Raw genomic sequence first — 57,671 nt, 5'->3', positions numbered from 1 at the left:
TCAGCCGCCGTGTAAATGGTGATGTACCGGCTGACTTCGTTGAAAAAGCGGATGCTTACATTGCAAAACTGCAGGCTAACCCTGATGCCCCGGCAACCCGTAAAGCATCGCAGAATGCATTAAATGCATTTGGTCCGTTACTGCCTGAATTGCTGGGCGGCTCTGCTGATCTCGCCGGTTCTAACCTGACAATCTGGTCAGGTTCAAAAGGCGTTGATGCGAAAGACGCGTCCGGTAACTACATCTACTACGGTGTGCGTGAGTTCGGTATGTCGGCAATGATGAACGGCATTACCCTGCATGGCGGTTTTAAAGCGTACGGCGCTACCTTCCTGATGTTTATGGAATATGCACGCAACGCAGTGCGTATGGCCGCGCTGATGAAAGCGCCGTCTATCTTTGTTTATACCCACGATTCTATTGGTCTGGGTGAAGATGGTCCTACGCACCAGCCGGTTGAGCAACTGGTGGCATTACGCTCTACGCCTAACCTTGACAACTGGCGGCCTTGTGACCAGGTTGAGTCTGCGGTAGCCTGGAAAGAAGCAATTTTACGTACCGAAGGTCCTACCACCTTAATTTTTACCCGTCAGGGTTTACCGCAGCAAGCACGCTCTGCTGAGCAGGTTGCTGACATCGCAAAAGGTGGTTATATCCTGAAAGATACTGACGGTACACCAGATGTACTGCTAATCGGTACAGGCTCTGAAGTGCAACTGGCTGTCGCTGCCAGCGAGCAACTGGCAGAGAAGGGCATTAAAGCCCGTGTGGTTTCTATGCCTTGTACTGATGCGTTTGACCGTCAGGATGCTGAATATCGTGAAGCCGTTCTGCCTTCAAGTGTTACTAAGCGTGTTGCAGTTGAAGCATTAGCGAAAGATTCCTGGTATAAATACACAGGTTTCGGCGGCGCAATTGTGGGCATGGACATCTTTGGTGAATCCGGTCCGGCAGGAGAACTGTTCAAACACTTCGGCATTACAACAGATGCCGTTGTTGAGGCAGCGTTGTCTTTATAATAGTTCGACAACAGGCGGTTTTTTATGGTCCGTGTAGCCATAAATGGGTTTGGCCGCATTGGTCGTAACGTACTGCGCGCCCTGTATGAAACAGGGCGCAATCAATTGATTAAAGTAGTTGCGATTAACGACCTGGCAGAACCTCAAGGCATAGCCCATCTGCTCAAATACGACACCACGCATGGTCGGTTCGGGTTTGATGTGGCGCTACAAGACGAACAGTTAATGGTGGCGGGTGACAGTATCCGCCTGTTGGCTGAACCTGATATTCACAACCTCCCCTGGGACACTCTGGGGGTGGATATTGTGCTCGAATGTACCGGTGTATTTTCTGACCGGCAGGCCGGTCAGGCCCACCTTGATGCCGGTGCCGGCAAAGTGCTCTTTTCACAGCCCGGCAGCACCGATTTAGACAACACCATCATTTTTGGCACCAACGAAGAATCGTTGTTACCTGAACACAAACTGGTATCTAACGGCTCGTGCACCACGAACTGTATTGTTCCTGTCATCCAGGCGCTGGATAATGCTTTCGGCGTATTAAGCGGCACTATCACTACCATACATGCGTCAATGCATGATCAGCAGGTGATTGATGCCTATAACAAAGATCTCCGTCGTGCCAGAGCTGCCAGTCAGTCTATCATTCCTGTCGACACCCGGTTGGCCGCCGGCATCGAACGTATTCTGCCAAAGTTTGCAGGTAAGTTTGAAGCCATTGCGGTGCGGGTACCCACAGTCAATGTGACGGCCATGGATTTAAGTGTGACGCTGGACACAGAAGTGAACATCACTGATGTGAACAATGCACTGAAAAAAGCGCGTGAAGGGCGACTTTCCGGTATATTGGGTTATTCGGAAGCGCCGTTAGTCTCAGTAGATTTTAATCACGATCCTCATTCATGCATTGTTGATGGTACGCAAACCCGTGTAAGTCACCGTCAACTGGTGAAAACGCTGGTGTGGTGTGACAATGAATGGGGTTTTGCAAATCGAATGATTGATACCACGCTGGCTATGTACCAGTCGGGGTGTTGAGGAAATTAACTTCAGTTTTTAAGGGAAAACTATGGCAATTCCAAGCATGCAGGATTTGGCGCTGAACGGTCAGCGCGTGTTGATCCGTCAGGATCTCAACGTACCGGTAAAAGACGGTAAAGTCACGTCAGATGCACGTATCAAAGCATCTATCCCTACAATCAAAGCTGCTCTGGAAGCCGGCGCAGCGGTAATGGTGATGTCTCACCTGGGTCGTCCTGAAGAAGGTAAATACGAAGAAGAATATTCACTGCAACCAGTCGTTGATTACTTAAATGGTGCACTGGACGTGTCAGTGTCGCTGGTTAAAGACTATCTGAACGGTGTTGATGTGAAGCCGGGCGAGCTGGTTATTCTGGAAAACGTTCGTTTTAATAAAGGCGAAAAGAAAGACGACGAAACCCTGTCAAAACAATACGCTGCGTTGTGCGACATCTTTGTCATGGATGCATTCGGTACAGCTCACCGTGCCCAGGCGTCGACACATGGTGTCGCAAAATTTGCTCCGAAAGCGTGTGCTGGCCCGCTGCTTGCAGCTGAACTCGATGCATTGGGTAAAGCACTGGATAACCCTAAGCGTCCGATGGTTGCTATTGTGGGCGGTTCAAAGGTATCAACTAAGCTCACTGTGCTGAAAACGCTGGCAGAGAAAGTGGACCAGCTTATTGTTGGTGGTGGTATCGCCAATACGTTCATTGCTGCTCAGGGCCACAATGTTGGTAAATCACTGGTTGAAATGGATCTTGTCGATGAAGCGAAAGAGCTCATTGCACAGGCGCAGGCAAATGGCGGTGATATTCCGGTACCTACCGACGTAGTCACCGGTACTGAGTTCTCTGAGACCACGCCGGCCACATTAAAGGCAGTGGATCAAATCGGCGATGACGATATGGTGTTTGATATTGGTCCTGATTCGTCGGCGGCATTAGAAACAATTTTGAAAAATGCGGGCACAATTGTCTGGAACGGTCCTGTAGGTGTGTTTGAATTTGATCAATTCGCCGCAGGCACAAAAGCGTTAGCGCAGGCTATTGCAGACAGTGACGCATTCTCTATTGCAGGTGGCGGTGACACGTTAGCTGCAGTAGATAAGTATGATATCGCAGATAAGATATCTTACATCTCTACCGGCGGTGGTGCTTTCCTTGAGTTCCTGGAAGGCAAAACCCTGCCAGCGGTCGCTGTTTTAGAAGAAAAAAACCAATAATAAAAACAGCGCTCGTGTAACGAAATTCGTTACTCAACTTGTCCGGCGAACAGTGACGTTTGCCGGCATTATTATAAACCCTACAGCCGTTTTTACACGCGGCACATAAAAAGGAGTGTTGCTCATGGCATCACAAGCGCAGCAGGCTATGCTGGATAAAATTAAAGTCCAAAAAGGTTTCATTGCAGCCCTCGATCAAAGCGGAGGCAGTACACCTAAAGCTCTGAAACTTTATGGGATCGATCCGTCTGCTTACAGCACAGACGAAGAAATGTTCGACATGGTACATGCCATGCGAACCCGCATTATTACCAGCGATGTGTTCAGTGGTGAACGCGTTCTGGGTGCCATTCTGTTTGAAAACACCCTCGACAGGGATATCGAAGGCATGCCTTCGGCAAAATTCCTGTGGGAGAAAAAGCGTGTGGTTCCTTTCCTCAAGGTAGACAAGGGACTTGAGGATGAGGCAAACGGTGTTCAACTGATGAAGCCTATTCCTACCCTGGATACCCTGCTTGCTAAAGCCGTGGCGCAGGACGTATTCGGTACCAAGATGCGTTCAGTGGTCAAGCTGGCTAATCATGAAGGTATCAAAGCCATCGTTGAGCAACAGTTTGAAGTGGGTAAGCAGATTCTGGCTGCAGGTCTTGTGCCTATCATCGAACCGGAAGTCGATATCAACAGCCCTGAGAAGGCGGAAGCAGAAGCATTGCTTAAACTGGAAATCATGACGCAGCTGAACCTGTTGAATGAAGGTCAGGAAGTGATGCTGAAACTTACCTTGCCAACTCAGGATAACTTCTACAATGAACTGGTTGATCATCCTAAAGTGATTAAAGTGGTGGCATTGTCAGGGGGTTATACCCGTGATGAAGCGAATGCTAAACTGGCAGAAAACCCGGGTATCATCGCCTCGTTCTCCCGCGCATTAACTGAGGGTGTAAGCGCTCAGCAGTCGCAGGAAGAGTTCGACAGTACGTTGGATGCTGCCATTGAGTCTATCTATCAGGCGTCAAAATCTTAATGCATATCAACAAACCGGTAAGATCCTGCTTACCGGTTTGCTTTCTTTTTCCTCACACACTTTGCTGTCTTTAAGTTCTGCTTTATACTTTATTAGTAGATTCTAATTTATATTCTGTCCGGGTGCAGTTTATTAAGCATTTCATGCTACGAAATTGACAGATTGAAGCCGGCTGGACTATGGTTTCACGTTGGCTAAAACTCCAACAAAGCGGCGCGAAGGCATGCGCCGGAATACTTCGCCAATAATAGGGATCCGTTGTAGTGAGTAATACAGAACACATCTATTTTTTAATTGGCATTCTGAGTTTGCTGGTAACGGTAGGTGTTGTGTTTACTTTTGCCCTGCCTGTGCCTAATCACCGTTATAAAGCACAATCGCCGGTTTTCGCCCGGCTGTTCCTCATTTCAGTCTGGTTTGCATTTCTGGCTATTTGTCTGGAACCGCTGGGCTATCCTCTGGCCAGCGCGGCCACTCTGAATTTGTGTATTTTACTGGCGATGTATATGTTGCTGATGGTGGTAATGCGGCGCTACGGATTACCTCTCAGGCCATTGGAAGCTACCGGCATAGTGTGTCACCTGATCTTGTGTGAAGCCGTGTCTTTGTATTTTTATCTGGTCAATGACCAGGTGCTTATCAGAGAACTCATTGTCTCCGTATGTGTGCTGGTACCGCTGGGAATGGCGCTGAAACTCATTTACCGGCATATTCCGCAAAATAAGGGCGGCGATGAAATGATTTTCGTCGTGGTCGCTATCACTACTGTGGGCGTTGTTTTCGGCGTACCGGTTTATCTCTCCATGCTGGAAGAAGGTGAGTCAGTCAGCACTAATGTGGCGTTTGTCGCTATCTTTTTTCTGACTATTCTGTTCATGCTGGGCTTTCCCACCAGTCTGATGCAATCTTTATTTCAGCGGCTCAGTACCCAGGTGTATATTGATGCTTTGACAGGCACGAAAAACCGCCACTTTCTCTACAAGGAAGCACCGAAAATGCTGTCTCATACACGCCGGCATAACCAGCCCCTGTCCCTGGTGGCCTGCGACATTGATTATTTCAAAGCTGTGAATGACAAGTTCGGTCATCCCATGGGAGATATTGCCCTGAAGCGATTTACTGAAATTGTGGAAACATCTCTGCGGGATGGCGATACCATGATTCGTATGGGCGGCGAGGAGTTTCTGATCCTGCTTCCGAACAGTAAGCTGATGGAGGCCAGTACGCTGGCTGAACGGCTTTGTGAGCAGGTCCGCAGCAGCGAAATACAACTGGAAAAAGCGACGATCGCACTCACAGCGTCATTTGGTGTTGCCGGTATCAGCGACGATGAGACTATTTTTGATGGTATCCGCTACGCTGATGAAGCCCTGTACAGAGCCAAGGCATCAGGCCGCGATCAAGTAAAACGGGCACAGAGCTGAATCTGGCTTATAAACAGCTCTGCATTACTCAGTTTTCCTGAATCACTAACTCCAGTTCCAGTGTTTTCCAGTAAAGAATTTCTTGCTGAAGATCGGCAGACATGATGGGTTTGGTTTCCAGCCATCCGGTAGGAAACGTAAGCGTCAGGGCATGTTTGGATGCATTCACTTTCATTTCCGGCAGAAACGCTTCCTGACGTTTGATGTTCAGCAATGCGCCCAGGCGGATAATACAAATGGCCCGTTTCACTGCACTGCTGTCAAACAGTTGAAACTCAGGGATCTCAGCCACTTTAATTTTCTTACGGTGAAAACGAACCAGCGTGGCCAGTAAATCCTGTTGCTCCTGGGTAAAGCCGGGCATATCCACATTCGCTAAAATGTAAGCCGAGTGCCGCTGAACGCCACGGGAGTTTATTTGTAAACCAACTTCGTGTAACAGGGCTGCCCATCCCAGCATGGCGCGGAAATCTTTGTTTTTGAATTTCCAGTCACCGGACGCCTGGTCGAAAAGACTCAGAGTAGTGGTAAGCACCATGTTTGCCTGATCGGTGTCCACATCGTACCGCGTGGCCAGGCTCTTTGCTGTCCGTTCCCGGATATCGGTGTGTTTAAGTTCATCTTCCATCTGATACAACACACCTTCCCGCAGAGCGGCCGGGGAATATTGCAAAGTGTCGATGCCGAGGGATTCAAAAATGCCGATAAGAATGGCCAGGCCGCCGGCGATCACCCCACGCCGGTCATCACTGATTTCCGGCATAGTGAGTTTATCGGTGTGTCCTGCCTCGATGAAAGACTTCATCAGATTGCGCAAACTCTTCAGTGTTACCGGCTCATCGTGACCGTTTGATTTGTCGCGCTGGGCAAGGCTGAACAGGGTTTTAATTGTGCCGGACGTACCGATACACTGAGACCAGCCTAGCTGCTTGTAGCGGTTCTCAATCATTTCAAGTTCTTGCTTCGCCGCAGTAATGGCACGGTTGAAGTTTTTGGCTTTTAATTCACCGTCAGTAAAGAAGCGGTTGGTATAGCTGACGCAGCCCATTTGTAACGAGCGGCAAATCAGCGGATCAAAACCTTCGCCAATAACGAATTCTGTGGAGCCGCCGCCAATGTCAGCCACTAAACGACGGCCGTCGCTGTGGTTGGTATGGGCTACGCCCTGATAAATTAAGCGGGCTTCTTCCACACCGGAGATAATTTCGATGGGGTAGGGCAATACTTCACGGGCTGCATTGATAAATGCACGGGCATTGACTGCACGGCGAAGGGTATGCGTGGCAACAATGCGTACCGAATCCGGTTCGAAGCCCCGCAGGCTGTCTGCCACCAGTTGCAGCATTTTAAGGCCACGTTCAATCGCTTCATCAGACAATACGTTGTCTTCGCTTAAACCTGCCGCCAGACGGACTTTTTCTTTCAGGCGGTGAAGGATCTGAACGGAGCCCGCATTAATACGGGCAACCACCAGGTGGAAGCTGTTGGAGCCAATATCAAGCGCCGCAACCTTAGTGGTGTCACGGCTTTCAACAGCTTCAAATACGGATTCGGATGGACTCAAATGGCGTTACTCATCTTCGAGACGCTTAAGATAGTCATAGATTTCTATCTGTGAGCGTAGTTTTTTACGGTTACCCCTACGAACGTACTTATTCGTCTGTTCCTTGTCAATCACCCGCGCTTTCAACGTGTCTTTAAATTGTAGCTCCAGGACATCGACAATTTGCTGTTGCAGACCTTTATCGTATACCGGACAACCTACTTCAATCCGGTTGTCCATGTTACGGGTCATCCAGTCCGCCGATGAGATAAATACTTTTCTGTCACCGCCACCCTCAAATACCATCACCCTGGGGTGTTCCAGGAAACGGTCAACGATGCTGGTAATAGTGATGTTTTCGCTGATGCCCGGAAGACCCGGGACCAGTGAACACATGCCCCGCACAATACCACGAATCTTCATGCCGGCCTGACTGGCGCGGTACAGGTCGTCAATCAGCTCCTTGTCGACCAGGTTGTTTATTTTGAAGGTGATCTGGGCTTTGTGGCCTTCCTTCAAATACTGAATTTCCTGGCGGATTAGCGACTGAATTTTATTACGGCTGTTCAGCGGCGAAATTTGCAGATGCTGGAACTTATAGCGGCGGTACGGGTACTGAATGAGATCGAATACACTGGCGGCTTCTTCTGCCAGTTCCTGATTACGGGTAAATAAACTGAAGTCGGTATAAATCTTCGCGGTTTTCTCGTTAAAGTTACCGGTACCGAAGTGCGCGTAATTGACCAGCGATCCCCGTTCTTCACGGGTTACCAGACACAGCTTACTGTGAATTTTTAACGTAGGAACGCCTAACACAACGCGGATACCCGCATTTGTCATCCGGCGGGACCATTCAATGTTGGCTTCTTCATCGAAACGGGCACGAAGCTCTACGACAACGGTTACTTTCTTGCCGTTGTCTACCGCATCAATGAGCGAGTTAATGATCCGCGAATTGCTTGCTACCCGGTAAATGTTAATACGAATAGACTTTACGCTCGGGTCGAACGCTGCCTGACGTAAAAACTCGGTGAAATGCAGGAAGCGGTGATACGGATAGTACAGCAGAATATCGTGAGCGGTAATGGCATCGAAGACGGTGTTGTGCGTGGAAAACATCTTCGTGTCGATGGCCGGCAGCTTTGGATTTTCCAGGTACTCGCGGCCTACATTCGGAAAGCCGATGAAGTCTTTGAAGTTCCGGTAATGACCTGCAGCATGCATGGTGTCCAGCTTAGTGACTTTCAGGCGTTTACGTAAATCCACTACCATGTCTTCCGGCATGGAGTAGTCGTAGATAACACGTACAGGTTCGGCGATCAGGCGTTGCTTCATACTCTCGGACATCTTGTCCATATAGCTCTCATCAATTTCGTCATTGATGGAGTATTCAGAGTCGCGGGTCATTTTAAAGGAATAAGCTTCAAGAGAATCGTATTTCACGAAGCCGCGGAATATTTCTTCAAGACAAAGCTGAATGACGTCATCCAGCAAAATAATGTGCTTTTTCTTACGGCTTTTTTCCGGCGGGATCAGGATGAAACGTGAGGTTTCTGACGTGGGCACCTGAACAACGGCGTATCGGGTATTTTTGCCTGTGCGACGTAATGCCACATACAAGTAAACGGATGTGCCGTTAAGGCGGCTCAGCAGATCGGTTTTCTTATCAATCAGGATAGGCGCAATGTGGCGCAGAATTTTATTGACGAAGAGGTTGCGCAACCACACCCGCTGGTAATCGTTCAGTTCATCTTTTCGCAGAATGAAAATGTTGTAACGGGCCAGAGCCTTCAGCACATCTTTGTGAATTTCATCGAACTTGTTGGAAAGGTGTACCACTTTCTTCTGAATTTCCGCCATTAAAGCCATCAGTTTGTTGGCTTCATCATCACTGCCATTGTCTTCTGCAATCGTGATTTGACGTTTTACGTCGGCGGCGCGGACACGGTAGAATTCGTCCAGGTTGTTCGAATAAATGCCCAAAAAGCGAATGCGCTCTACTGCCGGATTATTTTTATCGGCAGCCTCCTGCAGCACCCTTTCATTAAAGGCCAGCCAGCTAAGTTCTTTGGGGTAATACAGTTCGTTGTGTTCCATACTTACGGTTTTACAATTCAAAAGTTGCAAAGCCTGCCACTTATCCGTGACAACCGTGTGACAGGCGGGGTTTCCGGCACGGAACCGGAGGTGATTTTCGCAGCGTTATACGCTGGTGTTGATGTCGACAACCAGGTCGTTCGCGATACCTTCCAGCGCTGTCTGCAGTGCACTGTCGTCAAATGACTCCGGCACTGCGATAACCGCTTTAGCTTTAAACATCAGGCTTCCCCAGTTGGGGGCGCTCTCGCAACGGGAATCAAAAGAGACAATATTCAGGTTGAACTGGTTTAGAATATTTGTCAGTTCCTGTACGATGCCGGGCTTATCGTTACCCATGATTTCTACTTTAAGGGTGTCGCTGAAGGTCTGAGAATTCTCAGCAACAGTGACAGACTGCACAGTTAAATCGGGCAGGCTGTCTAAGGCCGATACCAAATCATCGTGTTTTTCTTTGGGAACATGTACCTCAACGAAACCGGTAAACAGGCCAGCCATATGAGCAAAGCTGCTGCCCAACCAGTTGGCATCGTGACGATAAACACACTTGGCAAGGGCATCAACCAGACCGGGTTTGTCCTTGCCCATGATAGTAATGATCAGAGGTTGCATTGGCACTCCTGTTATTTTGAATGACGGCACCCGGCAACGGTGCTGACGAGTGGGTTGGCGCAGAGAGACTGCGTAACTTTCACTTGATTAGAAGTATTAAAATAACACATCATTGGCAATCAACCCTATCTGATCTTCTGAAAAATCAGGCAAAAGTTGCTTTTACAATAATGAAGTCACCTGCGGACAAACAAATTAAGAAAAGGCAGCGTAAAGACAAGCGCCTGACATTCATCGTGACACTGTTTGGTGGCATGGTGCTGTTCACGTTGGTATTGCTCATTACTCACCTTATTTCACAGGCAATGCCACTGGCTATGCGCCCTGATATGGTTAATGTGACCAGTGCGTCACTCAGCCCGGAACAGATACAGCAGGGACAGGCGGTTCTGGCCAGTGGTGATCTGATGGAAGGTCAGCCATTGATGACGCGGTCAGATGAATGTCGGGTGAAAATGCTGGCGCTGAACGGCAAAAAAACAGGCTTTGAGCCTTTTCATGACTATATTCGTCCCTGCGATCATGAAACCCGCATGGTAAGTGAAACCGGACAGTATTTCATTGCAGATGTCTCCTCTTCCGGTCAGGTAAGGATTGTTGAAGTACAGTCGCTGGCTCTGAGTACCGCTGAACCACAATTTATTGCCGGCGAGCCGCGAACAATCGGCGCCGGATTAATCAGCTTTGCATTACCGCAGGATATCTGGAATGGGCGCATCCGCTGGCAAATTGAATTAGGGGAGCAGTGGATTGTCGCCGTTGTTCACACGCCGTCTCAAATTTTCGTCCGCTGGGTAAACCGCAGAAACCCGGTGAAAATAACGGATCATCATTATTCCTCTGATGCCAGTGTACTGCCTTTGCCCGGCAGTGGTATCACGCTGGTTTATGAGAATGGCGTGCTCGGACAATATCCCCTGAAAGGCGCTCCTGAAGAAAAGCTCACCAGAGAGCCGGTTTCCTGGTGGCACAGCCTGCCAAAAGATCGCACCGTACTGATGGCGTCGCCGGAAGGGAAATTAACACGCTGGGTGCTGCAGAATACTGACGGTAAGATGCGTTACTACCCTACCTGGACCATCACACTGCCAGAAAAGCAGCTCCCCGCGGATGTGACTGCCCATGCAACCACTAACGGTCTGGCGCTGCTCACAAAGCAACAACAGGTGTTGCTGATGAACAGAGTCACCGGAGAAGTGGTAAGCCATTTCAGGAATGCAACGCCACAAAATCATATCAGCTGGTACGGACAGCGGCTTTATCTGTGGTCAGACACCGGTGTATCCGTGGAAAAAATTAACTGGCTCACCGGTATCACCACCTGGTCCTCGTTATTCAGTCCTCAGCAATATGAAGGATACCAGGAAGACGGAACCATCTGGCAAACCACCAGTGGCTCAGATTATCAGGAAACAAAATATAGCCTGGTGCCACTATTAATCGGCAGTCTGAAAGCTTCAGTGCTGGCTCTTATCATTGCGATACCTGTAGCCGTGGGGGCTGCGGTGTATTCTGCATATTTCTCCAGAGCAGCACTCAGGCACTGGCTGAAGCCGGCTCTGGAATTGCTGGAAGCAGTGCCCTCTGTGCTTATCGGTTTTGTGGCCGCTATCTGGCTGGCTCCTATGGCTGAGCGGGTGCTTTTTTCCTTTGCGTTTTTCCTTGTGGTTGTGCCGCTGATTTTATTTGCAGCGGCTTTTGTACAAAACCGCCTGGCGCGAAAATTACCCCATGTATTGCGTCAGGGCACAGAACTGGTTGTTTTGCCCTTGATGGTATTTTGTCTGGGGTATGTCAGCATGCAATGGGCGCCTGAATGGATATTCAGTCTGGCGGGCGTAGACGGTTTTGAAGCCATGTCGGCATCGTCTGAAACACCGGTTGGAAAAACCACAATTGTGGTTGCGCTGGCCCTCGGCGTGGCTATTTCCCCGACAATTTATTCGCTGGCTGAAGATGCAATCAGCGGGGTACCGGATTATCTCAAGCACGCGTCTTTTGCCCTCGGGGCAACACGGTTACAGACATTGCAATACGTGGTGTTGCAAATGGCCATGCCCGGTATTCTGGCAGCGATTATGCTCGGTTTTGGCCGCGCCTTTGGTGAAACCATGATCGTACTGATGGTCACAGGGAATACGCCGGTATCTGACTGGAGCCTGCTGGAGGGACTGCGGGCACTTACCGCGAACCTGGCTATCGAACTGCCGGAAACCGACGTGCAGGGCGCGCACTATCAGATCTTATTTTTAACTGCCTGTATCCTGTTCGGCTTCACTTTCATTGTGAATACGTTGGCTGAACTGTTGCGGCAAAAACTCCGGGTCAATGCCCGTCATGATTAAAACCAAAATTGAAGCCATAATGACGCCGGCACAGCGTCAGTCGTTTGTTATCAGCTTCACCGCATTTTTAACCACGCTGTTATTGCTGGCGCTTGTCAGTATTCTCGCCCTGATCATTTACCGGGGTGTCGCTTATTTCTGGCCTGCACCGGTATATTCACTCACGTTTATCGATGAGCAGACGAAAGAGGCCAGGTCTGTTTACGCCCAGGTCTTCAGTGAGTACAAGGAAAACAATAACACCGTGCGCTGGGTGGTGTATTCGTCGGAGCAAAATCCCCACGGTACACAGGCGCTTGTAGACGAAGATCGCACGCTTACGCTGGTGGAATCGGTGAACAGTGCCGACATCACCCTCAATGACGGGCTGTCCGTACTGGGTGTGCCGGTACAGATCACTGCCGGCGGGCAGCATGTTTTCGATGAGTCAGCCTACGGCACGGTCACTGAAAAAGTCAGCCGTCTGGAAGACAGTATTGATGATTTACGTACCCGCTGGTTGTCAGGGATCCACCAGAAACTGGCTGAACTGGATACGCGGGGAGTGGCTGCAGATGCGCCGGCGCGGGAAAAGCTGAATGATGCCTTCCGGCAGTGGCAAAGCAAAATTATTGCACTGGAAACCGAGCGGGACAGTTACACACTGCACATTGCCATGGCTGACGGTTCCGTCATTGCGATTCCGGTAGCGAGCATACAGGAAATGATTTTTCCGGGGCAGCTTAGCATTGCCGGGAAAATCGGGGTTACGCTGAGTCATATCGGACAATTCCTGATCCAGGCACCCAAGCAGGCCAATACCGCCGGTGGCGTGTTTCCCGCTTTGTTCGGCACAGTGTTGATGGTATTTATCATGACCATTATAGTAACGCCGTTCGGTGTACTGGCCGCGGTGTACCTCAATGAATATGCGCCGGATAATATCCTCACTGCAACCATCCGCATCAGTGTGTCGAACATGGCGGGTGTGCCTTCCATTGTTTATGGCGTATTCGGCCTGGGCTTCTTTGTTTATGTTGTCGGCGGTAACATCGATTCGTTGTTCTTTTCAGACACATTACCCTCGCCAACTATGGGTACGCCCGGACTATTCTGGGCGGCGCTGACCATGGCTATTCTTACTCTCCCTGTGGTGATTGTTGCTACTGAAGAGGGGTTGCGCAGGGTGCCGCGGGGATTGCGGGCGGGAAGCTACGCCCTGGGAGCGACGAAGGCGGAAACCATTATGCATACAGTATTGCCCATGGCTTCGCCCGGCATCATGACCGGTGTCATTCTGGCAATTGCGCGGGCTGCCGGCGAAGTTGCACCACTGATGCTGGTGGGGGCCGTGAAGTTTGCGCCGAACTTACCTTTTGACGGCGAGTTTCCCTATCTCCATCTGGAACGGCAATTTATGCATCTGGGTGTACTGATATACGACGGTGCTTTCCACAGCCAGACTGACGCAGAAGGGGCTTCCATGATGTTCGCCACCTGTTTGCTGTTATTGCTGGTGGTGCTCATTCTCAATATTCTGGCGGTGTTACTCAGAGCACGGTTAAGAAAACGGTACTTAGCGAGCTGATTATGCTGAAGTTATTTGAACATGAAACGCTGGATGTCCATCATCTGAATGATGACGATACGGCCATTAAGGTGGAGCATCTTAATCTGCGCTTTGGTCAGAAACATGTGCTGCAGGACATCAGCATGAGTATTCCGAAGAACCGTATAACGGCATTTATCGGACAAAGCGGTTGCGGTAAATCCACCCTTATCAGCGCTTTCAACCGGATGAACGATCTGGTTGCTGATTGTCGTTATGATGGCAGCATTTATATTGGCGGCCGGGATGTTAATGGTCGCAAGGAAAATGTGTCTCAGTTGCGTACCAAAGTCGGCATGGTGTTTCAGCGACCCAATCCGTTCCCTATGAGCATTTATGACAATGTCTGCTATGGTTTGCGTTTGCAGGGAATACGGGTAAGACGTTTTCTTGATGATGCCGTCGAACAGTCGCTTAAAGAGGCTGCACTATGGGAAGAAGTTAAAGACCGGCTGTTTGAATCAGCACATATTTTGTCCGGTGGTCAGCAGCAGCGTCTGGTTATCGCCAGGGCGCTGGCGTTGAAGCCGGAGATCCTGTTGCTGGATGAGCCTACATCGGCACTGGATCCGCTGACCACACTGTTTATCGAAGAGCTGATGGCCGGCCTGAAGAAACGATGCACTATCGTGATTGTCACCCATAATATGCAACAGGCTGCGCGGGTTTCTGATTACACGGCCTTCCTGCATCAGGGGAAGCTTATTGAATATGCTGACAGCGATTCACTCTTTACCATGCCCGAACATAAACAGACAGAAGATTACATTACAGGCCGTTATGGTTAACGGGAGATATTCATGCCACGTCAGATTGCGTTAAATACCCATATCTCCGGCAAGTTTAATACTGAGCTGGAGAATCTCAGAAATTCCGTACTTACCATGGGAGGGGAAGTCGAGCTGCAACTGGTGGATACCCTTCGGGCTATTAAACAGAATAATGCCGGTCTGGCTGAAAAAGTTATATTAAATGATCTCAAGATCAATGCCATGGAAATGCAGATTGATGAGGAGTGCTTACGCATCATAGCCAGAAGACATCCCACCGCTTCCGATTTACGGCTGGTGATGATGGTGTCGAAAGCCATTACCGATATTGAGCGCATGGGTGATGAGATAGAACGTATTGCCCGTCTGGTAACGAAAAATAAGCTGCCTGCTTCAGAAACGATTAAAAGCAGCATGATTCTGATTGGTGACCGTGTAGTGCAAATGATGCGGGGTACCTTCGATGCTCTGGCGCGGCAAAATGAAAATTCTGCGCTGGAAGTGTATGAGCAGGATAACCGCATTGATGCGGAATATAAGAAGTTGCTGAAATACACCACCGGAGAAATGCAGAAAAGTACTGACGATATGCAGGACTGGCTGGAAGTACTGTGGGCATTACGTTCTCTGGAACGAATTGGTGACCGGTGTAAGAATATTTGCGAGTATGTTGTTTACTTATCGCGGGGAACCGATGTGCGGCATTCGCCATTAGAGAACATGCAACAGAAATTAAAGCACCTGAGTTAGTGGCGATCTGTCACAAAATTGAAATATTTGGTGTATAAATAAGCGGACGCGCGTAGTTTTATTGCGATTTAACTTATTCCGCAAATTTACACTATTGCATTGGGTTGAATTTCGTTATCATGCGCCGCAGCCGAATTGGAAACGTTTAAAAAATAATCTATGCCAGATATCACACCGTTAGCGCCGGTTGTCATTTTCGACTGCGAAGATAAAACCTCCTTTACTTTGCGCCAAATGGCGTTTTCTAGCTTAGTCAGCGAATAATCCAGGAGCGAGACCTGTGGAACTTCTGCAAAGTTATGGCATGACGCTTATTATCCTGGCCGCGGTAGTCGGCTTTATAATGGCGTGGGGTATCGGTGCCAATGATGTAGCCAATGCAATGGGTACATCGGTAGGATCTAAAGCCTTAACCATCAAGCAAGCAATTTTCATTGCGATGATTTTCGAATTTGCCGGAGCGTATCTGGCGGGTGGGGAAGTCACCAGCACTATTCGTAAAGGGATCATCGATCCCATGTTCTTCACCGACAGGCCTGATTATCTGGTTCTGGGGATGATTGCCTCGTTATTTGCCGCAGGTATCTGGCTGGGACTGGCGTCCTGGTTAGGCTGGCCTGTATCAACTACGCACTCTATCATTGGTGCCATCATCGGATTCACTGCCACCGGCGTAAGTATGGATGCCGTTGAATGGGGAGAAGTGGGCGGCATTGTTGGTAGCTGGGTGGTGACACCTGCTATTTCCGGCATCATTGCTTATCTTATTTTTATCAGTGCGCATAAACTTATTTTTGATACGGCAACGCCGTTTAAAAATGCCAAACGCTTTGTACCGTTTTACATGGGGCTGGCAGGCTTCGTCATGTCGCTGGTTACCATCAAGAAAGGCCTCAAACATGTTGGTCTGACACTGTCTCCGGAAATGGGATATGTGCTGGCCGTTGTTATTGCCATTATGCTGGCAGCCCTGGGCCGGTATGCGATTTCCCGCATGACATTTTCTGAAAATCAGAGTGCTGATATTCAAAGCGCCAATATCGAAAAGATATTCGCAATGCTGATGGTAGTAACGGCCTGTTGTATGGCTTTCGCTCACGGCTCAAATGACGTAGCAAACGCCATTGGTCCGCTGGCGGCAGTCGTCAGTGTGGTTACCTCTGGCGGTGAAATTAACGCAAACTCGGAACTGGCGCCATGGATCCTGCCTCTGGGCGGTTTGGGTATCGTTGCTGGTCTGGCGTTATTCGGTCATCGTGTTATTAAAACTATCGGTCAGGGGATCACCCACCTGACACCGAGCCGTGGCTTTGCTGCAGAGCTTGCTGCTGCCTGTACTGTTGTTATTGCTTCGGGCACAGGTTTGCCTATCTCCACTACGCAAACTCTGGTGGGTGCGGTGTTAGGTGTGGGTATGGCACGGGGTGTTTCAGCGCTTAATCTGGGTATCGTACGCAATATCGTCGTCTCCTGGGTTATTACGCTGCCTGCAGGTGCCATTCTGGCGATTATATGCTTCTTTGGCCTTAAAGCCTGGTTTGGCGTTGAGTAAGCAGTAAAGCTGATTGCCAGCCCGTTGAAACCGGAATAACAAAATAAGCGAAACAGTCAGTGTTTCGCTTTTTTCGTTACAGGCCGGCGCTCAAATCCGGCCACAAGTCTTCCGCCTGTTGTGGTTTAGCCGTCAACATCCACCGGTGTTACAAAGCCGTCAGGCTTTAAGCCCACCACCGCGCAATCAATCTGCTCAATGGTTTCTTCTGCGGTACCGCCCATGATATAGCCGGGCACGCCGAGACGGGACAATGTTCCCATCACAATAAGGTCGGCGTTACATGCATTTGCTGTAGCGGCAATGTCACGGCGGGGATAGCCCCGCACTAGGTGAACGGCAGGTTCCGCTATGGTTGGTGCTTTGTCGTTGTGATCCAGGGCTATCAGACCCAGCAACCGGTTGACCTCTTCTTCACGCTCCTTTTTGATTTTGCTTAAATCGTGCTGCACCGCGTCTTCATCAACGCTGATAAAGCCCTGCCGCAGGATATTTTCAGGTACCGCGTCATACACATGTACAACATGCAGTGTGGCATGTTCCGCTTCAGCCACCCGCCAGGCCGTATTGAGGATATCCAGAGCCAGTTGTTTACGGATAGCCACTTCGTGTTGAGGGTAATGATAATTTACATCGACTGCTGCCACTACGTTTTGCAGCGATGTGGTGCGTACTTTGTGCATGATCCACACAGGACAGGGACACTTACGCAGCAGGTGCCTGTCATCACTGCCGGTAATTTTTCTGACTACGTCGTTTTCATTCAGCTTAATAACCAGATCATGGCCCGCCGACACAACCTGCCGGATAATATTGATAAACCGGTGACCGGTGCTGACAATCCCTTTGGCCGGGTATTGTTTACTCCACACCGCAATCTGCTCATCCAGCCAGCTTTGTGCAGACTGAGTCAGCGATGAATCTGACTCCAGGTATTCAAAGGACTGCATGATCATACGGGCATTAGGGGGAAGTGCCTCAAGTGCCAGCATGATAGTCAGTGATGCGTTATGCTTACTTGCAATTTGCATCGCCCGTTCTACCAGCACATCCTGGCCGTGTGTGTCGTGCAACACGCACAGTATATTAGTAAATTGCCCTTTCATTTATACCCTCCTTTTCCGGCAGAGAATGACACGTCCCACCGGAAGCACAAAATTGCTGTGATCATGTTTATACATTGTCTTTTTAATTATAGTTTTTAAATAATTCCGCATCAGCCCCTGTTGATGAATATTTAGTGACGGATTTACACATTTCACCAATCTGCACACTTGGTGCTTCAAACCAGAGGAAAACATGGATAATTGTTGTAGTGCTTTTAATCTTTATGTTAGATTAAATTGTCTTTTTTTAATCTGATTTATGACTATGAAATGGCCTAACCTGAAACATCTGCATTATCTGGTGACCTTACATCAGGAACAGCATTTTCACCGTGCTGCCCAGCGATGTAATGTCAGCCAGTCGACACTGAGTACAGCGATCCAGAATCTGGAAGAGCACTTTGGCAGTCAGTTACTGGAGCGTGAGCATAAAACGTTTGTTTTTACTTCGCTGGGACTGGAGATTGTTGAGCGCAGTAAAGTGTTGCTGCAGGAAGCCGGGGAGCTGGTGGAATTTGCGCAGAATGCCGGTAACTGGGAAAAAGGTAAGCTGAAGCTGGGCGTGATCCCCACCATAGCACCGTTCATGTTTGAAGGCATGATTGGCGCATTCAAAACATTTCTGCCGGACATCAGTCTGGAGCTTCAGGAAGACACAACCCACAACTTGCTTCAGCAACTCACTGATGGCCAGTTGGATTTGCTTATCCTTGCTTTGCCGATGGAGACTCCGGGATGCAAGCAGATGGTACTGGGCCATGATCCGTTTCATCTGGTGGCTCACGAAAGTCTTGCCAGCACATTGCCGGAACCCTTTGATATCACGACTCTGCCTAACAACAGTATTTTCCTGTTACAACAGGAGCACTGTATGACCGGTCATGCCGTAAGCGCCTGTAACCTGCAACATCGTGAGCAGGTAAGCAGTCTGGCCGCCAGCAGTTTATACACACTGGTGCAGCTGGCTAACAGTAAACTGGGCTATACCTTTATGCCCGAACTGGCACTGAATCAGAACATCATTAAAAATACCGAACTGAAAGCACTACCCGCGGAAGACAATGCATACCGGGAAATTGGCCTGGTATGGCGTTCCGGTACCACTCGGATGCGTTTGTTCAGAAGAATTGGTGAAGTACTGTCACCTTTATTACCTGTTCCGGTACTGAAATAGTTATACTTTATAGACGGCCCGCAACCACGATGATTGCAGGCCGTCAGCTCCTTTCGTAATCCCCCCTCCCGGATGAGTCAAAAATCGTCTCCGTTACCTTTTTCGAAAAAATTTAAAAACACTTCAAACTATTTCCTGTGTCACTCCGACTTTACTTGTAAGCTTCAGAGAAAAAGCGGCAAAGCAGGCATAACCGCCTGCCGCAAAACCAATTAAACAGTAATAAGGAATGCACGTGTTTGAAAAACACGACGACCAGCTTGTGGTCAGCGCGCTGAAAGGGCAGAAGCGGGCGTGGATAACACTGATTAAACGCTATGAAAAAGCTGTGTTCAGTTACGGGGTTCGCATGACAGGCAGCAGAGATGACGCCGCTGATTTGATGCAGGATATTTTTGTGTCCGTATTTAAAAGCCTGGGAAACTACCGCGGGGAGGGCAGTTTCAAAGGCTGGTTATTTAAGGTAGCGCATTACCGGTGTATCGAATTCTATCGCAAAAGAAAGCCTGAGCAGGGGCTGGAGGATATACCGGAACCAGACAGTGGCCAGCCTTGTCCTGAAACCGTCATGCTGGAAACCCTGTCGGGTCAGGCACTGCTAAAAGCAATGCAAACCCTGCCTCTGGCTCAGAAGGCAGTGGTCGAGCTTAAATTTTTCGGGCAATTCACATTTGATGAGATTGCTCAGCAAACAGGTTTATCACCAAATACAGTGAAGTCGCGTTTATACAGTGCGCTGACCAGACTGAAAGTGTTGATGGAGGATGAGCATGCAAAAGCATGACAAGGAAAAACTGCTGGCAGGGTGGCTGGAAGGTACGCTGACTAACACTGAGCAGGAACAGTTTGAGGCACTCTGCGCGGAAAATATTGATTTTGCAGAACGGGTTGCCGCTGCACGGCATTTAACTGAGCTGGCAACGCTCACCGGCGAAAATATGAATGTACCGGAGTGGAATCGTGACAGTACTTTTACCGCTCCTGAAAAACAGAGGTGGTGGCAATGGCAGGGCTTGCCGGCCATGTCAGTGGCGATGTCATTGGTTGCCCTGGTGATGGTTGTCAGTGGCTTTCAGCTACAGATCTCTGAAGGCGGTGTGACGATAGGGTTCAGTCAGCCGGCTCACAAAGAAAACGAAGTCGCTGCCATCGTCGATGAGAAATTACAAAAATATCAGCAGCTCAATGAGTTGATGTTCAGCAAGTATGCCGATGCCATGGCTACCCAGCAAAGAGAGAATTCAGCGCAACTGACTCAATATTTACTGGCATCCGGCAGACAGGAGCGCCGTGAAGATTTTGCTGAATTCGTAAAGTTTATTAATCAACAGCGGGACGACGACCAACGCTTTATGGCCCGCCAGTTAAATCATCTTAAACAGGAAATCAACGCGATGGAAAATGGCTACAGCGCGGATTTACCGGTAACCGAATAATACGAGGACTTGGGTATGCGTAATCTGAACAAAACGAAACTGGCTAAAATCATTAACCGTACAAAACTGGCTGTAATGACAGTGGCGGTATGTCATACGGGAGTTGCTGTCGCTGAGAATTATTCCGGGCTGGCTAAGGAAATTGAAATTGTGAAAGGAATTGTCGATACCTCTCTGAAGCAGCAACAGCATTCAGAGGGAATACGTTACCGTTCACTGGATGCTATGTATCTGGCAGGTCAAGGCGTTGTATTTACGGTATCCTCAACGGGGAGTGGTAACTGGATGTCACGTATTACAGATATTGTTGATCGCATTCCTCCCATCCCCCCGGTTCCTGATGTACCGGCGATCGTCAGTAACGGTGAAATTGATATTGAATTAAGCCGTGAATGGGAAGCCTTTGCTGACGAGACTGCCTCCCGGTTTGGTGAAGCCTTCGCTGAATCCACAGAACAGATGTATGACTTACGGAGTGAAGAAAGGGAAATCGCCTGGGAACGCAGAGATATTGAGCGCCGTAAAAGAGATCTTGAATTTGAAGCCGGACAGGCTGACAAAGCGCGCGCAAAAGCTATCAAAGATGAAGTGAAGACCCTTGAAAAAGAACTGGCGGCACTGAGCAGCAAAGAAGGATCTTTGCGTGCCCGCAGAGAAAGTATCGAGCAGCAAAGACAGGAAAGTGCAGACGCACGAAAGCAGGCACAGTTGAAAGCAGCAAAAGCCTTTCTGAGTAATTTTGAAGCAGGGATAGGGGAAGCGCTTTGTCGCTTTGGCGGCGGAATGCGGGCGTTACCCGATGATGAGTATGTGACTTTTGTGCTGAAAGGTTTTGTACAGGGCGGTCAGTCAGGACAAAATGATAAAGTCTATGTGTTTAAGAAATCAAAAATTGAAGATTGCGTAAAAGAAAAATTGAATACTGACGGGCTGCTAAACAGTGCCAATGTTTACGATTTTTAACTGCAAGACAGTTCTGGCATGAAATAGTTGTTAAAAAAGTGTGTTGAGCACTCGTACAACTGGCAACGCAAAGATTACACACGCCTCAAAAAAACGCCGCAACTTTCAAGCTGCGGCGTTTTTATTTAGTCAGCCTGTTGCTTACTTACGGGCGTTAATAAGCATTTTTGTCACTAAAGCCCCCGGTGACTGTTTGCAGAATGATTTTCAAGTCAAACGGGATAGACCAGCGGTGCATATAATCCAGATCGTATTCCACACGCTTCGCCATTTTATCCAGTGTATCAGTTTCGCCGCGCAGACCATTGACCTGAGCCCAGCCGGTAATTCCCGGACGCACTTTGTGTCGCAACATATAACCCGTGATCAGTTTACGGTATTCTTCGTTGTGCGCGACCGCATGAGGACGTGGTCCAACGATTGACATCCGTCCTTGCAACACATTGATAAACTGAGGTAATTCATCCAGTGAAGTACGGCGTAAGAAGGCTCCTAATTTAGTAACCCGGGGGTCATTTTTAGTCGCTTGTTTTACCACAGAACCATTATCCTGTGTCGACATCGAGCGGAACTTATACACGGTAATTTCTTTGCCATCGAGGCCGTAACGCTTCTGACGGAATATTGCAGGACCCGGTGAAGACAGCTTCACAGCGGCAGCGATGCACAACATGGGAATTGCCAGTACAGTTAGAATGCCTGTACTCACGACCACATCTTCAATACGTTTAAGAATGTTGTTAGCACCCTGGAAAGGCGTGTCATAAATACTCAGAGCCTGAACATTTCCTACACTCTGCCAGCGAGAATTAAGCAGTGTGTACATAAAGAAGTTGGGGATCAGATACACGTTAGCGGTGGTATCACTGCATTTTTCCAGAATCGCTTTAATGCGGTCTTCCGCAGCCGTAGGCAGAGCAATATAGATATAATCTACCTTGTGGGTCTTCGCCAGCTCAATGGCTTCATCAATGCTGCCTTTGATCTGGTTACGAAATTCACCGGTAACACGGTCCTGAGGACGGTCATCATAAACCCCTTCGAAACGAATACCCAGTTGATCGTTTTCCATCATCTGTACAGCCATATTGTAGCCGGCTTCGGTGGCGCCAATGATGATGGCTGAGCGGCTGTTAAGCCCGCTGCGGCGTACCTTAAACAGGAACTGACGCATCACAAAGCGCCAGCTTGTCAGAGTGATAAGAGAGCCACCAAACCACATTCCGGTTACCGCAACAGTGGTGGACAATGTGTGAGCAAATGCAAACGCGAAAACCAGTGTTGCAACAAAGCTGATAATACCGGCAACGGCTGCCATTTTCATCATTGCGCTGGTATTGCTGGAACGCCATGAGCGGTATAAATCCAGCGCTTCAGCGGATACCTGAAAAGCCACAACATTTATGAATAAAAGGATCAAAGCACCAGTGGACACCGGCACGGCGTAGTAGAACATCGCGACATAGAAACACAATGTGATAGCGGTCAGGTCGACTAACCGGTAAATAGTAGAAAAGCTACTTTGATAAGAGCCTGAAAGACCACTGCGTTCATCGCTCATTCTTGTAACGTTGCTATTCAGCGTCTGGCTCTGCAGCAAATTGAATTTCATTTTTCGTCTCTCCGAGTCGTGACGTTCTTTGATAATCAATGGGTTACAGGATAACTACCGGTATCTCATATCATTTATGTCACAGATAAAACTGTTTCCTGCATGAGTTAATGCAGATCCCGTTCCACTTTTTGGGAAGATGATAGTAAATAATGTAAAAGTACTAATAGACTGATAGCAATGGCACAGTAATCGCATAGTCCCATCCGGACGAACGGGCTCGCCTCCTTGCAAAAGGAAAAAGTAGCTATTCAATTTCAAACTCCGGGAGAAACTATGATTAAACGGACTTCAGGCGCAATTCTTGTCACCTTATTTGCCGGCAATGTTGCCCATGCGCAGGATGAAGGCGCTATTCAGGTGGGGAAGTTTGATATAAAACCCGGCCTGACCACCGATGTTCTTCATATCGATAACGTGACGTACGCCAGTGAAGAAGCTGATGAAATAGACAGCTGGGTATCAGTCGTTTCACCAAAAATTGATGCTTACACTGAGTTTAACGGACATATCATTGAAATGGGCTACCGCCTTGAGCGCGGGGACTACTATTCTACCGACGCCGACGATTACACCGACCATTTCGCTCACCTTAAGGGCGACTTTGAAATTAATGACAGAAACAGATTTAAGGGCGTTGCAACCTACGAGGCCGGACACGATGAGCGTGGCCGCAGATATTCGAACGGTTTTGGTAACGAACTGACCAGTGTGGATACCTACAAAAATTCTGAAGTCGGAGCCATTTATTCCTACGGTGCATTGTCTGCTTTTGGCCGTATTGATCTGTCAGTAGGCTACGAAGACATGGACTATGACGGCGACACAGAACTGTATCTTATTCGCGACAGAAGCACGACGAAATACGGTGCCGAATTTGTTTATCGCATTGTCGACGGCACGAATTTGTTACTGGATGCTGACCGCAACGAAATACGTTATGACTATGATGCAAACCCGGCCAATCCACTGGATAGTATTGAGAATCGTCTGCTGGCAGGCTTCAGCTGGGATGTTAACGCAGTAACGCAAAGCTATGCCAAGGTTGGCTATAAAGAGAAATCCTTTGATGCGGCAAACCGTGATGACTTCTCTGGTCTGGCATGGGAAGTCGGAATGAGCTGGCTTCCATACTCCTACTCAGAATTTAAGGTCAGCACAAAACAGGACACCCGCGAAACAAACACCACCGGTGCGGACTACATTCGTGGCACAGACTATGCTATCAGCTGGGAACATAGTTGGGTTCAACGCTTTTCGACTACCGCCACCATGGCATTAATGAACGATGATTACGTTGGCGACGTAGAAGACTTACGTGAAGACGATACAAAGAAACTGACATTAGCGGCTGATTACGAGTTTCGTCGCTGGTTGACGTTCGGTCTTTACTACTCAATGAACGATCGTGAAAGCAACCGCAGCGATATTGAGTTCGACAGAAACGTTTACGGTTTAACAGCAAAGGTAACCTTGTAATGATGACAAATGCGAAAAGGATATTTGCCAGTTTAATTCTGCTGACCATGGCATGTGTTGCCGGCGCGCAGGAAGGAAATGCAAGTATGAGTTCCTATCGCCTGGGTGTTGGTGACAAAGTGCTGATCAATGTGTTTGGTCAAAGTGATTTGTCGATGGAAACCCGTCTGCCCGACGTAGGTAAGATTAACTATCCGTTTCTGGGTGAGTTAAAGCTTGTCGGGCTGACACTTTCTGAAGTAGAAAAACTGATTTATACCGGTCTGGAGGGGGATTATCTTGTTAATCCTTCCGTGGCCGTGTCTATTGTTGAGTACCGCCCGTTTTTCATTGATGGTGAAGTCAAACATCCTGGCGGTTATCCCTATCAGCCGGGTTTAACTGTGAACAAAGCCGCAGCATTAGCCGGCGGGTATACGGAACGGGCGTCCCGTTCAGACATTCAGATTGTCCGTGAACAGGAAAGTGGTCAGGACACCCTTGAGGTAAACGTAAGTCACATGATTCAACCGGGTGACATCATCACCATTCCGCAACGTTTTTTCTGAGCGTAGTGTATTTTGCAGCCCCGCTGACAACGGGAAGATTAATGGAATTAAAGGATAGAGTATGTCGTTGAAAATGAAGGACTCGCTGCAAGCGAACATCCTGGATGATGAAACCATCGACTTTGCGCACTACTGGCAGGTATTTAAACGTTATTTTGGTCGCATCATTACGCTTGCGATTGTCTTTACTGCACTGGTGGTAATAGTGGTGATGAAAATGACCCCTATTTACTCCGCCACAGCCAGTTTGCTGATTGAATCGCAACCGGCCAACGTGATGTCTATTGAGGAAGTGTATAAGTCTGACACGACCCGCAAAGACTACATGCGCACCCAGTATCAAATTATCCAGTCCCGGCAGGTTGCAGCCCGCGCTGTGGATGAGCTGGATCTCGCGAACGATCCCGTATTTATGCCGCCTTCCGACGGGGAGATCTCAATTATTAAAGAAGCGAAAGCCTGGCTTTTCGCTAATTTGCCTTTTATTGAAAAAGCGCCCAAAACTGAGTTAACCGAAAGCGAACGTGAAGAAAAGCGTCGTCAGGCAGCAATCAATAAACTGATGAAGTCTATTAACGTGTCACTGGTAGAAAATACACAGGTCATCAATATTACTGCGACCAGTGATTCTCCGCGTCTGGCTGCCGCCATTGCCACTACGATGGGCGATGTGTATGTAGAGAACTATCTGCAGGCCAAGGTGGAAATGACCACCAAAGCAACCTCTTTTCTGACTGAAAGTATGGAAGGCCTGCGGGATAAGCTTACTTCTGCTGAGAAAGACTTATCTGACTTTTATGAGAAAAATCAGCTGGTAAATCTTACCAATGGTGTTGTCGGACTGGCAGCGGAAGAACTTGAACAACTCAGTAATCAATTGCTGAAAGCTGAAACTACGTTAAAGCAGAACAGAACGATTTACGAACAAACTCAACGTAACGGTGCTGACTACAGTGCACTGGCCCGCTTGCCGGAAGTACTGAATCATCCGAATATTCAAAGCGTACGTCGTCAGGAGGCGGAAGCCATGAGCCGTGTATCAGAGCTCAGCAAAGTATTCGGTCCTAAACACCCGCAAATGGTAGCCGCCAATGCGGAACTGGATTCCGTCCGCGACACACTGCAAACTCAGATCCGCGATCTTATTTCCAGTATTACTACACAATACCGTGCTTCACAGGAACGGGTTGTGACTTTGCAGGAAGAAGTTGCAGAGGCTAAATCTGAATATCGTCAGTTGTCTAACCTGGAAAATACACGGCGTGCATTACAGCGGGAAGTGGATATCAACCAGCAATTGTACAATTCCATGTTTACCCGCCTGAAAGAAACCAGTGAGATGGGCGGCTTCGAGTCAGCGAATGCCCGTGTGCTGGATCCTGCTCCGGTACCGAACAATCCTACTGCACCGAATAAAACGCTGTTAATCGTGGCGGCATTCATTGCCAGCTTTGGTTTTGGCGTGCTGCTGGCCTTTGTGCTGGAAGCTATGAACAGCGGTGTGCGCTCTGTGGACGATGTTGAGAAGAAATTAGGTCAGCGCATGTTGGGACTTATCCCTGTTATTTCGGTAAAACGCCGTAAAGACATGGACCTGCGCGCCTTCTTTGACAGTAAATATCATCAGTTCAGTGAAGCGGTAAGAACCCTGCGTACCAGTTTATCTCTGATAAATCTTGAGAAGCAGAATCAGGCGATACTGGTAACGTCATCAGTGCCGAAAGAAGGTAAAACAACGGTTTCTATCAACCTGTCCTTCGCTCTGGGTCAACTGGATAAAACCATTCTTATCGACGCCGACTTACGTCGTCCGGCCGTTGGCAAGCGGTTCGATGTACCTAATTACCAGCCCGGACTGTCTAACCTGATCATGAAAACCCACTCTCTGGAAGAATGTCTGGTTCATGATGAGCAATCGGGTATTGATATTATTTGTGCCGGCAGTATTCCTTCAAATCCTCAGGAGTTGCTGGCGGGTAACGGCTTCAAAGCACTGATCAATTATCTTAAGAAAACCTACAAATACGTGGTTGTCGATACCGCGCCTACACAGGCGGTTTCTGATGCCATGGTCGTATCAAAAAGCTGTGACTCGGTTATTTATGTTGTGCGTGCTGACAGCACAAGTGAAAAAATGATCAAAAACGGACTGGGCCGGTTCCTGCAAGTGGGGCACCGTGTTGACGGCGTGGTATTGAACCAGGTAGATCTTAAAAAATCAGATGTGTCTGAGCGCTATGGTGGTTTCTATGACCAGTATGGTTACAATGCTAACTGAGTTAGTGTGAGGACAAATTGTGATTGATTTACACAGTCATATAATACCGGGCATCGATGATGGTGCGCGAGACATGGACATGGCTCTGGATATGGCGCGGCAGACTGTTGCGGCCGGAGTCACTCACCTGGTGTGCACACCGCATGTTCACTGGGGCACTTTTGACAATACCCCCGAAATTATTGCCACAGGATTCAGTGCCCTGAAAGACGCTGTCGATAAAGCAGGGATCCCCTTGTCTTTATCCCGTGCAGGGGAAGTGCGGATAAACGAAATGGTGCCGGTGTGGTTCAGGGAGGATAAATTACCTTATCTGGGTGAATACCGTGGTAAAAAAGTACTACTGCTGGAAATGCCCCACAGCAATATGCCGGCAGGACTCGATCAACTATTTCGCTGGTTACTGAATGCAGGCGTGCAGCCTTTAATCCCTCATCCTGAGCGGAATCGTGACGTTTGGAAGCGTCCGGAGAAGATCCAGTGGCTGCGCAATCAGGGTTGTTTGTTACAGGTGACTGCAGGGGCTTTCACCGGGCGCTTCGGCGAACATGTAGAAAAGATTGCTAAAGACATGTTGCGGGATAATCAGATTGATTTGGTAGCATCGGACACCCATGATACCAAACGTCGTCCTAATGATATGGGTGAGGCTTTTGCGGTGGTCAGTGAGCTGGCATCTGAAGAGGTGGCGAATACTCTGTTCAAAACCACGCCCGGCAACATCATAGCGGCTGGTGCAACCGCCTGACGTATACAATGTTAATAACAAACCCGCCATCCGGCGGGTTTTGTATTGTTAAGCCTCTAATTAAGAATGTTAGCTTTAAACCAGCTCCATATCCCCAGCGAAAAGTTTTCAAACAAGTTAATTCCCAGTGCTGATTTGATCAGATAAAGGATGAGCAGCCCGCTCAGAACACTGAATGTAATGAACAGAGCAAACATCAGAGCCATTGTCGCCCGTCCAACCTGCTGCTCAAGCCGGGACAATTCGCGGCGGTTCTTGCCGGCCAGCACTACAAAGTAGAAACTCGTCCGCCATATATTGATTGTGCCCCGGACATCCAGTTTATGTCTGGCCCAGCTGCGCCCGCCAATCGCTTTGTTCATGGCTATCAGCTGTTCTTCTGAAAAGGATGCAGCAACATCCGGTGGCATTTTACTGAGTAGTTTTTGGATCAGTTGTGACTCATGGACAGGATGAGGTGTGTTATCCACGGCAAATAATCTTCCGGTGATGTGGCTTTCCGTCATCTTAACTCAAAAAGACAGCCGGTATAAATGTGCTCTGCTTCAGGAAGTACTGAGATCAGGGCAGAGGAAATTCATGTGACAGGGAATAAATTGCCATCAACAGCGTAAATGTTGCTTCACAGCAACAGTCATTCAGATCTGAAATGCCATTCCTTATACTAAAGTTGTAATTTTGGGTTTGGTGCATGGATTTTTAATCCGTCTGCAAGCATAAAATAAATTCACGCCAAACTTTAAAACTGGTTTAAAATCAGTTGGCTAATGTTTTATGGTTTAGTGGTAGAGAATATCGGATTTAGATTTTCTTTCAGCCAGACATAAAGCCCGTGCATTATTTTACGATCTGGCATAAAAGCTGAATAGACCCTGTATATCGCATTTAAATATGTGTCGGAAGTGACCAGCAGGGAAAAGCACATGCAACAGGCAAAACACAACATCGCGTTTATTATCAACTCCCTCGAAGGCGGTGGAGCTGAGCGGGTGATGTGTAAGTTGTTGACTATCATGGAAGCGGATTTTCAGAGTGCTGACTATAACGTTCATTTGATACTGCTTGATGATTTGCCGCAGGAACAGCAGTGTCCTGAGTATGTGAATCAGGTCGTACTCGATACGAAAGGTAGTTTGCACAGCGGCTACAGCGCACTGAAAAAAGCGCTGGAAAAAATAGCGCCGCACACCTGCGTAAGTTTTTTAACCCGCGCCAATATGCTTAATGTCTCTCTGGCTAAACGCCTCGGGTATCGCGCTGTGATCAGCGAACGGGTAAATACATCCAGTCACCTGTCCGGTGGCATCAAAGATTTTATCTCCCGCTGCCTGGTGAAAGCGACATATCCTTCTGCAGATTGCGTAATTGCTGTGAGCGAAGGCGTAAAAGCAGACCTTATCGAAAACTTTTCGGTAAAACGGGAACGGATTAAAACTATCTACAACCCTTACAACATGGCCAACATCAGCGCCATGGCACAGCAACCAGTGGACGATTTACCGTCAAAGCCTTACATCATTGGCACTGGCAGACTGGTCCGTAATAAGAATTTTGATTTATTGCTGCAAGCCGTAGCGGCATCTTCTGTCGGGCACGACATCGTTATTCTCGGGCAGGGAGAGGAAAAGCAGGCCTTATTGCAACGGGCTGAGTCTTTAGGGTTAAGCGGGCGTCTGCATTTGTTGGGCTTTAAGTCCAATCCGTATCCTTATATCAAAGGCGCAGATTTTTTTGTGTCGACGTCGAACGCTGAAGGTTTCCCCAACGCCATTGCTGAAGCTATGTGCTTGGGCAAGGCCGTGGTGGCGACCAACTGTGAGTCCGGTCCTGCTGAAATTCTTACCGGTGAGTATCCGTACAACGTAACAGGATTTGAAGCTCAGTCATACGGTTGTATCTGTGAAGTGAACAGTGTATCAGGCGTCGCCGGTGCTCTGGATTATATTTCACAGGATGAGAACAAACGGCGTTACGAACAGCGAAGTGCTGAACGTGCCGCTACATTCAGTAATGCCGTGTTCCGCGAAAAACTGCTTAAAGCCCTTAAATTAGAACAATCACAGCCGGAGACTGAACATGTTTCTGGCCGTTAAATTACTGTTCAGCCTTATCAGCGCCTGGCTGGTCTGGCAGACAATTCGTCAGCACTGTAATAAGTATCTTGCCTTTGTTGTTGTCGCAATTTGGTTACGCTTTTTCCTTTCTGCGTTCCATCAAATCACTTATGACCCGCTTATTGCCGGATTTTCAATTAATGCCCTCGCTTCAATCGGCATTGCTGCAACCGGTTTACTGATGCTGCCGCCAAAAGTGTACCAGTTGCGGGTTTTGCTGCCCCTTTACGCTTTCTTCGCTGCTGTGGTGGCCAGCGGACTGATTAACGGCGGAGTAAGCGGTCTGATTAACGTAATGGTTAAGTGGATGTTTTTCTTATCAATAGCGTGTGCAATGTTCATGGCGATAAGAAAAACTGACAAAGATTTTGTATTAAAAAAGCTGCTGGTGAGCTTCTTTTTACCTGTTTCTCTCGCTGTGATGTCAGTACTGCTGGGTGAGGTGAAAGCCACTGAAGCCGATGGTTCAGCCAGCTATATCGGGGGTTACAACCACGAAGCGGCGTTTTCGATGATCATCGCCGGCTTTATTTTAGTAGTGGGTTTGTTGTCTCCGGGCGCAATACGATTTCGTGGCGCGCTGTTTGCATTAGGTTGTGTAGTACTGGTGTTGGTGAACTACCGCACCTCGGTTCTGGCGATATTACCGCTGGCTGCCATTTTTGCTTACACCGCAATGTCATCAAAAATCGCACCGCGTTACCAGACTGTGTTTTTCCTTGCCGCGTTCTTCGGCATGGGCATGTTGTTCCTCATGGCCTCGTACACCATGCAGGACCGTTTTGCTGATGTATTTGTATTCCTGACCAGTATCGACGATCTGATCAAGGCACCGTTTTACTACTCCGAGGCTGAAAAAGACATTTTCTCTGCCCGGGTGTACCTCTGGAGTTTGTATATCTATGAGTATGTGAACGGTTCATTTGTTCATCAGCTGGTGGGGTGGGGCCCTGAATCATGGTCCGGCGTATTCCCGAAATACGCACACAACACCTACGTATCGTATTTGTATGAGTATGGCCTGATTGGTCTGCTTACATTCCTCTTCGCTGCTGCCAGCTTTGTAGTGCAGGCGATGAGGATTAAGAACAAGCAGTTTGCCTGGATGCTTTGTTCATCAATGGTGGGATTTTTGATTATGAACTTCGCCACCATGCCTCTTTGGAATATCGAGGGGTTGATTTTATTTGCCATCTTAATTGGCAACGCCATCGGACCGGTGAAATTACCTCGCAATGCATGGTTTGACTCACCTGCCTTTGCGTCTCGTTTGGCGAATTGATTTTAACTCAGGTTTGTCCTGAGATATTGGAGAATGTTATGAAACTATGTGCCGTAGGACTAAGAGGAATTCCCGACGTAATGGGCGGAATCGAATCTCATTGCCAGCAACTGTATCCGCGGCTGGTCAAATCGGGCATGGATGTCACTGTGATTTGCCGCTCACCATATGTGGATCAGTCTGTTGAAGAATACAAAGGCGTAAAACTGCGTTCCGTGTGGACTTTGAAGCATAAGTTCATCGAGACATTTTTACACACCTTTCTGGCTATTTTTTACGCCCGCTTCGTGGTAAAGCCGGATGTATTGCATATTCACGGTATCGGGCCGGCTCTGTTTACACCACTGGCAAAGCTGCTGGGTATGCAGGTTATGGTAACTCACCATGGCGCTGACTATGACAGACAGAAATGGAATCAGTTTGCCAAAAATATTTTGAAGTTTGGCGAAACCATGGCTGTGAAATTTTCAGACCGCGCCATTGTGGTTGGCCGTTCTCTCACCGGCGTGCTGAAGAACCGTTTCTCCGGTAAATCGAACCGTATCCTGTTCGTACCCAACGGTGCTAAAACCGATATGGATACTCAGATGGGTGCTGAAGCATTGCCAAAGGATCTAGGTATTGAACCGGGTAAGTATGTACTTACTGTTGGTCGCCTCGTTCCTGAGAAAGGCTTTCACGACTTAGTCGAAGCTTACAAAAAATCTGACACAGATTTGAAACTGGTCATTGTAGGTGGTGCAGACCACGAAGATGAATACTCTATGAAACTGAAAAAGCAGGCCAGCGATAAAATTATTTTTGCCAGCCGCCGTCAGGGGGATGAGCTGAACGCTCTGTACAAGTTCGCCCGGGTATTTGTATTACCGTCTTACCACGAAGGCTTGCCTATCGTCGCACTGGAAGCCATCAGTGCCGGTACAGAAGTGATAATCAGTGATATTACACCGAACACCGATATCGGTTTGCCGGAAGATGCTTACTTCAAGGTTGGCGATACTGACGCGCTTGCCTACAAAATCACCCACGTGGATGATATGAAGCTGGCTATTAATAAAGAAGCGTTCCTGAACACCTTCAACTGGGATGCTATCTCTGATGATACTTACGTGATTGCGAATAACCTTGCTATGGGCATTCCTGTTCAACCACGTACGGCGGCCTGATGACTGAAAGACGTAAGCTGTTTCTGTATCCTTTTGTGCATAGCAACGGGTTTGTCGACAGGATAAAAGGGGCATTCAGCGAGCTGGGATATGATATCCGCCCGTTCAAACACCTCTTCCGTCCGGCAAACCTGTTCAGCAGAAAGGAAAACTGGCTGGTATTAAACTGGTATGAAGATCAGCCCTTTCGCAAGGGCATGAGCGGGCCCAAACGCTGGGCCTTCCTCCTCGCATTCTTTCTTACTGTCTGTTCCATTCCCTTGTTCAGTAGCAAAGTAATTTGGGTACGTCACAACTACAAGCCTCACAATGTAAGTACTCACTCTACACTTTACACGTTCATATTGAAGCTCTTGACGCTTATTGCGGACCGGGTTGTCACCCTTGAAATGACCGACAGAATAGAATCAAGCGTGGTGAAGCACCCGCTTTATTTTAACGACAGGGATCTATTTCAATTCTTTGAGGCCATCGGAGATACCCAAAAAGGTAACGACTTTCTGTACTTTGGATCAATTAAGCCCTACAAGCGCCTCGATAAACTGTTAGAGGTGTGGCCGCTGAATCAAAAATTGCAGGTGATGGGCTTTTGTTCCGACAAGGAATATGCAGCCAGGTTGTACAGTATTATTGACCAGAGAGGTTTGCAGGTGGACTGGAATAATGAATTTGTAAAAGAAGAAACGCTGGAAGACGCGGTGTCTGACACGCGCTTTGTTATCATGGCCCACGATGATAACGCGATGATATCCTCCGGCACCTTTTACATGGCTATGAGTTTAGGCGCTAATGTGCTGTGTTTCGATTCCGCCTTCGCGCGAATGAAGGCCAGAGAGTTTCCTTTCGTTAAAATAATTGAACCGGATAATCTGGAAACCCAACTGGCCAATCTGGAGTACGTTGATTCCAGTGTGGTAGTGAATCAAGCTGTAGACCGCTACGGTGAGGAAGCTATCAGAGAATCCTGGCGGGTAGTACTGACTACCTGATTATCTCTTGCCGTTTCATAACAAAAAGCCCTGCGTCGTAGCAGGGCTTTTTCGTTGCAGCCAAATATCAGCTTGCTCTGGCCTGCAAGGTTTGTTTGTCATTCACCATCGCAAACACAGCATCATAAATGGCCTGGTCGACGCGGTTCAGCTCTGTAATAACGCCCATTAATTTCGGGTTACTGGTAATGGCTGATGAGGCACCACGATTCGGGCTGGTATTTTTGCTGGCAATATTGATGCGGGTGCTGAAGCGCTGATTAAAATCTTCCTGCCATTTATCCATTTGCTCCAGCGTGCCGTACACCGAGAAATGACGCAAATTTGCAACAGCTTTAGCAATCACATCATCTGCATTCGCCATAATATCAGCGGCATTGCGGTATCCGGAAAAATAGCGGGCATAGGTGACTGCCGAGTTAAGCGCCTTTTCTGACTGCAGATATTCTTCGATGTCAGTTTCGTTTTTCTGCCATTCCGATTCTTTAAAGCGGTTGTATACGTATTCAGAAATAAAGCGGTCTGCAGGCTTTCTGAGTATCGTCAAAAAGTGCCAGTCTTTGTAAAAGTTACTGACTACCTCAGGGCGCGCCACACAATGGCCGGTAGTAAATACCTGGTGTTTGCTGCTGAGTTGGAAGGTTAACTGGGTTTCCCTTGCGGTCATCATGTCCACTCCCAGTAACTTCTCGCACTCCCTGCTGGCTCTGAGATCAATATGGCCGGTGAAGCGGGTTGCTTTCAGCAGTGATGGATAGACAGACTGATAGATGGCATTAGACAGAGAGACGCCGGCACACTTGGGAACGTGGCAGAAAAAGATTTTCGGATATCGGGCGAGATACTTCTCTGATTGCTGCTTTAAGATTTCTTGCATGATTCTTGCTCCATCATATTCATGTTCGGGAAATCTACGCAGACTTCCTATTCGGATTGCAACTCACAGGGATACCAATGAGCGACAAATTCAGCGTTGTTATTACAACATTCAATCGACCTGCAGAACTCAAAGAAGCGCTGGACGGTGTATATGCACAAGTTGAGCAGCCGCTTGAGGTGATTGTAGTGAATGATGCATCTTCCTTGCCATATGATGACATTCTCACTGAATTTTCAGAAAAGCCGAATTTTCACTATCACTTTTTGAAAGAATCATCGGGTGCGAACAAGGCTCGTAACATTGGGGTGGACAGCGCAAAAGGTGATTACATTGCCTTTCTCGATGACGACGACATATGGCTGCCGGAATATTTGTGGGAACACAAGAAAGCTTACGACAACGGCGCGGACGCTGTGGTCAGCGGTTATCAGGTTTTAGGTGGTGAGCAACTGTTCGTGCAGCCTTCAAGACGGGTAGAGCGCGAAGTACTCCGCACCGGTAATCAATATTGCGGTATGAGCGGTTTCAGTGTGAAACGTGATATCGCTCTAAAGGAACGTTTCGATGAAACCCTGCCCAACGGGCAGGACTGGGATATGTACGTGAGGCTTTCAGAGCTGGGCTATTCATTATGGAATATTCCCAAGCCCATCTTTTTGTACCGCTTCATGAATATGGACGGCATCGGCGCCAAAGTAGCGAAAATGACGCCGGACGAAGCGGTGGTGCGCCTGCGCTCAGCAGACAAACACCGCCAGTTTCTCGGAGACGGGAATTACCGTAAACGGGTGGCTGCTCAATTACTGGTGTATTTGCCACTAAAAAAAGACAAGCTTAAATGGGTGATGAAGTCTGTTCACATTGCCGGTTTGTCTGTGACATTGAACCACCTGGCTGCGGTAACGGTAAAAAAAGTGCGACAGCGGGTCAGTTAGGGTTACGGGCCCTCATTACAGGAGAAGAGTCATGGAACTCTATCAGGATCAGTTTTCTTCAGAACACGACTTCCCTCATCAGACGGAAACCCAAAAAACACTGGTGATTGCATCAACCGTGCGTTCAGGCAGTCATATGCTTGGTCATGTGCTTCACGAAACCGGCGCTTTTGGCTTTCCCCTTGAATACGTGAACAGAAAAAACCTCGACGAATGGAAACTGCGTCTTAACCGCAGGACTTTGCCGGAAGTGCTTGATGAACTCAGGGCGCGGCGGACATCCCCGAATGGTGTGTTCGGTATCAAAGTGCACTATTCCCATATCGAAGAGTTCGGCGGGTTCAAAGCGATGTGCAAAATGCTGCCGAATCCGCATTTTGTGTTGCTTACCCGTGAAGATGTGATGGCTCAGGCTGTATCGCTGGCAGTAGCCAGACAAACCGGGGCATGGATATCACAGCAGGGCAAGCCGGCGGCAGATCCGGAATACAACTTTGAAGATATTGAAGCAGGCCTGCGCCGCGTCAGCCTGGAAAATGCGTCCTGGCGATACACCCTGGCGGCAACCGGCAGCAAATATATGGAATTGAATTTTGCAGATGTCAAAGCCAACACCGCTAATTCTGTACTCCGAATTGCTGACTTTATGGATTTGGCGGTGGAAAGTCACCGTATTCCGCCAACGCCGGTGACCAAAAAGCAAAGTAACATTTTAAACAAACAATGGCAGGTACGGTTTCAGCAGGAGTTTGACGGCGACGATGAACTGTTACGTTTTAACCGTGAAAGTTTCTGGCACAAGTTGTCGAAAAAATTATCCTGATTCAGACAGGTTCTGAGCCAGATAAAGAGTGGAACGACGGCGTAATCCGCCGTGAGTATTAAAGGAAAACTATGTTAAATCAATGGGCAGAAAAACAGGCGCTGGCAGAAGAGAAAAAGCGGGTGTACTGGTGGCAGTCGAAGAAAGACGACCGGCCAAATATCGGCGATTATGTGGCTTACGATCTGGTGAAGCGCGTACTCGCTATGAAAGGAAAGCTCATCAAAGACAAACTGGATCCCTCAACCAAGCTGGTCAGTGTGGGTTCTGTTCTGCATTTTGCGCGGGACGGAGATACATTGTGGGGCACTGGTTATAACAAAAAAATGGGCGATAAGGTCATTCAGTTTGATAACCTCGACGTCCGTGCCGTACGCGGCCCTCTTACCCGTGAATACCTTATGAACCGTGGCATCAGTGTACCGGAAGTTTACGGTGACCCGGCGTTACTGCTTCCTCATTTTTATTCAAAGCACCTGATGGAAAAGGCGCACAAAAAAGACTACATCATTATCAACCATATGAACGATGATATGGCGCAGTATGAAGGCTATGAAAAGGATCTGGTTACACCCATGCAGTATCCCGGCTCGTTCATTGAAGCTATCGTGAACAGCAAACGGGTTATTTCCAGTTCATTACATGGTGTCATCATTGCCGAAGCATACGGCGTGCCTGCCATTTTTTACGATTCCGGCAGCGGCGAGTCGATGTTTAAATATGAAGATTACTATCAGGGCACAGGTCGTACTGAAATTCCCAAGGTGACCAGCCTGGCGGAAGGCATCTCTATGAATTTACCTGCGCCACCGGATTTCACCGCAATCACAGATAAGCTTTATCAGGCTTTCCCCTTCGATCTCTGGGGTGCAGAGTGACGGTAAACACCAATAGCAAAGTCAGTGTGTCACGCTGACTTTGCATCTGCCAATGCACCGGTACTTGTTGAAGCCTGTGCCTCCTTCAACCTTACTTTAATAAGAAATTGCGCGCCGCATCCTTCGTTGTCAATGTATTCAATCGTTCCTCCCAGTCCCTGAGTGACGATGGTGTACACAATACTCAGGCCCAGACCGATGTGCCCGTCTTTCCTTCTGGTGGTGTAGAACGGAGAGAAAATATTATGAATATGTTCCGCATCGATACCACACCCGTCGTCTTTATAGAGCAAGGTAAACTGATTGGCAGATTCACGTTTCACAGAAATATAGATATGGCCGTGCTTGTCCGGCCCGTAGCCATGTTGAATAGAGTTTATCACCAGATTGCTGATGATTTGTGATAACAATTCAGGCTTAATTATGACGTTAATATCTTCTGCACATTCAATCTGATTTTCAATCATTGATGCGCTCAGTGAACTCTCGAGGCAGTATAAAGTATCTCCGATATGTGTCCTTACATTTACCGGTTGCTCCTCATCGGCGCTCTGTGTAATGTCAATTTTCTTAAAGCTTGAGATGAGATGGGAGACTTTATCAATTGAGCCTTTCACCATTTCTGAGAGTTCAGTGACGCTGCTGATGAAATCTTCAAATTCATCCTGAGTCAGGCTGCCATCTTCATATTGACGCTGGACAATTTTACTTTCCTCCAGCAGTTGAGTGATACCGGTCAGGCTTATGCCAGCAGGCGTGTTGATTTCGTGGGCGATACCGGCAACAAGACGGGCGATATTGGCCATTTTTTCTGATTGGATAAGCTGTCCCTGCGTTTCAGCCAGATTCTCTATTACAAAGTTCAAACCGACATTTGAAGCTTCAAGAGCCTGATTTCTTTTATATATCTCCTGTTCCAGTTCCATTTGCAGAGATATGTCCCGAATCATCAACAACAATACGCTGGCATCGCCGGAATCTAATCTGGTTATGGTTGTTTCTGTCCAGAGCAACGTTTGATCAGATTTTTGAAATAACCAATCAAATTTGAAGCTCGAGTTTTTTGCATTTTCTTTTTGAATACTGTGGAACATCGATTCAGACGATACGTTTGCAGTCTGGTATTCTGCAGAAATGTGTAGTAAATCGCGTCCGGTAAGAGAGTCCCTGCTTTCGTAACGCAGAAGCCGGAGAAAGCTGTCGTTACAACTTTTTATACGACCATTTTCGATAATAAGTGCGCCATCGATGGTGTTGGTCAGAAAAGTGGTAAATAGTGAATCGTCGGTGGTTGAAACTGAATCTTCTGACATTTTTACCTCACTACAAAATTAATCATAAAATGTCACTTCAACAGAGCTTATTTTTAATGACGTTCGTCTCTCACACTACGTTAACATTTGCCGGAAGTCAAAGCATTGCCACCGACAAATTTTTTGGCTACGCTACCAGCCTTTGCCTCTAAGAAAGGAATGCACAGTGTGCGAACTCCTTGGCATGAGTGCCAATACGCCAACCGATTTATGTTTCAGTTTTACCGGCCTGACCCGCAGGGGAGGGGAAACCGGTCCTCACAAAGATGGCTGGGGTGTCGCTTTTTATGAAGGAAAGGGCGTCCGGCTTTTTCACGATCCCGAACCCTGCGCGACTTCTCAAATCGCTGAATTTGTTTCAAAGTTACCGATAAAGAGCAAAACGGCAATCTGCCATATTCGCCAGGCGAATGTGGGTAACATTAACCTTTCTAATACGCATCCGTTTACCCGTGAATTGTGGGGGCGTTGCTGGGTGTTTGCCCATAATGGCCAGATCCCCGGTTTTACCCGCAGAGCCGGTATGTACGAAGCTATCGGTGACACAGACAGTGAAGAGCTGTTCTGCGATTTAATGAATCAAATCCGTCAGACTTTGCCCCGCGATGCTATGCCTGAGCAACTGGCTGCTTCGCTGGTGGCCCTGTCAAAAGAATATGCTGAGCAGGGTGTGTTTAACTGCTTGCTGAGTAACGGTGACTGGCTGTTCACTTTTTGCAGTACCAAGCTGGCCAGCATTACCCGCCGGGCACCATTCGGACCGGCCTGTCTGAAAGATGTTGAGGTGGAAGTGGATTTTGCCTCTGAAACCACGCCGGCAGACGTGGTGAGTGTTATCGCAACAGAACCGCTGACTCACGATGAAACCTGGGATATTTATGAACGGGGAGAATGGCGGTTATGGCAACTGGGTGAAGTGATTGCCAGTGGTAAAGTCGATGTGCCGGTACACAAGTCTGAAGCCGCCATGATCAGTCCCTCAAACATGCCGAGAGATTGCGCTTAGCAAATCTCTCAGCATGGCTGTCGGTCAGTCCGGCTGGATAAGACAGCTACACCTTCTTCTTTTTCTTTCCTGATTTAAATTCTTTCGCAATGGCCAGGGTTTTCTTGCGGAAAAACAGTAGCAGGCTGCCGCAGTAAATCAATGCGCCAAGGCCAACCAGAGCGGGTAGCTCAAGAAATACGTTATCCAGTCCCAGTAAGTGATTGCGCTCGACATATAACACCACACAGAACATTACTGTACCGGTAAGGGTGAACATCCAGGTTTCTCTGAATGCGTCTGTAAGGCTAATGTTCAGAGATTTTTTCACCAGCATAAATTTCAGCACCAGGGTGATAAAGTTAGCAACAACCAGCGCAGAGATCACTGCATACAGGCCCCAGGGAACAGCAGCTAACGGAAACAGGAAGTTAAAGGTCAGGTTTATCAGGTTAAGTTTAAATGCCTGAGCCGGTAAGCCTCTTGCAATCAGCAAGTTAGGCAGATAGTACGCCATCACGTTACAGGGCGTTTGCAGCGCCAGAATAGACAATAAGTATGCGCTGTCAGTCCATTTATCACCGAACACCACATCAATAAACGGATGAGCGATAGCACCGACACCGAAGTACACCGGTGTAACGAAGATGGCGGTCATGCTGACCACACGGGCGAAGGTTGCCGGTAGTTTGTGGTCCTCAACCCTTGCCAGACCGGCCAGAGCAATTCTGTTCAGTGGCTGGAAAGTGAGGTTGTTCAATACTGAAAACCCTTGTCTTGCCACTGAGGTGTAGGCAAAGGTGGCGGCCCCGAGAAAGGCCGCAATAACGATGTTTGATGTACGCTGGGAGAAGAAATTCATGAAAGACATGGCGATCAGCGGTTTCGCAAAGCGGATGATTTCAGGCAGGTGGGACTTATCCTCTACCTTACCGGGACGGAAATCCGAGCCGTGCCAGGTCAGGGCTGTAGAAACAAAAGCCTGAACAACTTTTCCGAGAATAATCGCCCATGCGCCGAAGCCGGTTAATGCCGTGGCGACAGACACTACGCCTCCAACCAGCACGCCGGCTGTGTCGTAGGCCGCCAGCCGTTTATTGGCAAAATCCCGTTCCATTTTTGCTTTATGGACCAGGCGCAAACCGTTAGCCAGCGGAATAATTGCCAGCGCCGCAATAAGTTGAGCGGCGAGTTCGGAATAGGTGTACCAGGCAACGGGCACTGCCACAGCGAACATCAAAATTGCGATGACCAGTGACACACCCATCAAAAACCAGAAGGATAAACTGGCGAAGTTATTGTCCCATTCTTTGCGCTGAATGAGATTTTGCGATACGCCCACGGTGACGAACAGGTTACAGAAATCGGTGACCATCAGACAAATAGCCACCAGACCGAACTCTTCAACGCCCAGAATACGCGCCATGATGGCGTAGACGACAAAATTTACCAGCTGGCCTGCGCCATTCGCGGATAAATTAAAAAACGCGCCCTTAAGGGACTTGGCTTTCAACGACATAGAGACTGACGTCCTTGTTACTGCACTTGATGTTGCTTATTTATTGTTACTCAATAATTCCGTAGATTGCTTGTGTGCCGTCTTCATTGAGTCTGGTGAAGTTGTTTATACGGTATTTGTCAGAATTTGGGAGCAATACGGTTTTGCCTTTTATAAATAAAGCTTCTGCGATTTGCTGATTCAGTTTAGCCTCATCAAATTCATAGGGCACGGTAATATTCGCCTGAATTTTCGGCTTGCCCGCAGAAAGGTTATAGAAGTAATTGTTGATATATTCTGATTCAGGGTAGCCCTGCGGATCGAAAACGGCAAAGCCGGAACGGTTCGCGTCTTTCTGGTTAATGACCACATTATTCTGTACCTGCGTCCAGAATGTATTGTCGTCTTTAAACCGCGAAGCGGTTAATCCGTTACGTTTTGTGGTGATTAGGTTATGCAGAATAATGCTTTGTCCCAGCGGACTGATGAGCAGGCCACCCATCTTGATTGACGCCCACTGTTTACCCCGCAAGTCGCCCAAATCATGGATATAGTTATTAAACACAAAGCCCGGGCCAACGCGAACCGGCGTAATACTTATTCCCGAGTAAGTGTGTGAAATGTCGTTGTTGTAAACCAGTACATTCTGCTGGCCGCCGTCCACTTCAATGGCATCATCGTTGGAATATGCCAGTACATTGTTATAAATCGCCGAGTCACGGACAAAACCGCCAAGAGGCTCTGCATTCTTGCGCCCTTCAATGACATCATTTAAACGGTGGTCTGCTGTACCGGTGAAGTGATTGTTACGAACAATCACCTGACCTTTAAATTGCGGGTCAGGATGGTTTGCGTGTGCAAGAAACGCGTTGGGTCCTTTCGGGTGACCATGAGACCAGTCATTGGCAATGGCGCGGGGATCGTGCACGTGACAGTTTTCCACCGTGATCACGCCGGACTGACGAAAGTAAATGGCTGAGTCATAGTTAATCGGGCCGGCATCTTCCATTTCATAGGCAATGCCTTTTTTCATGACGTTCGGCGCCCGGCCCCAGCCGGAAATATCACATTGGTTTATCCAGATATCATGGCCTTTTTCACCATAAATAGCATGCACTCTCGCGCCTTCTATGGTGATGTTTTCAAAGTAGATATAGCTGTTGTCGCCGGTAAAGATAGCGTATTTATCTGAATCGTCAGGGGTAATGACTGTGCCGGCGTCCCCCACAATTTTGGCGTACCCGTCTTTGCTGCCTTCAATGCCCAGCGCTTCAAGATCCAGCATGCCGCCTTTATAAATGTCGGAGAGTTTATATACCTTATCCGGGTCAATCACAGGTTTATCCGCGCGGGTGGTAAACTGGCTTTCAATTTTCCTCACAGGCTGCTGAGGCGCATGCAGAACTACCTTCACATCGAACGCTGTGCCGGCTTCAAGATATACAACCGGCCCTGTCAGGATACCGTTGACCGGTTCGAAACTTAAATCCCTGCCTTTCTGCCATTGTTCAGTACCTGAGCGGCGATAAAGTAATTCTGCGCGGGTGTCAGCAGTGACATCAAATACCGATATACTGGCAGACTCAATGAGTGGCTGAATAAACAGACCCTTATCATCGGGAGCCGGCATAGTTGGTTCAGTAAGGACCCCTGCATTTTCTGCCCACTTGTTCAGCAGTGTATCCCGTATCCCCAGGTGTTGTTGCAAATAATGGTATAAGTCAGCCTGATTAAGAGGAAACAGAATAAATGCCGATTTAACCACATGGCCCATCGCGGTTTCAGATCCAGCTCTTTTGGCTAACTTCAGTGTCGCGTTTTCCAGTGACTCGCCGCGACTCATCATCATTAAAATCTCACCGGACTCGTCGTTGTAGTCCTGCTTAAGCAGATTCAGCATCCGTCCGTAGCGCTTCGAAGCCGCTAAATCTTCCACTAATGCCTCTGCACTTTGTAAATCTGACACGCCTTGCGCAGCGATTTTCTCCAGCGCCATGCTGCCCGGTTGAGCCGGTGCTACGCTCGCGGCTTGTGCGAAGTGTACAGTCAGGCAGGACAACCCTAACGCAAGTACTTTAACGAAGTGTGAAGGGCGTGACGTGCGAAGATTTCGTGGAAGTGACAGTGAGGCATAGACTGATTGCGGCGATAGTCGCATTAAGATACTCCGTGACGGGAAAATGAGAAGAAACTAATTACTCATTACTGTCAGAAGCAAAACAAAGGCCACAATGGGGATTTAACGGTGAAGCCTTGCGGCTCTGCGGTTTTAACCGGTTCAGGACTTGTCAGAACCTCAAAGAGGTAAGAGGAAACCTGCGGAGTGTCTTGTTTTGAATACACTTCGCAGGCAACAGGTTGTCTTATTAATGCACCGATAACCCGAGGCTGGCTGCCCACTGTAATTCTGCACGGCTTAAACGGTTTGCTGAGCCTGATGACAGGTCGTGTAGCATAGGGTAGGCACTGGATGACGGGATGCGGCGATGGTGGAGCAGGGCAAAAATTAACAACATACAACGGCTTCTGGCATCGTTGCAGTGAAAATAAAGCTGTTTGCCCTCAGTGGTAAGCTTACCCAGCTCCTGAATATACTGCCTCAGTAATTCAAGTCCGGTCTCCGTGCTGTCGAGGGTTTCGGTAAACGGAAACCAGCGCCAGTGCATACCCGCATTTTTTACCAGCCGTTCCACCTGTTCAGCATGCTCTGATGAGGTCTGCAGTGTGATAACGTGGGTGATACCCTGTTGTTTAAGCGTCTGAATACTTTGCGCATCCGGCACCGCACCCAGTGTGATGGATGCCGTTCCGGTGATCAGACGGTGAGAAGACGGTTTGTCGCTTGTGTTCATGCTTGAGTGTTTACACCACAAAATAATAAATTGAAAAGAAATGGCAACTACAGCCACCCAGCACAAACAGATGCCAGATAGCGTGAGTGTAACGCTTTGACTTGGCAACGTAAAATAACACACCGATACTGAAGCATAGTCCCCCGGCAACTATCAGCCACAGTCCGGCACCCGGCAGCGCCATATAAAGCGGATAAATAAGGCCAAGGGCTATCCAGCCCATCAGCAGGTAAGTTGCCACAGATACCTTCGGGAAACGGTGCCGGGCAATGAGTTTAAAGGCAACACCGCCTGTAGCCAGGATCCACACAATTGCGGTCATCGTAATTCCCAGCCATCCGCCGATACCGACCAGAAGGAGGGGAGTGTAAGTCCCGGCAATGAGCAAATAAATTGCGCTGTGATCAAACAGCTTCAGGATCCCCTTTACTTTGGTGTGGGAAATACTGTGATAGAGGGTAGAACTGAGAAACATCAGGATCAGCGTGGTACCGTAAACGGCGGCTGCGGCGATGGCTACCGGTTGCTCAGCACGAAGCAGTAAAAACACCAGCCCCACAACGGCCGCAACAAACCCCGCACCATGGCTGATACTATTTAACCATTCTTCCAGCACAGAGTAGGCTTTTGCCGCAGCAGGCCGCTTTTCTGATTGTGTCATGTGATGCTCCCACAGATCTTACCAGTCGATAAAAACCAGTGTATAGTTTCAGCGTACACTTGTACACTCAAAATGCTGCAGAAGTATGACGCTGTCCGGGGATTACGCCTTTGTAGTTAACAAACCGTCACCCTTTAACGGCTTTTACTGTCAAACCGAGGCTTCCTTCATACTGACGCAAAGCCTCCACGGCGCTGTCGGGTATGGCAATGCTGAGGGTTACAGCCTGCGAGTAAGTGCAATCTGTGACTTTACCTTTAACCGATTCAGTCCAGTGGCGGATAAATTGCTCCTGAGCAAAATCAGTGGTCACGGTAAAGGCATTCAGTTTAACCTGTGTAATAACCGGCAGGGTTTCCATGGTCTGTTGTGCTGCGCCAGAATAGGCGCGGACCAGTCCGCCGGCCCCCAGCTTGATACCGCCAAAATAGCGGGTAACAATCATCATGATGTTACCCACCGGTTTGTGCTGTAATACATTGAGTATAGGCTTTCCGGCAGTGCCGGAAGGTTCTCCGTCATCAGACATCGCCACACTGAGAGGCTGGTCGGGATGGCCTAAAAGATACGCCCAGCAATGATGCCTGGCATCCGGATAGCGGGCTTTCACTTCATCAAGCATCAGCATGGCGTCTTCGCGGGTCTGGGCGAAGCCGGCACAGGCATAAAATTTACTCTTCTTAATTTCCAGCAGGGTTTCGTAACGCTGCGCAGGAATGGAATAACTCATCTTAGTTAAAAGGTTTCTCAATACTGTTAGCGGGCTCAGTAAACCATGCTGGGCCTTCATCTGTCATGTAGAAATGGTCTTCAAGGCGGATCCCGAAATCCCCGGGGACCACAATCATCGGCTCGTTACTGAAACACATTCCGGTAGCCAACGGCTGCGGATTATCTTTCACCAGATAGGGCCATTCGTGTATGTCCATGCCGATACCGTGACCGGTGCGGTGGGGCAGGCCGGGCAACTGATAATCGGGGCCCAGCCCGTAGCCCGCCAGACAGTCTCTGGCTGCGGCATCAACCCGTCCGCAAGGCGTACCGGGTTGTGCTGCGTTAAACGCGGCAATCTGCGCTTCTTTTTCTGCTTGCCACAAGCGGGCCTGTTTTTCTGTAGGCTCTCCAAAGCAGTAAGTACGGGTTATGTCAGACAGATAACCTTTTAATTTACAGCCCGTGTCGATGAGCACCAGATCGCCGGGTTTCAATACCTGTGGATCTTTCACGCCATGAGGAAAAGAGGTGGCTTTACCGAACAGTACGATACAGAAACACGAACCTGCCGGCGCGCCGGTTTTCTTGTGCGCTTGATTAATGAACTGTTCCACTTCGGTGGTGGTGATCCCTTCGTAAAGAATACTGGCGGCGGCTTTATGCACCTCCAGCGTCATATCCATGGCCCGCTGGATAAGGGCCAGTTCCGGTGCCGTTTTATGCATGCGGCATCCTGCAGTCACCGGACTGGCGTTAACCAGTTGGAGCTCCGGCATGGCTTTTTGAAAACCGTCGGTAATAAAAAAGGCCGTTGATTCATCAATACCCACTTTATCACCTGGCTTTACACCGGTCTGTTTTAACAAGCGGGCGAACAGGACATATGGGCTTTCATGTTCCTGCCAGCCGGCAATGTCACCGGCGATGATCTGACGTTCAGACAGGGAAGCTATTTCGAAAAACGGTGCGATAAAAGTGACCGGACCTTCTGCTGGCAGTAATGCGCCCACCAGTCTTTCACTGGCGTACCATTCAAGGCCGGTGAAATAGGTCATATTGGTGCCGGCATTAAGGTAAAGCGCCGCAATACCCTGCGCTTTCATTAATGCCTGCGCTTTTCGGATCCTGGCTTCAAACTCTTCTTTGCCAATCGCCACAGTATCTTTTGTCATATCCTGAAGCGTGGACAAAGCTTCTTCTTTTGTTTTTCCGCCTATGCCGTTTCCTGTCATGTTACCTCCGGTAAATTCGCTTATTTTGCCGGTTATCTGTCCGGCTTCTTGTGGTTGCTATCATACGGATATATAAGCAAAGGATCTCCTCGTCCGGCGGTAAATTCAGTCCGCCTGCCGATTTGCTGTTTATCCGCTCAATTTGCACAACCGGCGGCTAAATCTGGTAATCCGTTGTCCCGCCGTGTTAAAACTCAATACAACCCATTTCAGGTACATAACAATAAAAACAGGGAGAATATTTGTGACCACTTTTACACGCTCTGTACGCATCCTCAGTTTATCCGTCTTTCTGGCCTTTCAGGGAAGTGCTGCGGTGTATGCGGCTTCTGAACCCCTTGCAACAGATACCGCCGACGGCCAGTTTGAAACCTTATACTCGCAGGAATGGCAGTGGCGTAAGAATTACTACAGTGTGGATGAAAACAGCGATACACACGCAGCGCCATCTGCTTTGCCGGATGTGAGTCAGGCCACGCAGGAAAAGCGCCTGAGCCGCTGGCAGTCTGTGCTGAGAGAGCTGAATACTATTGATACCGCCACATTGTCGGAAGAGAATCAGACCAACTATGCGGTATACCGTAATCAGATTGAAAACCTCATTATGGATCAGGAATACCGTAGCTGGGAAAAGCCTTTGCTGGGTGATACCGCATTCTGGAGCGACCTGACATACCTGGCGCGGGAGACATTTCACAGCGAACAGGATTATGTGAATTACATCGCCTGGCTTAACGATATGCCACGGTATTTTGATCAACAGATTGCCAACATGAAAATGGGTCTTGCGCGGAAGTTTACCTTACCGGCGATTTCTCTGGATGGCCGTGAACGCTCTGTGGAGTCGGTAGTTGACGCTGCTGGTGAAGATAACGTGTATTTTCAGCCGTTTATTAAGTTCCCTGCCAAAATCTCTGCACAGCGACAACAGGTTTTGCGTGCACAGGCACAAAAAGCGATCAGCGAAGCGGTGATCCCTGCGCATAAAAAGCTGCTGTCCTTTTTAGTTGAAGAGTACATCCCCGGGGCACAGCCTTCCATTGCCGCTTACGATTTACCTGATGGCAAAGCTTATTACCGTGCTCAGGCAAAAAAGTACACCACACTGGATCTAACGCCGGAAGAAATTCATCAGATTGGTCTGGATGAAGTGGCGAAAATCCGTGACCGCATGCACGATGTCATGGCTGAAGTGAATTTTGATGGCGATTTAGCCGCATTCCTTCATTTCCTGCGCACCGATCCGCAGTTCTATGTCGATACGCCTCAGGCGCTGCTCGACAGAGCGGCCTGGACAGCCAAAGAGTTTGATGCCGTGGCCTCTGACTTTTTCGGTCATCTGCCCCGTGCCCGTTTTGCTATTATTCCTGTGCCTGATGATATTGCACCGTTTTATACTGCCGGCCGCGGTGGTCCGGGCGTTTATCTGGTAAACACCTACGATTTACCTTCACGCCCGCTTTATTCGCTGCCTGCCCTGACCCTGCATGAGTCAGCACCGGGACACGCCTTCCAGATGCCGTTGTCACTGGAAAATGACGGGATCCCGGACTTCCGGCGGGAAAGCTACATTTCTGCTTACGGAGAAGGATGGGCTCTGTATACCGAGAAGCTGGGCGAAGAGATGGGAATTTACCACACCCCCTATGAAATCTTTGGCATGCTGAGCTATCAGATGTGGCGTGCAGCACGGCTGGTGGTAGATACCGGTATCCATGCAAAAGGCTGGAGCCGTGAACAGGCGCAGCAGTTCATGAAAGACAACACGGCGCTGTCGGTCCATGAAATTACCACCGAAGTTGATCGTTATATTGCATGGCCGGGTCAGGCGTTGTCTTATTACCTGGGACAAATGGCAATGGAATCAAACCGTGCCCGCGCTGAATCTGCATTAGGTGAAAAATTCGATATCCGCCATTTCCACGATGCGGTTTTGCAACTGGGCTCAGTACCTTTGTCTGTGCTTGAACAACGCATCGACCGGTTTATTGAAGAAGGCGGTGTGTCTCCTTATCAAAAATAGCGAAAAATCTCCTCCTGCGCGGTTGTTCAGACCGCGCAATACTGAACTTTTTACCCTGATATCCCGTTATTTGATATAGCGTCTATGCTATATAACGGATGTGTATGAAAGTGGTTGCACATGAGTGGATGTCACTTTTACAGGGTTTTCAACGGTGAGTCATACAGTAACGAAAGAACCAGTGTTTCACCCATCAGGAAATGTCAGTGAGCTGTTAGTCGAACTCAATGACGGGTTCACCGCATATTACGATCAGGATAAGAAGTTGTGCCGGGCAACACCGAATGTTTCCCGGTTCGCCTACACCTCTTTACTGCCTTCCGCACTTCATCAACTGGATACCGATAAAGCAAGTCAGACTCCCCAACTGGTAGAAGTTGAAAAGCTTATCGGGTATCACTGTGTACTTTCATCCACCGGTGACCCGACTTGTCCGTGGGCGCTTTCAGTATTCTCTGACAGCAAAAGCATCACTAAGATTGCACACGATTTACCCGTGGGAGTAATCAATGTAGATCGCCACTGGAACGCTGTCTTTGTGAATGCACGCTGCGCAGACATGATGAAAACCTCCATGGATGAGCTTTACGGCAGGGGCTGGACTGATTATATGCCGCCGAAAGTGACCCGTGAGTTCCAGGCGCATATTATGGATAAGGAACTGAAACGTAGTCTTTATAAAACCCGTATGGAGTTTGTCAGTCCTCTTGGCAGTATTTTCGTTTTTTCAGTTCAACTGGCCGCCTATTTTGACCACCGTGATAATTTTATCAGTGCCACTATTACAGTGAACGATATTACTAAAGAGTTTCGCGCCGAAACCAAACTCCAGTATATGGCAGATCACGATCCATTGACTGAACTGTTAAATCGCAGCGCGTTTATCCGTAAAGTGGAAGAACTCGAGGAAGCTAAATTCAGCCGCTCTCTGTTTGTATTTGTTGACCTGGACAAGTTTAAAGACATTAACGATACCCTGGGCCACAAATTCGGCGACAGAGTGCTTGAAGTTGTCGCGAGACGAATACAGGCTGTAGTGCGTGAGCAGGACTTATCCGCCCGTTTTGGTGGCGACGAGTTCGTGATTTGCATGCCAGGCGTCACGACAGAGAAAGTAGTGGGTAACATTGCGAAAAAGATTTCCAACGCGCTCAACAGGGTAACGACAATAGAAGGGAAAGATTTGTCCATTCAGTGCAGTATCGGGATTGCCTGGACGCCTACTATACAGTTTGAAGAATTCACTTCCCGCACAGATAAAGTTCAGGCGGTTGTCGATGCTGCTGATCAGGGCATGTACGAAGTAAAGAAAGGGGCTTTTGTCACTGAACATTTCAAAATTTACGATGTGAATTTAAGGGAGCAGCGTAAATGGGTAAAAAATCAGAAGAACGAACTGCAACAGGTGTTGGATAAGGGCGAGTTAGTTAGTCATTTTCAGCCAATTTACAATCTCAGCGGTGAAATTGTTTCCGTGGAGTCACTGGCCCGTTTCACTAAGCCGTTTGAATTTTTTAAAGGCATTGAAGAAGTTATCACCTTTGCCAAGCGAAATAATATGGATGAGGCATTGTTCAACCAGGCGCTAACAAGGGCACTGGATGGGTTTGCCAGACTTCGTGCACAACATAGCAGTTTGTACCTGAATCTTAATGTGGATATATCTCAACTGGAAGAAGAAAACTTTTCTAAAACCATCACAAATTTGTGTTTGCAAAGACATATCCCGTTTACCGCTGTCTGCGTTGAAGTTACCGAAAATATGCTGGAGCGGAACAGCGCCAGAGTAGAACAGCAAATTGAGCAACTGGTCCGGCGTGGTTTTCTCATTTCCATGGATGATTTTGGCACTGGCTACAGTTCATTCAAGCGCCTGATGAATTACAATTTTAATGAACTGAAAATCGACCGGTACTTCATCGAAAATATGCTTGATACCGAGAAGTTCAGGAAAACGCTGAAAGCAATGATTGGTATGGGGAACAGCCTGGGCTTACAAATTCTGGCTGAGGGTATAGAAACGGATGAGCAGTATCAGATGTGCCGAAAAATGGGCGTCCATCTTTTTCAGGGATTTCATTTCTCTCGCCCTGTAGATTCGGATACACTGGAGAAAATGCTGCTAAAACAGCGACTCGCATCATAAAAACACATTGGGAATTGGAACGGGAACATGGAAAACTCGGAAAACCAGAAGGCATCACACTATATTGTGGGAATTGGCGCTTCTGCCGGTGGTCTGGAAGCATTGCAGGAGTTGTTCAGTCTGCTGCCAACTGATTTAGGTGCCTCATATGTAATCGTTCAGCATCTGTCACCAGATTTTAAATCCATGATGGATGAATTGCTGAGTAAGAATACATCAATGGCAGTCCATCAGGCAGTTGAAGGAGAAGAGTTACTGGCCAATACTGTTTACCTTATCCCGGCCGGCAAATTGATGCGCATTGCAGAAGGAAAAATATACCTTTCTGATTTACCTCCGGATAATCGCATTAACCTGCCAATTAATGAGTTATTCCGCACTCTTGCGGAAGATGCGCAGAATCATGCAATCGGAGTTATTCTCTCCGGTACTGGTTCTGATGGCAGCAGGGGAGTGCTGTCTCTGAAAGAGATGGGCGCCATGGTGATTGCCCAGGACCCTGAAGAAGCCAAATTTGACGGTATGCCATTAAATGCCATTAACACCGGCTCAGTAGACTTCGTATTACCTATCCGTGACATTCCTGACCAGATTAAGCGTTTTATCCAGCATCCTCTGGCCCGTGAAACACGGAGTAAATTCCGTGAGCACCTATCAAAAAATTCAAAAATTCTCGATGATATTCTGGCTCTGATAAATGATCGTACCGAGCTTGATTTCCGTGCTTACAAAGAGTCTACAGTATCGCGCCGCATCGAACACCGGATGAGTATAAACAGCAAGCACACCTTGCATGAGTATTGGGAATACCTGAACTCAACGCCCGGCGAGGTGGAGCTGGTTAAGCAGGACTTATTAATCGGTGTCACGCAATTTTTCCGTGATGGCGAGGTGTGGGAAAAGCTGTTTGAAGATGTAGTGAAACCACTGGTGCTGGAAACACCTAAAGACGAAACTATTCGCATCTGGTGCCCGGGCTGCTCAACCGGCGAAGAGGCATATTCGTATGCTATTTTGTTTGCTGAAGCGATGGATGAATTGCAGGTTGAGCGTCATGTAACGGTATTTGCCAGCGACATTGATCAGTCTGCTATAGCTTTTGCGGCTAACGGTACTTACCCCAGCAGTATTTCTTCAGAAGTGCCGGCAGAATATTTGACGAAACACTTCACTCACCTTAACGACAGCAATTATCAGATTAGCAAGCGTATCCGTAATATGGTGGTATTTGCGACTCATAACCTGATTCAGGATCCGCCGTTCTCTAATATGAATCTGGTAAGTTGCCGGAATACTCTTATCTATCTGCAAAATGCGGCCCAGCAGAAAGTAATGGCGTTCTTCCATTTTGCATTAAAAGTCAGAGGATATCTGGTTTTGGGTACGGCTGAATCGCCGGGGAGTTTCAGTATCTACTTTGATTTTACGGATCAGCGTAACCGTATCTATCAGAAAACTAAAGACATCAAGGTGCCATCCTCTCAAATCAGCAGTACCTCATCTTTCCAGAACCGTCACTATCGTCCCAAATCGGTGACCAACTATTTGAGTATGCCGAACAAGCGTATTGATAAGGAAAGGAAAGCCGCGACCATTGGCCGTCAGGCGGTGATGGATGAGTATATTCCGCCTACATTGATCACCGACAGTAAATTGCGGGTGGTGTACAGCTATGGCGATACTTCACTGTTTACTGCCAAATTACGACCGGGCCTGGTGACCTATGATTTGTCAGATATTTTGATTGATGAACTGTCCGGGCAAGCGATTTCGGCTGCCCATCAGGTGTTAAGAGAAAACTCCTCGGTGCTGATGCAGGATATTAAAGTGGATGCAGAGGAAAGCTGGTCCCTGCGGTGTTTTGCTTTTCACGAAAACGGGCCTGACAATGCCTATCTCGCTCTCAGTTTCTTCAAGGGCGGTATCAAGCCTGCGCCGGTGTCTGATGTGACCTATGAGCGGGGTGAGCAAACTGAAAAACGTATAGAAGAGCTGGATAACGCGCTGATTGATTGCCAGAAGCTTTACCGCGAAGCACTGGAAGATCTGGATTCAACCAGTGAAGAATTGCAGTCGAGTAACGAAGAGTTGATGGCTGCTAACGAAGAACTTCAGTCTACCAATGAAGAACTTCAGTCGGTGAACGAAGAGCTTTATACCGTAAACAGCGAGTATCAACAGAAAATTGCAGAGCTCACTGACATCAATAATGATTTAGAAAATTTGATGATTGCAACGCATCTGGCGGTACTGTTTTTGAACAGCGATTTGAAAATCCGCCGGTTTACGCAGGCTATGAAGCAGTATGTCAATATCATCGATTTTGACATCAACCGGGATTTCAGAGATTTATCATTCAAAAAGCCCCTGACAGAACTGGATGAGCTGGTGTCTCAGGTAAATCGTGGTCAAAAATCGTCAGTAACTAAAATCTTCTCTGAGGAAGACAGCACCCGGGAACTGGAAGTGACGGTCAGCCAGTACAAAATTGGTAGTACCGCGAAAGGCGTTATCATTTCTATTATTGAGTGCCGTCGTTAAAAATGCGTGACGATGCTAAAGAGCCGGCTTCTTTTTCACCGGGGCAACACTACCTGGAAACTGAGCTCTACGATTTGCTTCAGAATGACAAACTCATGTTCGAGTTTTTTCAGGAAGAAGTTGTCGACGGTCTCTGGTACTGGGATTTAACATCGCCGGACAATGAATGGATGAGTCCAAAATTCTGGCGTCTGTTTGGTTATGATCCTGAATTCAAAGAACACAAAGTGCATGAATGGCAGGACATAATCTTTGAGGAAGATCTGGCTGTGGCCCAGCGCAATTTAGCGCTTCACCTGAAGAATCCGGATATCCCCTATGATCAGATGGTGCGCTATCGCCATAAAAATGGTTCAGTCATTTGGGTAAGGTGCAGAGGAATTGCAATTTATTCAAGCGAAGGAGAACCGGTAAGACTGCTGGGATGTCACCTGGATATGACCCGGGTTATGGAAAAGCAGCAGGAATTGCTGGGCCTGCAAATCAAGTATGATCATATGGTCAGGCGATTGGATGAACTGCACGTTGAGTTAAATCAGAACAAAGCGTTGAATGATTCTCTGCAACGTATGGTCGCCAATGAGCAGTTATCCGATGAGTTCGGATTCGCGGGTAAACAGTTTTTTATAGAGCAGACGCGGCTATTGGCACAGAATGCTGCACGTTTGAATCTGAGTATCGCCACTATTCGCGTTGCGCCGAAGAATCTTCATGGTGACATTACTCAGATAACGGAATTTAAAACCTTTCTGAAAAAGTTTTTACTACCGGAAATTGCTGGTGGCGTACTGTATCCTTTTTCTGATGAACTGTACGGTTCGATAATGATGGGCGTGGAAACTGATACGCTGATTCAGATGGAATCAGCTCTTCAGGAGCGGGCTAAAGCTTTCGAGTGGTTATCCGGAGAGCAGAGTCTGGAAATGTCATTCCGGACAATGCCGGTGACAGATGAACTCAAAGATAAGTTTCTTGATTTATCGTGTTTGCTCGAACTTTTCTATAAATAAAAAGGGTGTGCAGAGAAGCACACCCTTTGTTTTCTTTCTGAATTTCCTTAGATATCGATACTTAACGGGCCAAGGTTCAGAGAGAGCAGTGAACCCGAATCACCCGAATCGCCGGAGTCAGAGCTTGGACCACTCAGGAAGCCTTCGAGTAGTGACAGACTTCCTCCTTCATTCACAGTGGTTACGTTTCCGGCAGCATCGGTAATAGATGCCGATAACGATAACGGGCCTACACCCAAATCGAGGAACGGTCCGTATGTCCAGGTACCATCTTCAGCAACGGTCGCGGTTACTGACACAGTTTGCTCAATTCCCAGAATGTTGGCAGTCAAATCTACATTGACGGCCAGACCTTCCAGTTCCGGATCGGCAGTTCCAGAGATAAACGGTTCAGTAATTGTAGGTACGTGAGTCACATTCAGTGACGGCGGGGTCACATCGACTTCGCCACTCAGAGCTACCTGACTGAGGTTTCCGGCCACGTCCAGCACTGACACATTTACATTCAGAATACCTTCCGCTACATCGGTAGGGATATCCAGCGTATAAGTGCCGTCGCCGGCTACCGTCGTTGTCAGCGACTGGGTTGCGCCCAGCGCGTCTTCTGTTTCAATGGTTACAGTCGCACCAATTTCATCAGATGTACCTGAGATGGTCGGTGTTAAATCGTTAGTGAAACCAATTGCATCAACAGTCAGGATGGGCAGTGTCAGGTCGATTAATCCTGACGTGCTGACCGTTGCCAGATTGCCGGCATCATCAAGCACCGATACATTCACATCCAGCAAGCCCTCAGAAATGGCGGTTGGCACAGTCGCCGACCAGGTCCCATCACCGAGAACTGTGGCGTTGAAGCTTTGCGTATCACCGTTACCATCCGTCACAGCAATACTGACAAGAGCGCCGATTTCATCAGAGGTACCGGAAATCAACGGTGTACTGCTGGTCAGGTCCGCAATCGGGTTAATGTTCAGGATTGGCAACGTCAGGTCAATCAGGCCGGAGGTATTCACCGTGGCCACATTGCCCGCGGCATCCAGCACCGACACATTCACATCCAGTAAGCCTTCTGAAATTGCCATGGGCACGTTGGCAGACCAGGTGCCGTCGCCGAGAACTGTCGCGTTGAAGCTCTGGGTATCGCCGTTACCGTCAGTAATATCGATGGTTACCAGTGCGCCGATTTCGTCAGACGTACCGCTGATGAGCGGCGTGTCGCTGGCCAGATCGGTGATCGGGTTGATGTTCAGGATTGGCAGCGTCAGGTCAATCAGGCCGGAGGTATTCACCGTGGCCACATTGCCCGCTGCATCCATTACCGACACGTTCACATCCAGCAAGCCTTCTGAAATCGCCATGGGCACGTTGGCGGACCAGGTACCGTCGCCGAGAACTGTCGCGTTGAAGCTTTGCGTATCACCGTTACCGTCTGTGATATCGATGGTTACGATACCGCCGATTTCGTCAGACGTACCGCTGATGAGCGGTGTATCGCTGGCCAGATCGGTGATCGGGTTGATGTTCAGCACTGGCAGCGTCAGGTCGATGAGGCCGGAGGTATTCACCGTGGCCACATTGCCCGCGGCATCCAGTACCGACACGTTCACATCCAGCAAGCCTTCTGAAATTGCCATGGGCACGTTGGCGGACCAGGTACCGTCGCCCAGTACTGTTGCGTTGAAGCTCTGGGTATCGCCGTTACCGTCCGTGATATCGATGGTTACGATACCGCCGATTTCGTCAGACGTACCGCTGATAAGCGGTGTGTCGCTGGCGAGGTCACTAATGGCATTCACGTTCAGCACTGGCAGCGTCAGGTCGATGAGGCCGGAGGTATTCACCGTGGCCACATTGCCCGCGGCATCCAGCACCGACACGTTCACATCTAATAAGCCTTCTGAAATTGCCATGGGCACGTTGGCAGACCAGGTGCCGTCGCCGAGAACTGTGGCGTTGAAGCTCTGGGTATCGCCGTTACCGTCTGTGATATCGATGGTTACGATACCGCCGATTTCGTCAGACGTACCGCTGATGAGCGGTGTATCGCTGGCCAGATCGGTGATCGGGTTGATGTTCAGCACTGGCAGCGTCAGGTCGATGAGACCGGAGGTATTCACCGTGGCCACATTGCCCGCCGCATCCAGTACCGACACGTTCACATCCAGCAAGCCTTCTGAAATTGCCATGGGTACATTGGCCGACCAGGTACCATCGCCCAGTACTGTTGCGTTGAAGCTCTGGGGATCGCCGTTACCGTCCGTGATATCGATGGTTACGATACCGCCGATTTCGTCAGACGTACCGCTGATAAGCGGTGTGTCGCTGGCGAGGTCACTAATGGCATTCACGTTCAGCACTGGCAGTGTCAGGTCAATCAGGCCGGAAGTATTCACCGTGGCCACATTGCCCGCTGCATCCAGTACCGACACGTTCACATCCAGTAAGCCTTCTGAAATCGCAACAGGTACGTTGGCAGCCCAGGTACCGTCACCGAGAACTGTCGCATTGAAGCTTTGCGTATCGCCGTTACCGTCTGTGATATCGATGGTTACGATACCGCCAATTTCGTCAGACGTACCGCTGATGAGCGGTGTATCGCTGGCCAGATCGGTGATCGGGTTGATGTTCAGCACTGGCAGTGTCAGGTCAATTAATCCTGAGGTGCTGACAGTTGCCAGATTGCCGGCATCATCCAGTACCGACACGTTCACATCCAGCAAGCCTTCTGAAATTGCCATGGGTACATTGGCCGACCAGGTACCATCGCCCAGTACTGTTGCGTTGAAGCTTTGCGTATCACCGTTACCGTCCGTGATATCGATGGTTACGATACCGCCGATTTCGTCAGACGTACCGCTGATGAGCGGTGTATCGCTGGCCAGATCGGTGATCGGGTTGATGTTCAGCACTGGCAGCGTCAGGTCGATGAGACCGGAGGTATTCACCGTGGCCACATTGCCCGCTGCATCCAGTACCGACACGTTCACATCCAGCAAGCCTTCTGAAATCGCCATGGGCACGTTGGCGGACCAGGTACCGTCGCCGAGAACTGTCGCGTTGAAGCTTTGCGTATCACCGTTACCGTCTGTGATATCGATGGTTACGATACCGCCGATTTCATCAGACGTACCACTGATAAGCGGTGTGTCGCTGGCCAGATCGGTGATCGGGTTGATGTTCAGCACTGGCAGCGTCAGGTCAATCAGGCCGGAAGTATTCACCGTGGCCACATTGCCCGCTGCATCCAGTACCGACACGTTCACATCCAGCAAGCCTTCTGAAATCGCCATGGGCACGTTGGCGGACCAGGTACCGT

45 protein-coding genes (1 of these 45 running past the window's edge) are annotated in these 57,671 nt (G+C 48.5%); 30 read left to right on the top strand and 15 right to left on the bottom strand.

Annotated features, from left to right (window positions below):
• The 5 genes from tkt to ACXAGC_RS14065 form a co-directional block, all read left to right on the top strand.
• Nucleotides 1-1,019, top strand: partial view of a transketolase gene (gene tkt / locus ACXAGC_RS14085; protein WP_474844888.1) — the 3' portion only. It extends 973 nt beyond the left edge of the window; the window shows 1,019 of its 1,992 coding nt (coding positions 974-1,992); the start codon falls outside the window, past its left edge; the stop codon is at nucleotides 1,017-1,019.
• Nucleotides 1,020-1,043: 24 nt separating this feature from the next.
• Complete coding sequence (gene epd / locus ACXAGC_RS14080; protein WP_474844887.1) at nucleotides 1,044-2,057, top strand: erythrose-4-phosphate dehydrogenase; 1,014 nt, start codon at nucleotides 1,044-1,046, stop codon at nucleotides 2,055-2,057.
• A gap of 31 nt (nucleotides 2,058-2,088) precedes the next feature.
• On the top strand, nucleotides 2,089-3,264 hold the full coding sequence (locus ACXAGC_RS14075; RefSeq protein WP_119500231.1) for a phosphoglycerate kinase: 1,176 nt from the start codon (nucleotides 2,089-2,091) through the stop codon (nucleotides 3,262-3,264).
• A gap of 124 nt (nucleotides 3,265-3,388) precedes the next feature.
• On the top strand, nucleotides 3,389-4,288 hold the full coding sequence (locus tag ACXAGC_RS14070) for a fructose bisphosphate aldolase (protein WP_474844886.1): 900 nt from the start codon (nucleotides 3,389-3,391) through the stop codon (nucleotides 4,286-4,288).
• Between the two features lie 263 nt (nucleotides 4,289-4,551).
• Nucleotides 4,552-5,712: a GGDEF domain-containing protein gene (locus tag ACXAGC_RS14065; protein ID WP_474844885.1), complete on the top strand. Its 1,161-nt coding sequence runs from the start codon at nucleotides 4,552-4,554 to the stop codon at nucleotides 5,710-5,712.
• A gap of 28 nt (nucleotides 5,713-5,740) precedes the next feature.
• Here the strand turns inward: ACXAGC_RS14065 and ppx are convergent, their stop codons facing one another.
• The 3 genes from ppx to ACXAGC_RS14050 all read right to left on the bottom strand — a co-directional run bounded on the left by ppx (nucleotide 5,741) and on the right by ACXAGC_RS14050 (nucleotide 9,964).
• Complete coding sequence (ppx, locus tag ACXAGC_RS14060; RefSeq protein ID WP_474844884.1) at nucleotides 5,741-7,276, bottom strand: exopolyphosphatase; 1,536 nt, start codon at nucleotides 7,274-7,276, stop codon at nucleotides 5,741-5,743.
• 6 nt (nucleotides 7,277-7,282) lie between these two features.
• Nucleotides 7,283-9,352 carry a polyphosphate kinase 1 gene (gene ppk1 / locus ACXAGC_RS14055; RefSeq protein ID WP_474844883.1) on the bottom strand — a complete coding sequence of 690 codons (2,070 nt, stop codon included), beginning with the start codon at nucleotides 9,350-9,352 and terminating at the stop codon, nucleotides 7,283-7,285.
• 105 nt (nucleotides 9,353-9,457) lie between these two features.
• Complete coding sequence (locus ACXAGC_RS14050) at nucleotides 9,458-9,964, bottom strand: glycine cleavage system transcriptional repressor (protein ID WP_119500236.1); 507 nt, start codon at nucleotides 9,962-9,964, stop codon at nucleotides 9,458-9,460.
• A gap of 170 nt (nucleotides 9,965-10,134) precedes the next feature.
• On the opposite strand from ACXAGC_RS14050, the gene ACXAGC_RS14045 reads away from it, so the two are divergent.
• The 5 genes from ACXAGC_RS14045 (at nucleotide 10,135) to ACXAGC_RS14025 (ending at nucleotide 16,969) form a co-directional block, all read left to right on the top strand.
• Nucleotides 10,135-12,309, top strand: coding sequence for an ABC transporter permease subunit (locus ACXAGC_RS14045; protein ID WP_474844882.1), 2,175 nt, complete (start codon nucleotides 10,135-10,137; stop codon nucleotides 12,307-12,309).
• The gene (gene pstA, locus ACXAGC_RS14040) at nucleotides 12,302-13,876 is read left to right on the top strand and encodes a phosphate ABC transporter permease PstA (RefSeq protein WP_474844881.1); all 1,575 of its coding nucleotides are present in this window, start codon (nucleotides 12,302-12,304) and stop codon (nucleotides 13,874-13,876) included. The genes ACXAGC_RS14045 and pstA overlap by 8 nt, the downstream gene beginning before the upstream one ends.
• Before the next feature lie 2 nt (nucleotides 13,877-13,878).
• A complete protein-coding gene (gene pstB / locus ACXAGC_RS14035; RefSeq protein WP_474844880.1) occupies nucleotides 13,879-14,685 on the top strand; it encodes a phosphate ABC transporter ATP-binding protein PstB in 807 nt (268 codons plus the stop codon).
• Nucleotides 14,686-14,697: 12 nt separating this feature from the next.
• The gene (gene phoU / locus ACXAGC_RS14030) at nucleotides 14,698-15,417 is read left to right on the top strand and encodes a phosphate signaling complex protein PhoU (RefSeq protein WP_119500239.1); all 720 of its coding nucleotides are present in this window, start codon (nucleotides 14,698-14,700) and stop codon (nucleotides 15,415-15,417) included.
• A gap of 280 nt (nucleotides 15,418-15,697) precedes the next feature.
• Entirely contained in the window at nucleotides 15,698-16,969 is a 1,272-nt protein-coding gene (locus ACXAGC_RS14025; protein ID WP_474844879.1) for an inorganic phosphate transporter, read from the top strand.
• Between the two features lie 125 nt (nucleotides 16,970-17,094).
• On the opposite strand, the gene ACXAGC_RS14020 is transcribed toward ACXAGC_RS14025, so the two are convergent.
• The gene (locus ACXAGC_RS14020) at nucleotides 17,095-18,075 is read right to left on the bottom strand and encodes a universal stress protein (RefSeq protein ID WP_474844878.1); all 981 of its coding nucleotides are present in this window, start codon (nucleotides 18,073-18,075) and stop codon (nucleotides 17,095-17,097) included.
• 265 nt (nucleotides 18,076-18,340) lie between these two features.
• On the opposite strand from ACXAGC_RS14020, the gene ACXAGC_RS14015 reads away from it, so the two are divergent.
• The 4 genes from ACXAGC_RS14015 to ACXAGC_RS14000 all read left to right on the top strand — a co-directional run bounded on the left by ACXAGC_RS14015 (nucleotide 18,341) and on the right by ACXAGC_RS14000 (nucleotide 21,648).
• The gene (locus tag ACXAGC_RS14015) at nucleotides 18,341-19,249 is read left to right on the top strand and encodes a hydrogen peroxide-inducible genes activator (RefSeq protein WP_119500242.1); all 909 of its coding nucleotides are present in this window, start codon (nucleotides 18,341-18,343) and stop codon (nucleotides 19,247-19,249) included.
• Between the two features lie 235 nt (nucleotides 19,250-19,484).
• Nucleotides 19,485-20,033 carry an RNA polymerase sigma factor gene (locus tag ACXAGC_RS14010; RefSeq protein ID WP_474844877.1) on the top strand — a complete coding sequence of 183 codons (549 nt, stop codon included), beginning with the start codon at nucleotides 19,485-19,487 and terminating at the stop codon, nucleotides 20,031-20,033.
• The gene (locus ACXAGC_RS14005; RefSeq protein WP_474844876.1) at nucleotides 20,020-20,685 is read left to right on the top strand and encodes a hypothetical protein; all 666 of its coding nucleotides are present in this window, start codon (nucleotides 20,020-20,022) and stop codon (nucleotides 20,683-20,685) included. Before ACXAGC_RS14010 ends, ACXAGC_RS14005 begins: the two co-directional genes overlap by 14 nt.
• A 15-nt stretch (nucleotides 20,686-20,700) precedes the next feature.
• Nucleotides 20,701-21,648, top strand: coding sequence for a hypothetical protein (locus ACXAGC_RS14000; protein ID WP_474844875.1), 948 nt, complete (start codon nucleotides 20,701-20,703; stop codon nucleotides 21,646-21,648).
• Between the two features lie 154 nt (nucleotides 21,649-21,802).
• Here ACXAGC_RS14000 and ACXAGC_RS13995 read toward each other — a convergent pair whose 3' ends face one another.
• Nucleotides 21,803-23,209 (bottom strand): undecaprenyl-phosphate glucose phosphotransferase, encoded by a 1,407-nt coding sequence (locus ACXAGC_RS13995; RefSeq protein ID WP_474845352.1) that lies wholly within the window; start codon nucleotides 23,207-23,209, stop codon nucleotides 21,803-21,805.
• Nucleotides 23,210-23,536: 327 nt separating this feature from the next.
• On the opposite strand from ACXAGC_RS13995, the gene ACXAGC_RS13990 reads away from it, so the two are divergent.
• From ACXAGC_RS13990 to ACXAGC_RS13975, 4 genes are all read left to right on the top strand, one after another.
• Nucleotides 23,537-24,739, top strand: coding sequence for an outer membrane beta-barrel protein (locus ACXAGC_RS13990; protein WP_474844874.1), 1,203 nt, complete (start codon nucleotides 23,537-23,539; stop codon nucleotides 24,737-24,739).
• On the top strand, nucleotides 24,739-25,287 hold the full coding sequence (locus tag ACXAGC_RS13985; protein WP_474844873.1) for a polysaccharide biosynthesis/export family protein: 549 nt from the start codon (nucleotides 24,739-24,741) through the stop codon (nucleotides 25,285-25,287). The genes ACXAGC_RS13990 and ACXAGC_RS13985 overlap by 1 nt, the downstream gene beginning before the upstream one ends.
• A 61-nt stretch (nucleotides 25,288-25,348) precedes the next feature.
• Nucleotides 25,349-27,565 carry a GumC family protein gene (locus ACXAGC_RS13980; protein WP_474844872.1) on the top strand — a complete coding sequence of 739 codons (2,217 nt, stop codon included), beginning with the start codon at nucleotides 25,349-25,351 and terminating at the stop codon, nucleotides 27,563-27,565.
• A 19-nt stretch (nucleotides 27,566-27,584) separates the two neighbouring features.
• A complete protein-coding gene (locus tag ACXAGC_RS13975) occupies nucleotides 27,585-28,313 on the top strand; it encodes a tyrosine-protein phosphatase (protein ID WP_474844871.1) in 729 nt (242 codons plus the stop codon).
• A gap of 56 nt (nucleotides 28,314-28,369) precedes the next feature.
• Here the strand turns inward: ACXAGC_RS13975 and ACXAGC_RS13970 are convergent, their stop codons facing one another.
• Nucleotides 28,370-28,783, bottom strand: a complete 414-nt coding sequence (locus tag ACXAGC_RS13970) for a 3-phosphoshikimate 1-carboxyvinyltransferase (protein ID WP_474844870.1) — start codon at nucleotides 28,781-28,783, stop codon at nucleotides 28,370-28,372.
• A 453-nt stretch (nucleotides 28,784-29,236) separates the two neighbouring features.
• Here ACXAGC_RS13970 and ACXAGC_RS13965 point away from each other — a divergent pair, with 453 nt between their 5' ends.
• The 4 genes from ACXAGC_RS13965 to ACXAGC_RS13950 are packed head-to-tail and all read left to right on the top strand — an operon-like array spanning nucleotide 29,237 to nucleotide 33,864.
• Complete coding sequence (locus tag ACXAGC_RS13965; protein WP_474844869.1) at nucleotides 29,237-30,406, top strand: glycosyltransferase; 1,170 nt, start codon at nucleotides 29,237-29,239, stop codon at nucleotides 30,404-30,406.
• Nucleotides 30,390-31,709 carry an O-antigen ligase family protein gene (locus tag ACXAGC_RS13960; protein ID WP_474844868.1) on the top strand — a complete coding sequence of 440 codons (1,320 nt, stop codon included), beginning with the start codon at nucleotides 30,390-30,392 and terminating at the stop codon, nucleotides 31,707-31,709. The genes ACXAGC_RS13965 and ACXAGC_RS13960 overlap by 17 nt, the downstream gene beginning before the upstream one ends.
• A gap of 38 nt (nucleotides 31,710-31,747) precedes the next feature.
• Complete coding sequence (locus tag ACXAGC_RS13955) at nucleotides 31,748-32,875, top strand: glycosyltransferase family 4 protein (protein ID WP_474844867.1); 1,128 nt, start codon at nucleotides 31,748-31,750, stop codon at nucleotides 32,873-32,875.
• Nucleotides 32,875-33,864 carry a hypothetical protein gene (locus ACXAGC_RS13950; protein WP_474844866.1) on the top strand — a complete coding sequence of 330 codons (990 nt, stop codon included), beginning with the start codon at nucleotides 32,875-32,877 and terminating at the stop codon, nucleotides 33,862-33,864. The genes ACXAGC_RS13955 and ACXAGC_RS13950 overlap by 1 nt, the downstream gene beginning before the upstream one ends.
• A gap of 67 nt (nucleotides 33,865-33,931) precedes the next feature.
• On the opposite strand, the gene ACXAGC_RS13945 is transcribed toward ACXAGC_RS13950, so the two are convergent.
• A complete protein-coding gene (locus ACXAGC_RS13945; protein ID WP_474844865.1) occupies nucleotides 33,932-34,741 on the bottom strand; it encodes a sulfotransferase family 2 domain-containing protein in 810 nt (269 codons plus the stop codon).
• A 77-nt stretch (nucleotides 34,742-34,818) separates the two neighbouring features.
• Between ACXAGC_RS13945 and ACXAGC_RS13940 the strand changes: the two genes are divergently transcribed.
• The 3 genes from ACXAGC_RS13940 (at nucleotide 34,819) to ACXAGC_RS13930 (ending at nucleotide 37,380) form a co-directional block, all read left to right on the top strand.
• On the top strand, nucleotides 34,819-35,679 hold the full coding sequence (locus ACXAGC_RS13940; RefSeq protein WP_349584526.1) for a glycosyltransferase family 2 protein: 861 nt from the start codon (nucleotides 34,819-34,821) through the stop codon (nucleotides 35,677-35,679).
• A gap of 31 nt (nucleotides 35,680-35,710) precedes the next feature.
• Nucleotides 35,711-36,502: a Stf0 family sulfotransferase gene (locus ACXAGC_RS13935; protein WP_474844864.1), complete on the top strand. Its 792-nt coding sequence runs from the start codon at nucleotides 35,711-35,713 to the stop codon at nucleotides 36,500-36,502.
• 71 nt (nucleotides 36,503-36,573) lie between these two features.
• On the top strand, nucleotides 36,574-37,380 hold the full coding sequence (locus ACXAGC_RS13930; RefSeq protein ID WP_349584529.1) for a polysaccharide pyruvyl transferase family protein: 807 nt from the start codon (nucleotides 36,574-36,576) through the stop codon (nucleotides 37,378-37,380).
• 29 nt (nucleotides 37,381-37,409) lie between these two features.
• On the opposite strand, the gene ACXAGC_RS13925 is transcribed toward ACXAGC_RS13930, so the two are convergent.
• On the bottom strand, nucleotides 37,410-38,693 hold the full coding sequence (locus ACXAGC_RS13925; RefSeq protein ID WP_474844863.1) for a PAS domain-containing sensor histidine kinase: 1,284 nt from the start codon (nucleotides 38,691-38,693) through the stop codon (nucleotides 37,410-37,412).
• Nucleotides 38,694-38,859: 166 nt separating this feature from the next.
• On the opposite strand from ACXAGC_RS13925, the gene ACXAGC_RS13920 reads away from it, so the two are divergent.
• Nucleotides 38,860-39,699, top strand: coding sequence for a class II glutamine amidotransferase (locus ACXAGC_RS13920; protein WP_474844862.1), 840 nt, complete (start codon nucleotides 38,860-38,862; stop codon nucleotides 39,697-39,699).
• 46 nt (nucleotides 39,700-39,745) lie between these two features.
• Here ACXAGC_RS13920 and ACXAGC_RS13915 read toward each other — a convergent pair whose 3' ends face one another.
• The 6 genes from ACXAGC_RS13915 to ACXAGC_RS13890 form a co-directional block, all read right to left on the bottom strand.
• Entirely contained in the window at nucleotides 39,746-41,197 is a 1,452-nt protein-coding gene (locus ACXAGC_RS13915; protein ID WP_474844861.1) for an oligosaccharide flippase family protein, read from the bottom strand.
• Nucleotides 41,198-41,243: 46 nt separating this feature from the next.
• Nucleotides 41,244-43,334, bottom strand: a complete 2,091-nt coding sequence (locus ACXAGC_RS13910) for a right-handed parallel beta-helix repeat-containing protein (RefSeq protein ID WP_474844860.1) — start codon at nucleotides 43,332-43,334, stop codon at nucleotides 41,244-41,246.
• 208 nt (nucleotides 43,335-43,542) lie between these two features.
• A complete protein-coding gene (locus tag ACXAGC_RS13905) occupies nucleotides 43,543-44,028 on the bottom strand; it encodes a protein-tyrosine phosphatase family protein (RefSeq protein WP_474844859.1) in 486 nt (161 codons plus the stop codon).
• Between the two features lie 10 nt (nucleotides 44,029-44,038).
• Nucleotides 44,039-44,689, bottom strand: a complete 651-nt coding sequence (trhA, locus tag ACXAGC_RS13900; protein WP_474844858.1) for a PAQR family membrane homeostasis protein TrhA — start codon at nucleotides 44,687-44,689, stop codon at nucleotides 44,039-44,041.
• A 127-nt stretch (nucleotides 44,690-44,816) separates the two neighbouring features.
• Nucleotides 44,817-45,419, bottom strand: a complete 603-nt coding sequence (locus tag ACXAGC_RS13895; protein ID WP_474844857.1) for a YigZ family protein — start codon at nucleotides 45,417-45,419, stop codon at nucleotides 44,817-44,819.
• A gap of 1 nt (nucleotide 45,420) precedes the next feature.
• Nucleotides 45,421-46,635, bottom strand: coding sequence for a M24 family metallopeptidase (locus ACXAGC_RS13890; protein WP_474844856.1), 1,215 nt, complete (start codon nucleotides 46,633-46,635; stop codon nucleotides 45,421-45,423).
• Nucleotides 46,636-46,879: 244 nt separating this feature from the next.
• Here ACXAGC_RS13890 and ACXAGC_RS13885 point away from each other — a divergent pair, with 244 nt between their 5' ends.
• From ACXAGC_RS13885 to ACXAGC_RS13870, 4 genes are all read left to right on the top strand, one after another.
• Nucleotides 46,880-48,658 carry a DUF885 domain-containing protein gene (locus tag ACXAGC_RS13885; RefSeq protein ID WP_474844855.1) on the top strand — a complete coding sequence of 593 codons (1,779 nt, stop codon included), beginning with the start codon at nucleotides 46,880-46,882 and terminating at the stop codon, nucleotides 48,656-48,658.
• A 154-nt stretch (nucleotides 48,659-48,812) separates the two neighbouring features.
• Nucleotides 48,813-50,804 carry a sensor domain-containing protein gene (locus tag ACXAGC_RS13880; RefSeq protein ID WP_474844854.1) on the top strand — a complete coding sequence of 664 codons (1,992 nt, stop codon included), beginning with the start codon at nucleotides 48,813-48,815 and terminating at the stop codon, nucleotides 50,802-50,804.
• A 27-nt stretch (nucleotides 50,805-50,831) separates the two neighbouring features.
• Nucleotides 50,832-53,345, top strand: a complete 2,514-nt coding sequence (locus ACXAGC_RS13875) for a chemotaxis protein CheB (RefSeq protein ID WP_349584607.1) — start codon at nucleotides 50,832-50,834, stop codon at nucleotides 53,343-53,345.
• A gap of 2 nt (nucleotides 53,346-53,347) precedes the next feature.
• Entirely contained in the window at nucleotides 53,348-54,355 is a 1,008-nt protein-coding gene (locus ACXAGC_RS13870) for a PAS domain-containing protein (protein WP_474844853.1), read from the top strand.
• Between the two features lie 47 nt (nucleotides 54,356-54,402).
• Here the strand turns inward: ACXAGC_RS13870 and ACXAGC_RS13865 are convergent.
• The coding region (locus ACXAGC_RS13865; protein WP_474844852.1) for a beta strand repeat-containing protein at nucleotides 54,403-57,671 on the bottom strand (3,269 nt) is incomplete at its 5' end.

This window comes from Alteromonas sp. AWJ4_197 (assembly GCF_056160285.1).
The sequence above is the reverse complement of the archived record's forward strand: the minus strand, read 5'-3'. Positions and strand labels throughout refer to the sequence as shown.

Coding starts and splice junctions, on each gene's coding strand:
- ACXAGC_RS13960 (WP_474844868.1), top strand. CDS start 30,390: ATGTTTCTGGCCGTTAAATTACTGTTCAGCCTTATCAGCGCCTGGCTG.
- ACXAGC_RS14050 (WP_119500236.1), bottom strand. CDS start 9,964: ATGCAACCTCTGATCATTACTATCATGGGCAAGGACAAACCCGGTCTG.
- ACXAGC_RS13910 (WP_474844860.1), bottom strand. CDS start 43,334: ATGCGACTATCGCCGCAATCAGTCTATGCCTCACTGTCACTTCCACGA.
- phoU (WP_119500239.1), top strand. CDS start 14,698: ATGCCACGTCAGATTGCGTTAAATACCCATATCTCCGGCAAGTTTAAT.
- ACXAGC_RS14005 (WP_474844876.1), top strand. CDS start 20,020: ATGCAAAAGCATGACAAGGAAAAACTGCTGGCAGGGTGGCTGGAAGGT.
- pstA (WP_474844881.1), top strand. CDS start 12,302: ATGATTAAAACCAAAATTGAAGCCATAATGACGCCGGCACAGCGTCAG.
- ACXAGC_RS13890 (WP_474844856.1), bottom strand. CDS start 46,635: ATGACAGGAAACGGCATAGGCGGAAAAACAAAAGAAGAAGCTTTGTCC.
- ACXAGC_RS13990 (WP_474844874.1), top strand. CDS start 23,537: ATGATTAAACGGACTTCAGGCGCAATTCTTGTCACCTTATTTGCCGGC.
- ACXAGC_RS13895 (WP_474844857.1), bottom strand. CDS start 45,419: ATGAGTTATTCCATTCCTGCGCAGCGTTACGAAACCCTGCTGGAAATT.
- ACXAGC_RS13925 (WP_474844863.1), bottom strand. CDS start 38,693: ATGTCAGAAGATTCAGTTTCAACCACCGACGATTCACTATTTACCACT.
- ppk1 (WP_474844883.1), bottom strand. CDS start 9,352: ATGGAACACAACGAACTGTATTACCCCAAAGAACTTAGCTGGCTGGCC.
- epd (WP_474844887.1), top strand. CDS start 1,044: ATGGTCCGTGTAGCCATAAATGGGTTTGGCCGCATTGGTCGTAACGTA.
- ACXAGC_RS13915 (WP_474844861.1), bottom strand. CDS start 41,197: ATGTCGTTGAAAGCCAAGTCCCTTAAGGGCGCGTTTTTTAATTTATCC.
- ACXAGC_RS14020 (WP_474844878.1), bottom strand. CDS start 18,075: ATGAAAGGGCAATTTACTAATATACTGTGCGTGTTGCACGACACACAC.
- ACXAGC_RS13950 (WP_474844866.1), top strand. CDS start 32,875: ATGACTGAAAGACGTAAGCTGTTTCTGTATCCTTTTGTGCATAGCAAC.
- ACXAGC_RS13965 (WP_474844869.1), top strand. CDS start 29,237: ATGCAACAGGCAAAACACAACATCGCGTTTATTATCAACTCCCTCGAA.
- trhA (WP_474844858.1), bottom strand. CDS start 44,689: ATGACACAATCAGAAAAGCGGCCTGCTGCGGCAAAAGCCTACTCTGTG.
- ACXAGC_RS13940 (WP_349584526.1), top strand. CDS start 34,819: ATGAGCGACAAATTCAGCGTTGTTATTACAACATTCAATCGACCTGCA.
- ACXAGC_RS13935 (WP_474844864.1), top strand. CDS start 35,711: ATGGAACTCTATCAGGATCAGTTTTCTTCAGAACACGACTTCCCTCAT.
- ACXAGC_RS14045 (WP_474844882.1), top strand. CDS start 10,135: ATGAAGTCACCTGCGGACAAACAAATTAAGAAAAGGCAGCGTAAAGAC.
- ACXAGC_RS14015 (WP_119500242.1), top strand. CDS start 18,341: ATGAAATGGCCTAACCTGAAACATCTGCATTATCTGGTGACCTTACAT.
- ACXAGC_RS13985 (WP_474844873.1), top strand. CDS start 24,739: ATGATGACAAATGCGAAAAGGATATTTGCCAGTTTAATTCTGCTGACC.
- ACXAGC_RS13955 (WP_474844867.1), top strand. CDS start 31,748: ATGAAACTATGTGCCGTAGGACTAAGAGGAATTCCCGACGTAATGGGC.
- ACXAGC_RS13945 (WP_474844865.1), bottom strand. CDS start 34,741: ATGCAAGAAATCTTAAAGCAGCAATCAGAGAAGTATCTCGCCCGATAT.
- ACXAGC_RS14070 (WP_474844886.1), top strand. CDS start 3,389: ATGGCATCACAAGCGCAGCAGGCTATGCTGGATAAAATTAAAGTCCAA.
- ACXAGC_RS13995 (WP_474845352.1), bottom strand. CDS start 23,209: ATGAGCGATGAACGCAGTGGTCTTTCAGGCTCTTATCAAAGTAGCTTT.
- ACXAGC_RS14075 (WP_119500231.1), top strand. CDS start 2,089: ATGGCAATTCCAAGCATGCAGGATTTGGCGCTGAACGGTCAGCGCGTG.
- ACXAGC_RS14000 (WP_474844875.1), top strand. CDS start 20,701: ATGCGTAATCTGAACAAAACGAAACTGGCTAAAATCATTAACCGTACA.
- ACXAGC_RS13870 (WP_474844853.1), top strand. CDS start 53,348: ATGCGTGACGATGCTAAAGAGCCGGCTTCTTTTTCACCGGGGCAACAC.
- ACXAGC_RS13875 (WP_349584607.1), top strand. CDS start 50,832: ATGGAAAACTCGGAAAACCAGAAGGCATCACACTATATTGTGGGAATT.
- ACXAGC_RS13930 (WP_349584529.1), top strand. CDS start 36,574: ATGTTAAATCAATGGGCAGAAAAACAGGCGCTGGCAGAAGAGAAAAAG.
- ACXAGC_RS13905 (WP_474844859.1), bottom strand. CDS start 44,028: ATGAACACAAGCGACAAACCGTCTTCTCACCGTCTGATCACCGGAACG.
- ACXAGC_RS13980 (WP_474844872.1), top strand. CDS start 25,349: ATGTCGTTGAAAATGAAGGACTCGCTGCAAGCGAACATCCTGGATGAT.
- pstB (WP_474844880.1), top strand. CDS start 13,879: ATGCTGAAGTTATTTGAACATGAAACGCTGGATGTCCATCATCTGAAT.